The organism is uncultured Roseibium sp. (assembly GCF_963675095.2).
Lineage (GTDB): Bacteria > Pseudomonadota > Alphaproteobacteria > Rhizobiales > Stappiaceae > Roseibium.
In genome coordinates this window covers 112,962-170,632 of record NZ_CAXXSJ010000029.1, presented here as the reverse complement: position 1 = coordinate 170,632, position 57,671 = coordinate 112,962, and the positions used below count along the sequence as shown (strand labels likewise).

Annotated in this window: 51 protein-coding genes (2 of these 51 cut by a window edge); 15 read left to right on the top strand and 36 right to left on the bottom strand. The window is 59.2% G+C overall.

Annotation, left to right across the window (positions count from 1 at the left end; translation table 11 throughout):
* Window positions 1-250: the 5' portion of a mandelate racemase/muconate lactonizing enzyme family protein gene (locus ABIN98_RS11935; protein WP_346910232.1), read on the bottom strand. It extends 947 nt beyond the left edge of the window; 250 of the gene's 1,197 nt are visible here — the first part of the coding sequence; its start codon is at window positions 248-250; its stop codon lies off the left edge, out of view.
* Window positions 251-558: 308 nt separating this feature from the next.
* On the opposite strand from ABIN98_RS11935, the gene ABIN98_RS11930 reads away from it, so the two are divergent.
* Window positions 559-1,548, top strand: coding sequence for an NAD-dependent epimerase/dehydratase family protein (locus tag ABIN98_RS11930; protein ID WP_346910230.1), 990 nt, complete (start codon window positions 559-561; stop codon window positions 1,546-1,548).
* Here ABIN98_RS11930 and ABIN98_RS11925 read toward each other — a convergent pair.
* The 13 genes from ABIN98_RS11925 to ABIN98_RS11865 all read right to left on the bottom strand — a co-directional run bounded on the left by ABIN98_RS11925 (window position 1,526) and on the right by ABIN98_RS11865 (window position 16,959).
* The gene (locus ABIN98_RS11925) at window positions 1,526-2,800 is read right to left on the bottom strand and encodes a TRAP transporter large permease (protein WP_346910229.1); all 1,275 of its coding nucleotides are present in this window, start codon (window positions 2,798-2,800) and stop codon (window positions 1,526-1,528) included. The two genes, ABIN98_RS11930 and ABIN98_RS11925, sit on opposite strands and share 23 nt — an antisense overlap.
* Window positions 2,793-3,275 (bottom strand): TRAP transporter small permease, encoded by a 483-nt coding sequence (locus ABIN98_RS11920; RefSeq protein ID WP_346910227.1) that lies wholly within the window; start codon window positions 3,273-3,275, stop codon window positions 2,793-2,795. Before ABIN98_RS11920 ends, ABIN98_RS11925 begins: the two co-directional genes overlap by 8 nt.
* Before the next feature lie 113 nt (window positions 3,276-3,388).
* On the bottom strand, window positions 3,389-4,387 hold the full coding sequence (locus tag ABIN98_RS11915) for a TRAP transporter substrate-binding protein (RefSeq protein ID WP_346910225.1): 999 nt from the start codon (window positions 4,385-4,387) through the stop codon (window positions 3,389-3,391).
* 186 nt (window positions 4,388-4,573) lie between these two features.
* Complete coding sequence (locus tag ABIN98_RS11910; protein WP_346910224.1) at window positions 4,574-5,473, bottom strand: LysR family transcriptional regulator; 900 nt, start codon at window positions 5,471-5,473, stop codon at window positions 4,574-4,576.
* Window positions 5,474-6,242: 769 nt separating this feature from the next.
* Complete coding sequence (locus ABIN98_RS11905; RefSeq protein ID WP_346910223.1) at window positions 6,243-6,911, bottom strand: DUF1523 family protein; 669 nt, start codon at window positions 6,909-6,911, stop codon at window positions 6,243-6,245.
* Window positions 6,908-8,287, bottom strand: a complete 1,380-nt coding sequence (locus ABIN98_RS11900) for a DUF6638 family protein (protein ID WP_346910222.1) — start codon at window positions 8,285-8,287, stop codon at window positions 6,908-6,910. Before ABIN98_RS11900 ends, ABIN98_RS11905 begins: the two co-directional genes overlap by 4 nt.
* Window positions 8,284-10,230 (bottom strand): ATP-binding protein, encoded by a 1,947-nt coding sequence (locus ABIN98_RS11895; RefSeq protein ID WP_346910220.1) that lies wholly within the window; start codon window positions 10,228-10,230, stop codon window positions 8,284-8,286. Before ABIN98_RS11895 ends, ABIN98_RS11900 begins: the two co-directional genes overlap by 4 nt.
* Before the next feature lie 10 nt (window positions 10,231-10,240).
* Window positions 10,241-11,374, bottom strand: a complete 1,134-nt coding sequence (locus tag ABIN98_RS11890) for a hypothetical protein (RefSeq protein WP_346910218.1) — start codon at window positions 11,372-11,374, stop codon at window positions 10,241-10,243.
* A gap of 10 nt (window positions 11,375-11,384) precedes the next feature.
* Entirely contained in the window at window positions 11,385-12,461 is a 1,077-nt protein-coding gene (locus ABIN98_RS11885; RefSeq protein WP_346910216.1) for a hypothetical protein, read from the bottom strand.
* 535 nt (window positions 12,462-12,996) lie between these two features.
* Complete coding sequence (locus ABIN98_RS11880; protein WP_346910215.1) at window positions 12,997-13,230, bottom strand: hypothetical protein; 234 nt, start codon at window positions 13,228-13,230, stop codon at window positions 12,997-12,999.
* A 264-nt stretch (window positions 13,231-13,494) separates the two neighbouring features.
* Complete coding sequence (locus ABIN98_RS11875; protein WP_346910213.1) at window positions 13,495-14,643, bottom strand: FAD-dependent monooxygenase; 1,149 nt, start codon at window positions 14,641-14,643, stop codon at window positions 13,495-13,497.
* 173 nt (window positions 14,644-14,816) lie between these two features.
* A complete protein-coding gene (locus ABIN98_RS11870) occupies window positions 14,817-15,884 on the bottom strand; it encodes an AraC family transcriptional regulator (protein ID WP_346910211.1) in 1,068 nt (355 codons plus the stop codon).
* Between the two features lie 175 nt (window positions 15,885-16,059).
* Window positions 16,060-16,959, bottom strand: coding sequence for a LysR family transcriptional regulator (locus ABIN98_RS11865; protein WP_346910210.1), 900 nt, complete (start codon window positions 16,957-16,959; stop codon window positions 16,060-16,062).
* A 94-nt stretch (window positions 16,960-17,053) separates the two neighbouring features.
* Here ABIN98_RS11865 and ABIN98_RS11860 point away from each other — a divergent pair, with 94 nt between their 5' ends.
* From ABIN98_RS11860 to ABIN98_RS11845, 4 genes are all read left to right on the top strand, one after another.
* The gene (locus ABIN98_RS11860; protein ID WP_394701488.1) at window positions 17,054-18,304 is read left to right on the top strand and encodes an NAD(P)/FAD-dependent oxidoreductase; all 1,251 of its coding nucleotides are present in this window, start codon (window positions 17,054-17,056) and stop codon (window positions 18,302-18,304) included.
* Between the two features lie 44 nt (window positions 18,305-18,348).
* Entirely contained in the window at window positions 18,349-19,353 is a 1,005-nt protein-coding gene (locus ABIN98_RS11855; protein ID WP_346910206.1) for a tripartite tricarboxylate transporter substrate binding protein, read from the top strand.
* A 100-nt stretch (window positions 19,354-19,453) separates the two neighbouring features.
* A complete protein-coding gene (locus ABIN98_RS11850; protein WP_346910204.1) occupies window positions 19,454-19,936 on the top strand; it encodes a tripartite tricarboxylate transporter TctB family protein in 483 nt (160 codons plus the stop codon).
* A complete protein-coding gene (locus ABIN98_RS11845; RefSeq protein ID WP_346910202.1) occupies window positions 19,933-21,432 on the top strand; it encodes a tripartite tricarboxylate transporter permease in 1,500 nt (499 codons plus the stop codon). The genes ABIN98_RS11850 and ABIN98_RS11845 overlap by 4 nt, the downstream gene beginning before the upstream one ends.
* Window positions 21,433-21,463: 31 nt before the next feature.
* Here ABIN98_RS11845 and ABIN98_RS11840 read toward each other — a convergent pair whose 3' ends face one another.
* The 7 genes from ABIN98_RS11840 to ABIN98_RS11810 form a co-directional block, all read right to left on the bottom strand.
* Window positions 21,464-23,047 carry a hydantoinase B/oxoprolinase family protein gene (locus ABIN98_RS11840; protein ID WP_346910200.1) on the bottom strand — a complete coding sequence of 528 codons (1,584 nt, stop codon included), beginning with the start codon at window positions 23,045-23,047 and terminating at the stop codon, window positions 21,464-21,466.
* Window positions 23,044-24,888 (bottom strand): hydantoinase/oxoprolinase family protein, encoded by a 1,845-nt coding sequence (locus ABIN98_RS11835; RefSeq protein ID WP_346910199.1) that lies wholly within the window; start codon window positions 24,886-24,888, stop codon window positions 23,044-23,046. Before ABIN98_RS11835 ends, ABIN98_RS11840 begins: the two co-directional genes overlap by 4 nt.
* A complete protein-coding gene (locus tag ABIN98_RS11830; protein ID WP_346910197.1) occupies window positions 24,885-25,388 on the bottom strand; it encodes an ureidoglycolate lyase in 504 nt (167 codons plus the stop codon). Before ABIN98_RS11830 ends, ABIN98_RS11835 begins: the two co-directional genes overlap by 4 nt.
* On the bottom strand, window positions 25,385-25,744 hold the full coding sequence (locus tag ABIN98_RS11825) for a 5-carboxymethyl-2-hydroxymuconate isomerase (protein WP_346910195.1): 360 nt from the start codon (window positions 25,742-25,744) through the stop codon (window positions 25,385-25,387). The genes ABIN98_RS11830 and ABIN98_RS11825 overlap by 4 nt, the downstream gene beginning before the upstream one ends.
* A gap of 17 nt (window positions 25,745-25,761) precedes the next feature.
* Entirely contained in the window at window positions 25,762-27,219 is a 1,458-nt protein-coding gene (locus ABIN98_RS11820; RefSeq protein ID WP_346910193.1) for a glutamine synthetase family protein, read from the bottom strand.
* 84 nt (window positions 27,220-27,303) lie between these two features.
* Window positions 27,304-28,623, bottom strand: a complete 1,320-nt coding sequence (locus ABIN98_RS11815; RefSeq protein ID WP_346910191.1) for an aromatic ring-hydroxylating dioxygenase subunit alpha — start codon at window positions 28,621-28,623, stop codon at window positions 27,304-27,306.
* A 39-nt stretch (window positions 28,624-28,662) separates the two neighbouring features.
* Entirely contained in the window at window positions 28,663-29,883 is a 1,221-nt protein-coding gene (locus tag ABIN98_RS11810; RefSeq protein WP_346910189.1) for an FAD-dependent oxidoreductase, read from the bottom strand.
* Between the two features lie 586 nt (window positions 29,884-30,469).
* Between ABIN98_RS11810 and ABIN98_RS11805 the strand changes: the two genes are divergently transcribed.
* The 4 genes from ABIN98_RS11805 (at window position 30,470) to ABIN98_RS11790 (ending at window position 34,385) form a co-directional block, all read left to right on the top strand.
* A complete protein-coding gene (locus tag ABIN98_RS11805; RefSeq protein ID WP_346910187.1) occupies window positions 30,470-31,267 on the top strand; it encodes an IclR family transcriptional regulator C-terminal domain-containing protein in 798 nt (265 codons plus the stop codon).
* Window positions 31,268-31,444: 177 nt separating this feature from the next.
* The gene (locus ABIN98_RS11800; protein WP_346910185.1) at window positions 31,445-32,458 is read left to right on the top strand and encodes a TRAP transporter substrate-binding protein; all 1,014 of its coding nucleotides are present in this window, start codon (window positions 31,445-31,447) and stop codon (window positions 32,456-32,458) included.
* 92 nt (window positions 32,459-32,550) lie between these two features.
* Window positions 32,551-33,081 carry a TRAP transporter small permease gene (locus ABIN98_RS11795; protein WP_346910183.1) on the top strand — a complete coding sequence of 177 codons (531 nt, stop codon included), beginning with the start codon at window positions 32,551-32,553 and terminating at the stop codon, window positions 33,079-33,081.
* Complete coding sequence (locus ABIN98_RS11790) at window positions 33,081-34,385, top strand: TRAP transporter large permease (RefSeq protein WP_346910182.1); 1,305 nt, start codon at window positions 33,081-33,083, stop codon at window positions 34,383-34,385. The genes ABIN98_RS11795 and ABIN98_RS11790 overlap by 1 nt, the downstream gene beginning before the upstream one ends.
* A 238-nt stretch (window positions 34,386-34,623) precedes the next feature.
* Here ABIN98_RS11790 and ABIN98_RS11785 read toward each other — a convergent pair whose 3' ends face one another.
* Window positions 34,624-34,968 (bottom strand): hypothetical protein, encoded by a 345-nt coding sequence (locus tag ABIN98_RS11785; RefSeq protein ID WP_346910181.1) that lies wholly within the window; start codon window positions 34,966-34,968, stop codon window positions 34,624-34,626.
* A 138-nt stretch (window positions 34,969-35,106) separates the two neighbouring features.
* Between ABIN98_RS11785 and ABIN98_RS11780 the strand changes: the two genes are divergently transcribed.
* Window positions 35,107-36,036 (top strand): class I SAM-dependent methyltransferase, encoded by a 930-nt coding sequence (locus ABIN98_RS11780; RefSeq protein ID WP_394701487.1) that lies wholly within the window; start codon window positions 35,107-35,109, stop codon window positions 36,034-36,036.
* A gap of 130 nt (window positions 36,037-36,166) precedes the next feature.
* Here ABIN98_RS11780 and ABIN98_RS11775 read toward each other — a convergent pair whose 3' ends face one another.
* Complete coding sequence (locus ABIN98_RS11775) at window positions 36,167-37,201, bottom strand: glutamine synthetase beta-grasp domain-containing protein (protein ID WP_346910178.1); 1,035 nt, start codon at window positions 37,199-37,201, stop codon at window positions 36,167-36,169.
* A gap of 422 nt (window positions 37,202-37,623) precedes the next feature.
* On the opposite strand from ABIN98_RS11775, the gene ABIN98_RS11770 reads away from it, so the two are divergent.
* On the top strand, window positions 37,624-37,818 hold the full coding sequence (locus ABIN98_RS11770; protein WP_346910177.1) for a DUF2735 domain-containing protein: 195 nt from the start codon (window positions 37,624-37,626) through the stop codon (window positions 37,816-37,818).
* 488 nt (window positions 37,819-38,306) lie between these two features.
* On the opposite strand, the gene ABIN98_RS11765 is transcribed toward ABIN98_RS11770, so the two are convergent.
* The 6 genes from ABIN98_RS11765 to ABIN98_RS11740 all read right to left on the bottom strand — a co-directional run bounded on the left by ABIN98_RS11765 (window position 38,307) and on the right by ABIN98_RS11740 (window position 45,479).
* On the bottom strand, window positions 38,307-38,810 hold the full coding sequence (locus ABIN98_RS11765) for an SET domain-containing protein-lysine N-methyltransferase (protein WP_346910175.1): 504 nt from the start codon (window positions 38,808-38,810) through the stop codon (window positions 38,307-38,309).
* A gap of 655 nt (window positions 38,811-39,465) precedes the next feature.
* Entirely contained in the window at window positions 39,466-40,530 is a 1,065-nt protein-coding gene (locus ABIN98_RS11760) for a hypothetical protein (RefSeq protein ID WP_346910173.1), read from the bottom strand.
* Between the two features lie 474 nt (window positions 40,531-41,004).
* The gene (locus ABIN98_RS11755; protein ID WP_346910171.1) at window positions 41,005-41,727 is read right to left on the bottom strand and encodes a fumarylacetoacetate hydrolase family protein; all 723 of its coding nucleotides are present in this window, start codon (window positions 41,725-41,727) and stop codon (window positions 41,005-41,007) included.
* Window positions 41,728-42,052: 325 nt separating this feature from the next.
* On the bottom strand, window positions 42,053-42,919 hold the full coding sequence (locus ABIN98_RS11750) for an ABC transporter permease (RefSeq protein WP_346910169.1): 867 nt from the start codon (window positions 42,917-42,919) through the stop codon (window positions 42,053-42,055).
* Between the two features lie 104 nt (window positions 42,920-43,023).
* Complete coding sequence (locus tag ABIN98_RS11745) at window positions 43,024-43,962, bottom strand: ABC transporter permease (protein WP_346910167.1); 939 nt, start codon at window positions 43,960-43,962, stop codon at window positions 43,024-43,026.
* A gap of 47 nt (window positions 43,963-44,009) precedes the next feature.
* On the bottom strand, window positions 44,010-45,479 hold the full coding sequence (locus tag ABIN98_RS11740; protein WP_346910165.1) for a sugar ABC transporter ATP-binding protein: 1,470 nt from the start codon (window positions 45,477-45,479) through the stop codon (window positions 44,010-44,012).
* 434 nt (window positions 45,480-45,913) lie between these two features.
* Here ABIN98_RS11740 and ABIN98_RS11735 point away from each other — a divergent pair, with 434 nt between their 5' ends.
* The 3 genes from ABIN98_RS11735 to ABIN98_RS11725 all read left to right on the top strand — a co-directional run bounded on the left by ABIN98_RS11735 (window position 45,914) and on the right by ABIN98_RS11725 (window position 49,595).
* Complete coding sequence (locus tag ABIN98_RS11735; RefSeq protein WP_346910164.1) at window positions 45,914-46,897, top strand: sugar ABC transporter substrate-binding protein; 984 nt, start codon at window positions 45,914-45,916, stop codon at window positions 46,895-46,897.
* Between the two features lie 236 nt (window positions 46,898-47,133).
* Window positions 47,134-48,738 carry a bifunctional 3-(3-hydroxy-phenyl)propionate/3-hydroxycinnamic acid hydroxylase gene (locus ABIN98_RS11730; protein WP_346910162.1) on the top strand — a complete coding sequence of 535 codons (1,605 nt, stop codon included), beginning with the start codon at window positions 47,134-47,136 and terminating at the stop codon, window positions 48,736-48,738.
* Window positions 48,738-49,595 (top strand): SMP-30/gluconolactonase/LRE family protein, encoded by an 858-nt coding sequence (locus ABIN98_RS11725; protein ID WP_346910161.1) that lies wholly within the window; start codon window positions 48,738-48,740, stop codon window positions 49,593-49,595. The genes ABIN98_RS11730 and ABIN98_RS11725 overlap by 1 nt, the downstream gene beginning before the upstream one ends.
* A 65-nt stretch (window positions 49,596-49,660) precedes the next feature.
* On the opposite strand, the gene ABIN98_RS11720 is transcribed toward ABIN98_RS11725, so the two are convergent.
* From ABIN98_RS11720 to ABIN98_RS11710, 3 genes are all read right to left on the bottom strand, one after another.
* Entirely contained in the window at window positions 49,661-50,419 is a 759-nt protein-coding gene (locus ABIN98_RS11720; RefSeq protein WP_346910160.1) for an SDR family NAD(P)-dependent oxidoreductase, read from the bottom strand.
* Window positions 50,416-51,726 (bottom strand): histidinol dehydrogenase, encoded by a 1,311-nt coding sequence (hisD, locus tag ABIN98_RS11715; RefSeq protein ID WP_346910158.1) that lies wholly within the window; start codon window positions 51,724-51,726, stop codon window positions 50,416-50,418. Before hisD ends, ABIN98_RS11720 begins: the two co-directional genes overlap by 4 nt.
* A 165-nt stretch (window positions 51,727-51,891) precedes the next feature.
* Entirely contained in the window at window positions 51,892-52,875 is a 984-nt protein-coding gene (locus ABIN98_RS11710) for a LacI family DNA-binding transcriptional regulator (RefSeq protein WP_346910157.1), read from the bottom strand.
* Window positions 52,876-53,036: 161 nt separating this feature from the next.
* Here ABIN98_RS11710 and ABIN98_RS11705 point away from each other — a divergent pair, with 161 nt between their 5' ends.
* The gene (locus ABIN98_RS11705; protein ID WP_346910155.1) at window positions 53,037-53,714 is read left to right on the top strand and encodes a GntR family transcriptional regulator; all 678 of its coding nucleotides are present in this window, start codon (window positions 53,037-53,039) and stop codon (window positions 53,712-53,714) included.
* 97 nt (window positions 53,715-53,811) lie between these two features.
* Here ABIN98_RS11705 and ABIN98_RS11700 read toward each other — a convergent pair whose 3' ends face one another.
* The 4 genes in view from ABIN98_RS11700 to dctP are tightly spaced (at most 60 nt apart) and all read right to left on the bottom strand, a layout consistent with a single transcriptional unit that may run on beyond the window.
* A complete protein-coding gene (locus tag ABIN98_RS11700) occupies window positions 53,812-55,260 on the bottom strand; it encodes an aldehyde dehydrogenase family protein (RefSeq protein ID WP_346910153.1) in 1,449 nt (482 codons plus the stop codon).
* Window positions 55,261-55,297: 37 nt separating this feature from the next.
* Entirely contained in the window at window positions 55,298-56,614 is a 1,317-nt protein-coding gene (locus ABIN98_RS11695; protein ID WP_346910151.1) for a TRAP transporter large permease, read from the bottom strand.
* On the bottom strand, window positions 56,611-57,135 hold the full coding sequence (locus tag ABIN98_RS11690) for a TRAP transporter small permease (protein ID WP_346910149.1): 525 nt from the start codon (window positions 57,133-57,135) through the stop codon (window positions 56,611-56,613). The genes ABIN98_RS11695 and ABIN98_RS11690 overlap by 4 nt, the downstream gene beginning before the upstream one ends.
* 60 nt (window positions 57,136-57,195) lie before the next feature.
* Window positions 57,196-57,671: the final stretch of a TRAP transporter substrate-binding protein DctP gene (gene dctP, locus ABIN98_RS11685; protein ID WP_346910147.1), read on the bottom strand. 505 nt of this gene lie beyond the right edge of the window; 476 of the gene's 981 nt are visible here — the last part of the coding sequence; its start codon lies beyond the right edge, outside the window — the gene reads right to left on this strand; it ends in the stop codon at window positions 57,196-57,198.

The window sequence follows — 57,671 nt, the reverse complement described above, 5'->3', positions numbered from 1 at the left end:
GCTCTGCCAGATTGTCGATATCGCCGGCGTCCTGCCCGAGAAAGAGACCGGCCAGCAGGTCGCCTAGCCCGGCGCGTTCCCGTCCGGCGGCGGGAAAGCCGCTCCACCCCTCGACGCCGTCATCGGTGATGAACCGGACCACGCACATGGAGACATGGGTCCTGATCGTGCCGGGGATCCAGGACGGCGCATGCGGTGCCGGTAGCGGCGTTTTCACGAAATAGAGTTCGACGCGGTCAAGCACTTGCATGGTCGGTCCTTTGAAAGAGGGGCTACAGCCTGGAGGGCAATCTGGACATCTCGGCCATGGTCGGCCATTGGGTGAAAACTATGAAGGAAATGGACTGGTCGATATATCCAATTTGGCAAATTTAAGAGACCAATTTGGGTCCGGAGCGGGCAGGCCACATCCATTGTCCCTGGGCTTGCATCTTTCCTTAGGCCGCGTGCCAACACCGGAAACCATCATCCCGGTGGACCAATACCCGGTCGGGCATTAACAATCAGATCGAACCATCCCCATGGGCTCGATCCGGCTCTTCCGATAGGAACACCAGTATGTCCTTGACCATTCTCTTCATTGGAGGAACAGGCGAGCTCTCGCTTGCCTGTGTGCATGAGGCGGTCGCGGCCGGGCACAAGGTGTCCGTCTTCAATCGGGGCCGATATTGGGAAGACTTGCCCCCGGCTGTTGAGCTTATTGCGGGTGACCTGGAAAGCGGCGATGTCTACGACAAAATGGGGGAGCGCCATTTCGATGTGGTCTGTCAGTTTCTGGCACTGGCTCCCGAACGGATCAGACGCGACATGGCGCTTTTTACGGGCAAAGCCGGGCAGTATGTCTTCGTTTCCTCAGCCTGTGTCTATGACCGGCGGTCGGTCACATCCGCACTGACCGAAGACGCAGTTAGGGCCAATCCGGTTTGGGACTATGCGCAAGGCAAGATCGCCTGCGAGGATTTGCTAATGGCGCAAACCGGACTGGATTTTACCATTGTCCGACCTGCCCATACGCTCAGAACACGCCTGCCCACGATGATGTTTGAAGGCGATGTGGTCGGCCGGCGGATGCTTCAGAACCGTCCCGTGATTGTCGCGGGGGAAGGCAAAGTTCCCTGGACGCTGACGCGCGCGGCGGACTTCGCGGTGCCCTTTGTCCGGCTTCTGGGAAACAACACGGCTTTGGGCAAAGCCGTGCACATCGCGTCGGATCAGGGGCACAGCTGGGCGGATATCTACCGCGCGCTGGGAGACGCGCTTGGCCGCGAGGCGCAGATCGTTCCTATACCGGCTGAAACGCTTGCCCAAGTCCATCCCGCCTGGCGCGGGCCGCTTCTGGGCGACAAGATCTGGCCGACCACCTTCGACAACAGCGCGCTTCGCCGGATCGTGGGTTACGTTGAAATGGCAGGTGATCTGGATGTGATCCTGAAAGAGCCGGTCCGCCATTTCCTGGAGCGAACGCGCGGGCTTCGAGGCCAGGATGATCCGCTCGACCGTCTGATCGATCGCATCATCGAAGGCGTCAACGCATCAGCTCCGGGATGAACAACGTGATTGCCGGCACATAGGCGATCACCAGCACGATGGCGACCAGCATCGCCAGGAATGGCAGCAGGGACTTCAGGGATTGTTCCACGGTGATTCCGCCAATGCTGGCGCTTAAAAGCAGGGTCAGGCCGACCGGCGGTGTCACATGCCCGAGCGCGAGCCCCGAGACGAGCATCAGGCCGAAATGCACCGGATCGATGCCGAAGCTCTGGGCCGCCGGAAAAAGGATCGGTGTCAGAATGATGGTGGCGATGGCAGGTGTCAGGAACAGGCCGACCACAAGGCAGATGAGGATGACGTTCAGCGCGAACAGCTGGGTCGACGGCAGCGCTTCGAACAGGGTCTGCGACAGTTTCAACGGGACTTGCTCGATGGTCATGACATAGGCGAAGACCTTGGCCGTGCCGAGCAGGAACATGACCTGACCGATGGTCTTGGCCGCATCCGTGAACAGGGCCGGAAAGTCCGAGAGTTTGAGTTCCCGATAATAGAGCGATGTGATCAAAAGGCCGTAGATGACGGCCGCTGCCGCCGCTTCCGTAACGGTAAAGATACCGCCCAGAATGCCGCCGATGATAATGAGCGGCATCATCAAGGCGGGAAACGTATCGCCCGTCTTGCGCGCGAGTTCCGGCAGGGAGAACGGCTGGCGGACGCCATAGCCCTTCTGGCTGGAGATGACATAGGCCACCACCATCAGGGCCGCGCCGATCAGGACGCCCGGCAGCAATCCGCCGGCGAAGAGTTCGTCCATCGGCGTGTCGGTCAGCCAGCCGTAGAGGATGAGGTCGACGCTCGGCGGGATGATGATGCCGATGATCGAGGAGGTTGCAGTCACGGCAACAGAGAAGGGGGCCGGATAGCCGCCGCGTTTCATTGCCGGGATCAGGACCGAGCCTATGGCTGCACTGTCGGCGGTGGCCGATCCGGAAATGCCGCCGAAGAACATGCTGGCGGTGATGTTCGCATGGGCCAGCCCGCCCCTGAAGGACCCGACCAGAGCCTGGGAGAAATCAACGATGCGCCGCCCGATGCCACCCTTGTTGACGACCTCGCCGAAGACGATGAACAACGGAATTGCCAGCAGCGGATAGGAATCGATGCCGGACACAAGTTTGTGCGGCACGATGGTCAGCGGGAGCGCTCCACCCCACAAAATGGCGGCGATACTCGCAACCAGCAGGGAAAACACCACCGGCACGGACAGGATGAGACAGGCCGCGAAGGTCAGGAACAGAACCTCAGCCATTGGCTTGCGCTCCGCTGTCGTCACCGAGATAGACACGCCAGTCGAGAAGCGTCGACACCAGCATCAGTCCGGCCGAAATCGGCAGGGCCGTATAGATGTAGGACATGTTGATTTTCAAAATGGAGGATTTCTGGAAATGAACGACGCCGAGAAGCTTCAGCCCGTAGAAGATGAGTAGGGATAGGGCCGCAAGGATCACCGCGTAAACGAGCGCGAGAACCAGCCGGCGGGGCAGCTGTGGCAACAGTCTGACGAATACGTCGATCCGGTGGGCTCCGCCGGTATTGATCACCAGCGCTGCTCCCATCAAGGAAGCCCAGATGAAGGAAAACATGGCAACTTCATCGGTCCAGGACAGGCCGGTGTTGAATGCAAAGCGGGCCACGACCTGCAGAACCGTGCAGCTGACCATGACAGTCAGCATGATGGCGGCAACGGTCGCCTCTACAAGGCTCAGGCCTTGACGGATACGCATCGATAAACCGGGGATTTTGTCAGTTGCCGTCATGGGGCGTCCATCAGGAAGGGGAAGGACCACGGGCAGTGTGCCCGTCCGTGGTGAGGGTCGGATGGGACCGGTGCCGGTTCTTAGTAGTTCTGGATGGCCTCGATGCGCTCCAGGCCGCCGATTTCGTCGGCGTTGTTCGCGTAGACATCCTTGATCCTGGCGATCCAGTCGGCGCGGTCTTCCGGCGTGATGATGTCGGCACCCTTCTCGCTCAGGTCCTTGAACAGGGCTGCTTCCTGATCGAGGAAGGTGACGCGTTCGTAGGTCTCGGCAATCTTGGCAGAATCGAGGACGGCTTTTTGCTGTGCCTCGGTCAGTCCGTCGAAGGTGATTTTCGACATCATCAGATTGTGCCAGCTGAAGATATAGGCGAGCCGGGTGAAATGCTTGGTGTCTTTATAGAACGCCATCGAACGGTAGCTGACGCCGGTGCCTTCGCCGCCGTCGATCAGTCCCTGCTTGAGGCTGACCGGCACGTCCGACCAGGCAACCGGGGTGGCGATGGCGCCGAGTGCATTCCAGGTATCGATGATCGCGGTGTTCTTCATTGTGCGGATCTTCAGGCCTTTCAGGTCGTCCAGATTGTGAACGGCCTTGCTGGTGTAGAGATCGCGGGTGCCGCCGTAGCCGTAGCCGAGCTTGACCAGACCGGCTTCCTGCATCTTCGCGGCCATTTCATCGCCGATTTCGCCGTCCATGACGCGGAACAGGTGGCCGGCATCGCGAAAGATGAACGGCAGGCTGAACACCTGGAAATCAGGAACGAAGTTGGACGTGACCGCGGAGGTGATCGTGGCGATGTCGACGCTGCCGAGCTGCAGGCCGCTGATCAGTTCGCTTTCGTTGCCGAGCTGAGCTGCCGGGAAGATCTCGACGGACAGACCGACATTGCGGGCTTCCAGCTCTTCCTTAAACTTCAGCGCCATGTCGTGATAGGGGTGATTGGTCTGCAGGACATGCGCGAATTTCAGCACCTTGTCCTGGGCGGACGCCAGGGAGACCGAGGCAAGGCCTGTCGCGGCGGCGAGAGTGGCGGCGATCAGGCCGCGGGCGGCGATGGCCGCGATTTTCGTTTTCATGTCGATATCCAATCGTGGTGAGGGACTTGGGAGGGAGTTTTTCCAAAAACAAAGGTATCGGCTGACGAATGTAGGCATAGAGGCAGGAGGCTTCTCGCTCAAACGATTAATCTTTATAGTAATTGATAAGAAAATATTTTTGTTTCGCGCTCTGTGATTTGGCGCATGTTGTCAAATATGAAGTATTTATGACATGAAGTCTTTTTTCTCTCGATTGGCCACTTCCTTCGAGAGGTCGACGATCGCCTCGGTGAGAGCGTTCGGCAGATCCGATGGGTAGTAGGCAAAATATTGAAGGTCGGCCGATTGGGCGTCCGTTTCGATCATGTGCAGTCGACCGAGACGCAGGTCCTCCTGGATGGAAACCTTGGGCAGAAAACCTATTCCGCCGGCATTGGCGACCAGGTTGATCGAAGCCGTCACCGAACCGGACGCGTTTATTCGCGGCGCCTGCAGGTTGGCCGCCTTCATCTGCTCCTTGACGATGGCGTAGGGCCTGGAGGACTTGGGAAAGGTGATGATGGGCTTTTCGGAAATTTCCTCGAGGCTGACCTGACGGCCGGCAAGGTTCATGCGCGGACTTGCCACCCAGGCGAACTCGTAGGTGCAAAGGTAGCGTGCCTTCATGTCCGCGTCCGCGAGCGGTCCCACCAGGAAGGCCATGTCGAGCGACCCACTCAGGACGGCCTCCCTGAGCGCCGAAGATGTATCCACCCTGAGTTCCAGCGTTACATGAGGGTGTTGCTTCTGCAGCTGCTCCAGCAGCGTCGTCAGCCAGACATGGACGATCGTGTCGACAACGCCCAAGCGGATCACACCGCGGAAGGCATCCACATTGGCGACCCGGTCAAGCATTTCTGACGTGAGTTCCAGAATGCGCTCGGCATAGGGGATGATCTCCCGGCCTTCCGCCGTCAGCTTGCACTTGCGCTTCTTGCGCTCGAACAGCGTGACGCCGAGCTGGCTCTCAACGGACGCGACCCGCTGCGAAATGGCTTCCTGTGTCGTGTTGAGTTTTTCAGCCACGGCCCGGAAGTTCTGTAGCCTCGCCAGCCAAACAAGCGTTTCGAGCTTTTGTTGCCGCATTGATTTCTTTCGGTTTCGCCGAGGATCGCGCCCGCAATGATCTCTGCCGCTGGCGCAACGAGGGACCGTTTGAGGAAGGGAGGCGAGAAGGTGGTTACATCCTCACTCTCTACCGCCGAAAAAACGCAGTTTTTTGACGGCTTAGTCTGATCGCTTGCGAAACGTGGAAGGAATGGCGGACAATCTATCCCTGAGGGTTAATCAGCGGTGCTATTTTCCAGATCGTGCGTAGATGAAACAGTCAGGCGGATGGAAGGGGAAAGTGCGGATCCATGACGCGAAGAGCCTGACAAACCTGACGCGCTAATTCGGTCGTTCTTCCGGACATCTCGCAGGGCGATCCAAAGACAGTGCGCTCTTCAGAAGGTGACTGGTGTGCACTTTTAAATGAGGATGCTCAGGGAAGCATGTCGTTATCAAGCTTCTCGCGCATCAGTACGCGGAAGAATGAGAAAACCAGATATAGAGTTCCTGCTATCAGGGCGTATAGCATTTTAGGAAGATATTTCGATTCGAATTCATAGTATTTAAAAATAAAAATATTATCCAGCCAATTATAAGGGCTATGACGAGGTCTCCATAAAAGAACCAGTATTCGCCAATTCTACGTTTTAACCTGGGCGTAGATTCTTCGTCCGTCATGCAGTGCCCCACTCGCGGGAACAAGTGCAGGCGCTGGATGGTGTCGGCCAACCTTTCATTTTGGACGTCATCCTGCCGTCTTTCGATCAATTTCGATGAGCAGGATAGCACATGCACTTTCCGGACTTTACCCGAACCAGCGCTTGAGCCAGCGGCGGAAGTCGGAGGTTGCGGTCGTGACGTTCTCTTTGACCCTTGAATGGGCCTGATCGGCGTTCTCGCCTACGTCGTCGATGAAGGTGTCGATGTTATCGACGATGGGGTCGACGCGTAAGCGTTTGAACATGGCGAGCGCGCGAACCGCGACAAACAGGATGGCGGCGACCACGATGAAGAACAGGATATTGAACCAGGGGATGAGGAACACATCCGGTCCTGCGACTTGCCTGATCGAGATGGCGTTCGGAAAAATCGTGAACAGCTTGATCCGCCAGCCATAGTGGGTCACGGCGACCCAGACATCGCCGTCCTTCTTGGCGAGATCCTGGGCCTGTGCGGTGATGTTGCTGCTGTCGAACTTGAAATAGGGCGGCCAGCCCCAGTCGGTGTCCTCGTTCCGGTAGACGCTTGGTTTTCCGTCCGGCCAGACCGTGTTGATGAAGCGGACGTCGCGGGTCCAGTTGGTGTTGGTGCCCGCGTCCGGTGCCGCCCAGAACCACGAGGACGATCCGATATCCATGCGCTTCACGTCCGTCCCGACGATGCGGACGATGTCCCGGCTGGGCAGCGTGTAATGGGCAAAGGCGAGAAGGATCAGGACGAGCGGGATGCCGATAATCCACTTGATCACTTTCATCGATCGCCCTCCTCATCGTCATAGCGGTCCTGATCCCCGTCGCTCGGGATCCGGCCCCAGGGGCCGACATTCCGGCCAAGGCCGAGGTCGACATAATCGGCGTCCATCGCCGGTTCGGGACCGAACAGTTCTGCGCGCGTGCCGACCTTGTCGACCATGTATTCCTCGGCCAGGAACCTGGCGACATAGGTCCTCTTCTGGTCCTGCCAGGTCTTGTAGGCAGCGTAGAACGCATCCTTGTGGCAGATGAACAGCTGGCGGAAATCGAGTGGTGTCAGTTGCGCGAGCAGCATGTTCACCAGATCCCGGTCCGCATGGTTCTGAGATCTCAGCAAATAGAAATAGGCCGGATCGGTCACCGGCACCTTCGGCAGCTTTCCGCCCGCTTTCAGGCCCAGCCAGACCTGTCTGAGCGAATGGTATTCGTCCGGCATCCGATCATGATACTTGCGCGTCAGGTTGCGCAGGTCGCGGCGTGAGACATGGGAAAGGTCCTCGCCTGCATTTGCCGCCGTATCTATGGCGATGAAGTCGAGCTTCTGCTTGATGATGCTCAGGCTGTTCGGGACCCACTTGTTCGTCAGGGGTTCGACCAGTCCGTTGACGGACAGGAAAGCGGCAACGGCCACTGGATCCGTCAGACTGAAGGTTTCGTTGACGGGGAGGTCGTCTCCGGGCTTGTCTGCCCACACGGAAATGCAGGCCGGCTGGCTGACGTCCTGGAAGACGTAGAGCCCGCCGAAATGACTGGTGTAGAAGTTTTTCTGGGTGAAGCTCTGGGGTGTCAGCTTGATCGGCGAGCGAACGATATCGCCGGTCTGCCGGGCGAGCTGAATCATTTCAGAGATTAATACATCGTCCCACCAGGCGTCCTCTTCTTCCATGAAGCGGTCGATCTTGCCCGTCAATTCGCTGCTTGCCTCGGCATGTCCCCCGAGTGTGTCCGCCTCGACAACGATATCGCGAATGTAAAACAGGTTTTTCGGCTCCTTCAGGACGAGAACCGAATTGACCAGCTCGCCGACCACCACGTCCCGGGCCGTCAGGACAAACAGCTGCTCTTCGTTCTGGTCGATGTAGCCGCGGATGATCGTGCGGGAGGTCGAGAACCGCGCATTCAGAAGAGGGCCGGTCTTCTGCTCCGGCGACAGCAGGATGAACTGACGATTGCAGCCATTCGGGTTGAGGTAATGGATGTCGTCCAGCTCATCGCCGATTTCCGGCGAGAACCCGGAAATGTCGATGTGGAATTCGGTCAGTTCGGTGCGGCGGCCCGTAAGGTGTTCCATGGCCCGGTTGTACCGCTCCACCATGGCCGGCGAACTGACCCGATAGAGGTTGCCGTACATCAGGCCATTTTTGACAAGCCTCATCATGAGCGGCCGGCTTCCATGTAGCGGCGCTTGGCTTCTTCCATCCGCCGCATTTCGCGAACGGCGTTTTCAATGGCCACTTCGTCCGACTTGTCGGCATAGCGGAACTCGCTGTCCGCATAGCGGTTGATTTCCTGAATGACCATGTCCACCGTGATCGGCCGGGCAAGATCCGCGATCATGGCCTTCTTGGTGTCGTAATCCTTGAACAGGAACAGGTCCGGGTCTTCCATCCACGCGTCGGGAAGTTCGAAGTCCATCGCGCGGACCTTGACGGCATCGGTGATGTTCTTGATGGCGCGTCCGGTAAAGCGCTCGTCCGCTTCCTGAATGGCCTTCAGATAGGTGCCGAGCTTCGCGATCGTGTCGAGGTCGCCGATGTCTGCGCGCACCTTCTCGAACACCCGGATCAGGCCGTCTTCCTGGGGGCGGGCGTGTTTGTCATAGGAGGCCGCGACGGCCTTCTTGATGGCCTGCGCTTCGAAGAGATCATGATCGCCGACCGGGATCGAATGGTTCTTGCCCATGAGCAGGTGCAGGATGTCGATATAGTCCTCGCGCGACTGCGGACCGTCGACAAGGAACCGGGCGCCGGCGCGCTGGCGCAGGGCGTCGTCCACATTCTCCGGATAGTTGGAGAACATGCCGAAGGTGCAGTTGCCGCGCACGACGGTGTTGGCGCCGGCAAAGCTCTCCATCAGGACGGCGGTGATTTCCAGCTGGCCCGCGGAGGACTGCCGGTCGCCGCGCTTGCCTGCCAACTGGTCGATATCGTCGATCGTGCCGAAGCCGATGACATTGGGATCGATGATGTTGCGGATGAAGGCCTTGGCATTCTGTCCGGATTTGCCCTGATAGCTGTCGATGTTGTCCGTCGACAGGTTCTGGTAGCGGAAGGCGTAACCGGCGTTGTTGCAATACTCGCTGATCAGGCCCGCCATCATCTGGATCAGGGTGGTCTTGCCCGTCCCGGGCTTGCCGTCGCCCATGAAGGTGAAGATGAAGCCGCCAAGCTCGGCAAACGGGTTCAGCTTGCGCTGGAAATCATAGGCCATCAGCATCTTGGCCAGCTTCATGGCCTGATACTTGGCAATGTGGTTGCCGACCACTTCCTCCGGCTTCTTGAACGCCATGGTCAGCGTCGTCGACTTCGCCCGTGCTGCCGGCGTGAACCCGGTGATGTCGAAGTTGTCGGCCTCGACCCTATAATGAGCCGCGTTGAATGCATCGAGATGGGCCGCACTTTCCGCCCTGAGGGCGACCTTTTCCATGATCTGCTCGCAGGCGGAGCGGATCACGGCCACCAGTTCGGCGTCATTGGACACGCCGGCGGCAATTTCCTGATCCAGTTCCCACAGGACGCCGTGAAGGGCGAGCTGGTCGTTGTCGATCAGGATTTCCTCGATGTCGCCGCTTTGCGTTTCCGTTTCGTGTGTTTCGCTGACAAGCTCGGCCAGAAGGAAGTCGCTCATGTTGGCAAAGACATGCAGCACGATCAGTGCGGAGGCTTTCAGGAGATCCTGAAACCGGGTCTTCTCGGACGGGTCCAGCGTTCGGGCGAGGTTCTTGCGCTTGAGATCGGCCAGTCCGGACTGTTCGGCAAACTGGTCGGAGGCAACCTGCGCGACCGAAAGGGAGCGCCGCAGCGCCCGCAGCACACTGGCCTGAACGGGCGTGGTCAGGACATCCTCATCGCTCTCCAGAATGCGGTTCGCCAGCTGCACGCCTTCCGGCCGTGCCGTGGAGCGCGTGACCAGGCCCGGCGTCGTCGAGCGGAACCGCCGCCGGGTTCCAAGCCCGGGTGAGCGTTCCTCAACGCGGTCCGGCTCCGTCTTGCGGGCAATGCGGGGCGTGTGGTCGAATCCTTCCAGCATGGCCTCGGCCTGCGCATATTGCGCGCGGATCCGGTCTTCCTTCAGTTCCATGAGATCGGTGGAAAGTGTCACGTGCTGAAACCTACTTGTAACTGATAATCTTGCCGGCAGGGCTCACGGCATATTTGCGGATGTTGGAAAACCCTGCAGGACTGCGCTCCGCCAGGATCTGATAGGGGCGCTGGGGCAGGATGATCGAGCGCTGCTGGTGGCTGTGGCCGGCGGCATCCTGCGGATTGTCGGCCTGCACGGCAAACGGGTCCAATTGATAGACCTGCCGTTCCACGGTGCTGAAAAATCCGGCGGATTCCTGGGTGACCGAAGCCGAATGAAGGGTTTCCGTCGTCCAGGCCAGGGCCCAGTCCTCGCCCGGCGTACCGGCCGCCTGGGCCAGGACATCGCGTAGCGGGCCCGACTGCCGGGTATAGGCATGGCTGTACATCGGGCCGACGTAGAACCGTCTCAGACGCTTGGGATGCAGGTCGTCGAAATCCCGGTCGAAGCCGCCGGCAATCGACACGAGTTTCAGCCCGGCGGAGGATTGCGCCATCAGATGGCTTTGCGCCCGGGGCCAGCGGCGGTGGTCATGGGCCAAGGGGGTCCTGCCGCTGTCTTCCACATCCATTACGTAGATCAGCGGGATGTTCTGCTGGCTGTCATAGACCGCCCAGTGAATGCGGTAGCTTCGCCGGTCGGGATTGTCGTCTTCCGCCCAGATGATCCGCGGGTCGTTCCTGGCCCAGAAAATCGGACCGCTTGCGATCTTCTGGTAGTAGCGGCGCTGTGAGGCCGCGAACTGCAGGTTCAGCGGTACGGTCTGTTCCCGCAGGATATGGTTGACCATGGCCTGCTTGAGGTCCTTCATGGAGGGAAGGGACATCATGTGGTTGGGAACCTGCATGGCGTCATTCGCCATTTGCAGGATTTCCTGAAAGATCGGGAAACCGCTTTCATGCAGGTCGATGGTCAGCTGATCGGGCATCATGCCCGATACCCGGCTGGCCAGCAGATACTTGAAGGACAGTGCCGAAAACGTTCCGGCAAGCGCCGTCAGATACTCCTGCAGGATCGGGATTTCGCTTTCCAGCGCGGTGTCTTCCGATACCACGCTGTCCGCGACCGCCCGAAGATGAGAGATGATGCGCTCGAACTTGGTGAAGTAGCGCCGTGTTTCATGCGCTTCTTCCAGCTTGCGATGGTCCAGGGTCAGGTCCAAGGCTTACCCCTCAAGAGCCGTAGGCGTTCTTGTCGTGCTTTTCGACGATCTTCTCGAAGCGGCGGGCAAAGCGTTCGTCTGACTTGGCCTTTTCTTCCAGGACCTTTCGGGCAAAGACCATGTGGTCTTCATGAGCTTCCATCATGTCGGCCATGCGCTGGTTCGTGGCAGAGCCGATCGCGGCCATGGCGGACTGGGCTTCCTTGTCCGTTGCGACACCGATCTCGTTGATCTTGTGCGCGACGTCCTGCTGCTGGGCGGTCTTCAGCGACTTGACGAGGGCATCGTAGAGAACGACGCGCTGCTTGGTGTCCGTCTGCAGCTTGTTGATCAGCACCATCTGGGTTGCGGCCTGGTTCTGCAGGCTGTCGACCCAGGTCTTGCCCTTTTCGATATAGCGCTCCAGCGTCTGGCTTTCGGCGAGCTTGACCTGCTCTTCCTGGGCGAGGCGATTGTAGTCCGCATTCTTTGCCGCCAGTTCGCTTTCCAGCTTGGTGCGGGCCGCGGCATCCGTTTCCATCGAGATCTTGTTTTCCAGGGCGATGATTTCCGGATCCATCGCCACGAGCTGCTGCTTGATGCCTTCCAGGGTTGCCACGGCCTGTTCGCGTTGGGTCAGGGTATCCGAAAGATTGCCTTCCACACGCTTGCTGTGGTCGTTCAGCGTCGCAAGCTGCTCCTGCAGCAACTGGCCGATGACGTTCGACTTGGAAATCAGGTCCTGCAGCTTGTCGTCGATGCTGGCGGCGCGCATGCGTTCCTGGCGAATGCTGTCGGAGCGCGCTTTCGAGAAGATGCCGATAAAGGATTCCCAGCCGGTCTTCGACCGCATGGCGTCGAAATCCTTGGAGAAATCGGCGGTGACATCGTCGAGGCCCATGATCAATTCGGCAATGTTCGCGCCCATCAGCTCGGTGTGTGCGTGCACATCCTCAAGGGTCGCATTCTCGATGTCGACCGAGATATCCTGGCCGGTCTTGAGCTTGGTATGCGCCGCCTCGATCTTGCCGGTCAGCTCGTCAATTTTCTGCCGGGCAGCAGCAACGTCTTGCTTCGATTTTTCGATTTGCGCATTGAAATTGGTCATTGAGAGATCCTGAAAGTCCTTGAACCATGTATAGAAAATTTAGCGGTGATTTCGTGAATTACAACTGTTATGCGGCGAATATGGAAGATGTAGAGAATGGGTTGTCGGGTGGTTGAGGGGCGTCCTTTTAAGGGCCCCGCTCCGACTTTGCCGTATATCCAGGTATCGTCAGATATGACAGGCCTGCGTGTCTGAATCGTGTCCAAGGCCAAAAGTAAATTGGGAGGCTGCAAGTGCAGCAAGCGTCTTCATACGAAAATGGACGTGCCGAAAACTTTGTCGGGCGCAGGCTGACGATGCAAAGCCGGTTGACGCGGCCATCAGCCTGCCAAGCCAATCGTTCAAGGCGTTGCGAAATTCTGGCTGCGGAGGGGGCGACCCACCGCCAACCCGGACAATGAGGCCGCCGGGATTGCACGATGCCTTCGGCGAGCAGAGCAGCGGATAGATGATCCGACTGCAGCCGGATGCTCCTACCAATGCTTCTGCATCAGAATGATCAATCAGCTTTGAGCGCAATAATGTCCGCTTCGCGTTAGGAAGACGCGAATGTGACCTTCACGCCGCGCTGGCGGAAGTAGGCCTGCAGCAGCTTTCGGCCGGAGCGGTTGTTCTGGGCGAGCCTGGTCGGGTCGAGGACAGCCTCTTTCATGCCCTCGCGCTTCAAGGCGTCCTTGAGCTCCGCGATATGCAGATCAATGTCCTGATTGTCCGCCTCGAGGGATTGATAAATGCGGTTCGTTGCATCCGCTACGGTCAGTTCGCTCACTGGTGACTTCCTGATGATGTTTTGCTGGCGCTTATCACATTTTCAGGCCGGATAGCAAAAAGTGTCGATGCGGACACACCGGATCGGCTTTGAAGGCCTTACAGACTTGTGCACCGTCGCTCGAAATCAGCGATAGCTGTTTTCCAGAGGCACGGAATGATGCGGGGGTTCAGCGAGACCGGACTGCTGCTGAAAGGCGCGACCCGCCAATATTGGGAGCGCTAAGGCAGCATGCTTGGGTCAACGAGGACAATATTCCGGTGTTCAGACCGGTACGGTCACCGGGTCGTATTTGAGCAATCCCCGGTCGACCGCGGTCCTTCGAGGAATTCTGGGATCTTGCAGCGCCCGGCCTTCTTCCAGGGACATCAACTGCACGCCGTTGCCGCGCTCCTTTCGCGCGCCTTCGTAGCGCACGAGCGCTTCTTTTACGCTGTTGGAGGCCGCGAAGGCGCGTGCCAGCAGCATGCTGTCCTCGATAGCGAGGCAGGCGCCCTGTCCGAGGAAGGGGGTCATGGGGTGGGCCGCGTCGCCGAGCATTCCCACCCGGTCCGTCGTCCATGTCGCCAGCGGTTCGCGGTCCCTGAGCCCCCATTTGAAAAGCCCGCCCTCGGGAATGTTCCCGATCATCTCCATGAGGTGGGGCGCGAAGTCAGCATAGGCGTTCGCGAATTCTTCATTCGTTGCGGGGATCGCCCAGCCTTCTTCCTCCCATTCCGTCGCCTGCCCGCATCCGATGATGTTCATGATGCGGCCGCCGCGCAACGGGTAGTGAAGGATGTATCGCTGCGGACCGGCATACATGCCCTGTCCGATTTCGTTGACGCGGTCCGGCACTTCGCTCGCCGGGAGGAGGGCGCGGAAGGCAACCTGCCCGTTGAACGTCGTTGCCACGCCAGGGAACAGGAGCGCGCGAATGGCCGAGGCGTTCCCGTCCGCGCCGATGAGCGCATCGCCGCTGTCTTCCGCTCCGTTTGCGAAGCGGACCGTGACACCGGTTTCGGTCTCGTCTAGGCCGACGAATTCATGTCCGGGGTGAAGCGCTTCCGCGTCATTCGCCGCCACGGCGTTCATGAGGAGGGAATGCAGATCCGCGCGGTGGACCTGTAGCGTGGCGAACCCGTATTTTTCGCGAATCCCGGCATTCGGGTGTTCCCGAAGGATCTCGCCGGTCGTGTAGTTGCAGGTGTACATGATCGGGACGCAGGATGAACGTTGCTCGAGTTCCTCATCGACGCCCAGATCGTGGAGCGCGCGGCGCGCGTTGGCGGTGACGATCAGGCCCGCTCCGAGTTCGCGAATTTCCTGCGCGCGCTCGTAGACGACGACCTTGAACCCCCTGCGTTGAAGACCCAGAGCCGCCGCGAGCCCGCCGATCCCGGCGCCGATGACAATGATTTTGTTCGCGTACACGTCTTTCTCCACCCGGTCGATGCAGGAGGGCCAGTCGTAAGTCACCTCATATTATCATTGCGGAGACCGGCGTCTTTTCACCGGCTGCAAGGGTTTGCGCCTCAGTGCAATCGAAGGACGGCTCGTGAAACGTTCGGCAGGAGCCGCTTCCGTTTCGTGCCTTGGACCGAAGATCAGCCTGCCGCGTCGTCGCAAGAAATGGCCTTGGAACGCACAGCACGCCGCGTGGTTTCTGTCGGTGTCTCGCGAAAACGAATGCGGTAATCGCGGGAAAACTGGCTCGGGTTTTCATAGCCGCAATCGAGGGCAATCCCGGTGACAGGCATGGCTTTGTTCGCCGGTGCCTGAAGCAGCGCCTGGCGCGCGAGGTTGAGGCGGATCTCCTTCAGATAGGCCATCGGTGTCGTATCCCGGAACTTTCGAAACCCGAGATAGACGGACCTTGCACTCACGCCTGCCGCCCGGACCATGTCCTGGATGTCGATCTGTTCCCGGGCGTGGTCTCGGATGAAAGTCTCGACCCGGCGAACATAATATGGAGCGGCGGATCGGGCGGGCACGGGCAATTGCCTGCCGCTGTGACTGTTCGGAATGGACTGAAGCAGTAGATGCAGGAGAATTTGCTCGGCATGGTCCGCACTTGGACCTGTCAGAAACGGTGTCGGCTCCTGCAGATCGTTGTAGATCATCAGAATGTGGTGCCAGAGCGTCGGCACGCGTTCCAGGTCGATCACCTGGATCGTGTCGAAGTCCAGGGGACGAGCTCCCAAGGCGCCCATCGTCTGGGCGGCCAGGCGCTCAAGAGCGCGGCGGCTGAGCCGGAAGGCCATGAGCTGGGTCGGCCCGCCCCAGTCCTTGCGCGTTACCGCGCGCGCCTCCTGCAGAACCAACTGGGCGCTTCGCACCTCGACCCGCGTGGTGCACTGCTGGTACAGGGCGGAGCCTTGCAAGAGGACCTGGACATAGATCAGGTCCGGGTCGGCGTTCATCTCGATCCGGTATCCGGCTTCGCTGTCGATGTTGACGGCGGTGACGAGGCTCTCACCAAGCAGCCGTGCTTTCGAACTGTACCGGCGAAACCGCTCGTTGTGGGGAACCGACAGCTGAAAGAGCCCCTTGCTCGATTTCTCAAGGTGGTCTTGAGCGATGCGATAATCGCCGGTTACGAAGTGCGGTTTCGAAAACGGGCTCCAGCCCGAGCGGCCGAAGCCCGCAAGATCGATATCTCCCGATGCGGCCACGGCGGTTCCCTCCCATGTGTCGCACTTTTTCCCACACTATAGGATCGGTTCTGATAGCCGATCAACCGCGCGCTAAAGACCCGCGATCGTCATGTCATGAAGAGCTTGAGGAAGGAGGCGTCAGGCCTTCGGAATTGAACAGCTAATGGCAGCGGGCGACGGAAATCGGCTGATGCTAAGGCGGCGTGATCAGTGAGGGATTGGACGTCAGCAGGGACATGAAGGCATCCACAACAGGGGAGCGGTGATGGTTTGCCCGGGCGTAGATGTAGAATTCTCGCTCGATCCGGGTGCCGGTCACCTCCCGGAATTTCACCGAAAACTGGTCTTCGAAGATCCGTGCGTATTTCGGGGCCGCCGTGATGCCCATGCCGTTGCCGACAAAGGCGAGGGCGGTCGTCAGGTAGCGGACGCTGGTCATGCGGGTCTTGGGGATGGGCAGGCTGGTCCAGATCGAACGCTCGAGATAAAGCGTGAAATCGTCCGAATACTGGATCCAGTTCTCGCGGGTGAGCTGGTCCCAGGTGATCTCCCCGGCATTGGCGAGCCCGAGGGAGCGCGGCAGGACAACCTGGATCGGCTCCTTCCACAGAAGCTCTGACGAAATGCCTTCCGGTGTCGGGCGCTGAGGCCCGATCCCGATCTCCGCTTCATTGTCGGTGATGGCGCTGACGATGCGATCGCCTGTCGTGTCCATGACCCGAAGGCTGACATCCGGATAGAGCTGGGTGAATCTGGCAATGACGGGCGGCAGCCAGGAGCAGGCCAGCATTTGCGGAACGGCGATGCGCAGCGTTCCGCGCTTCAGCGCCTTCAGGTCCGCGGCACCTTCGTAAACCTGTTGCAGGTCCTCCAGGATGCGCGCCGTGACGGGAAGCATGTGCTTTCCGACCTCCGTCAGCCGGGCGCTGCGCTGAACCCGGTCGAACAGAGCCATGCCGTATTCCGTTTCAAGCTGACGGATCAGCATGCTGACGGCCGACTGTGTCAGGCCCATGTTTTGGGCGGCAAGCGTGAAGCTCTGCGTTTTGGCGACCTCATGAAAAGCGCGGAGCTGGCGCAGTGTGACATTCATAAGATAACCTGATGCAATTAGCAGAAAAATTCATTTGTCTGATATCATGTGCTGAAACAGAATGCACATAGGGAAAATGCTTACAAAATAGATTTTGGCGGGTGTCTTGCATATAGCAGTTATCGGAACCGGGGTGGTGGGAGCCTGCACGGCAGCATGGCTCCAGCGGGACGGTCACAGGATTACCTTCATCGATCCGCTCGAGGCCGGTGAGGCCTGTTCCTTCGGCAATGCGGGCTCCTTGTCACCCAGCGCCTGCCTGCCGGTCGGAATGCCGGGCATGTGGCGCAATGTGCCCAAATGGTTGCTCGATCCGGAAGGTCCGCTGGTCATCAGGGCCCATTACCTGCCGCGTATTCTGCCCTGGCTGATGCATTTCATGCGGGCTTCGACCGAAAAGGAAGTGACCCGGATCGCCGGCGCGGTCCGTGATCTTCTGCGCCCGGTCTTTGAGTGTTACGAGCCACTCCTTCAGCGGGCAGGGGGATCGTCCCTGATCCGCCGAAACGGCTGTCTTTATGTCTATTCCTCCAGGGAAGCGGCGCAGCGCTGGAAGTGGGGCATGGACCTGAGACGCAGCCTCGGGGTCGAGATGCAGGAGGTCGACAGCGACGAGCTGGCAGACCTGGAACCGGCTTTGAAGGGCCTGTTCCGGTTCGGACAGTTCGCGCCGGACAATGGCTCCACACCGGATCCCTCGGCCCTTGTCAAAGCGATCTACAATCAGGCGATCAAGGACGGCGCCACGCACAAGAAGACCCTGGTTACGGACTTTGAGATCAAGGACGGATGCGTCGACAGGATCGTGCTCGACAATGGCGAGCGGCTCGAGGTCGACGGCGTGGTCGTGGCCGCGGGCGCGTGGTCGGCGAAACTCTCCAGAAAACTGGGGGCGCGGGTGCCGCTGGAAAGCCAGCGCGGTTACCACGTCACGGTCAAGGACCCGAACGTTCATCTTGAGCGCAACGTGATGGCGGTCGAGCACAACATGATGGTCAATCCGATGACGTCCGGTCTGCGGCTTGCCGGCACCGTGGAGTTTGCCGGTTTGACCGCAGAGCCGCGCTATAGCCGGTCTGAGGCCCTGTTCCGCAAGGGGCAGGAACTGTTTCCCGGTCTTGAAGGGTCCGAAAAGTCCTACTGGATGGGGCACCGGCCCTGTCTTCCGGACAGCCTTCCGGTCATCGGCAAGGCGCCCAGGGCGGAAAACGTCTTTCTCGGTTTCGGTCACGGGCATGTCGGCATGTGTGGCGGCGCCAGCACGGGCCGGGAAATTGCGCATCTTGTCTCCGGCCGGGAGACAGAGATCGATCTCAGCCCCTTCAGTCCCACCAGATTTCAATAAGAAACCTAGAATCCATAGGCCAGAATCCAGAGGAAGGTGTACTCATGAAATATGGAATTGATCGCAGAAATCTCTGCAAGGCGGGTCTCGGTCTCGTGGCCGCCGCCGGTCTGGCAAGCGGTCTCGTAGCGCCTGCGCTCGCGGCCGATGCCTATCCCGACAAGCCGATCACACTCGTGGTGCCGTTCCCTCCGGGCGGTTCTACGGACCTTCTGGCGCGTCAGATCGGCGAAGCGATTTCCGGTCCGCTCGGTCAACCGGTCGTCGTTGAAAACCGCGGCGGTGCCGGCGGTACTGTAGGCGCGAACTATGTCGCCAAGTCCGATCCCGATGGCTACACGCTGCTGATGGGCGTGACAGGCTCCAACGCCATCAGTGCGGCCTTGCGCAATGACCTGCCTTACGATCCGGTAACCGACTTCGATCCGGTCTCTATCGTGATCGCAGCGCCGCTGGCGCTGGTCGTGAACGCCGACAGCGACTACACCTCGGTCGAGGATGTGATCGTCTACGCCAAGGAAAATCCGGAAACCTTCACGCACGGAACGCCCGGCGTCGGCACTTCCATGCACATGACCGGTGAGCTCTTCGGCCTGGAAACGGACACCAAGCTCCTGCATGTGCCTTACAAGGGCAGTGCCCAGGCGCTTCAGGATCTGCTCGGCGGACAGCTCGACGGCATGTTCGGCGACATTCTGGTGACCTCCGAATACGTCAAGACGGGACGGCTTCGTGCCCTCGGCGTAACCTCGACCCAGCGTCATTACCTGCTGCCGGATGTTCCGACCATTGCCGAAGCCGGTGTCCCGGGGTTCGCCGCCTTCTCCTGGCAGGGTGTTTTCGCCTCGGCAGGTACGCCGAAGCCGATTCTGGAGACGCTTTATGCCGAAATCAACACGGCGCTCCAGTCCGACAAGCTTCAGGCCTTCTTCAAGGAAAAGGGCTTCCTCGTAGAAAGCAAGACGCCGGAAGACTCCAAAGCCTTCATCGCAAGCGAAGTGAAGAAGTGGAAGGGCGTGGTCGACGCTGCCGGCCTCGCCCCGAAATGATTTTGTTGCAGCCTGGCGTGCTCTACAGACCCACCTGATGGCATGCCCTGCCGGTGAGCGGTCCGTTCAGGACCGCTCACTTCAGATTTTCGAGTGAAATATGACACTTCACACACCGACAAGAGACTATTCGGCGGCTGCAGTCGTGACGGCCTTCGGCGTTGGACTGGCGGCACTTTCGAGCACCTATCCGCTCGGCAGCATGCTGCGGCCCGGGCCGGGGTTCTTTCCGTTGGTGGTGGGACTACTGATCGCCGGTCTTGGCATCGTGATCGCGGTCGAGACATGGTTCGGTACACGATATGCGGACGAAGGTCCCCCGGATGAGGGAACGCCCGCTCCGGCCCGGTTCGCCATTCGTCCCGTTCTTGCGGTCTTTGTCGGCATGATTGCCTTCGCGCTTCTTGTGGATCGCGCCGGCTATGTGGCTGCCAGCATCGCACTTGTCTTCATTTCGGCGCTGGGCGAGCCACGGAGCAACTGGTTGACCGTGGCCGCTGTCGCGGCCTTCATGGCGCTTTTCGGTGTTCTTCTCTTCATTTGGGGGCTTGGTCTCCCAGTCAACGCATTCGGTCCGAGATGAGTGATTTCGCCGCCAATATCATGATCGGTCTGGGCAAGGCGCTGAGTGGCGAGTCCCTGCTCTTCTGCTTCATCGGCGTGACCGTGGGTACGGTCGTCGGGGTCTTGCCGGGGATCGGTCCCCTGGCGGCGATCTCGCTGGCGCTGCCGATGACCTATTATCTCGATCCCACAGCCGCGCTGATCATGCTGGCCGGGATCTTTTACGGAGCTCAGTACGGTGGCTCCACGGCGTCGATCCTGTTGAACCTGCCTGGCACGGCCACGGCGGCGATCACCTGCCTTGACGGCTATCCGCTGGCGCAGAAAGGGAAGGCGCCGCTTGCGCTGTTCGTGACGGCGATCAACTCCTTCATCGGCTCGTCCTTCGCCATTGTCCTGGTCATGGGGTTTGCTCCGCTGATTGCGGAACTGGCGCTGGAATTCTCATCGGCTGAGTATTTCTCCGTCATGCTGCTTGGCCTGATCGCAGCGTCGACGATGACCGCAGGCTCTCCCTTCAAGGGGCTTGCCATGGTCATCTTCGGCATTGCGCTTGGTCTTGTCGGTACCGACGTGAACACGGGCATGTTCCGCTTCAATTTCGGTATTCTGGAACTGGCAGACGGCTTCAGCCTCGTCGCGCTCGCCATGGGTCTTTTCGGTGTGGCCGAGATCATCGGCAACATCGGCAGCCCGCAGGGAACGCCCATGAAGCTGGGGCATATCCGTTTCAAGGAGATGTGGCCGAGCAAGCCGGAGTGGAAAAAGATCTGGGCTCCGACCTTGCGGGGTTCGGTCATCGGTTCTTTTGTCGGCGCGCTTCCCGGAACGGGTCCGGGGATTGCGTCCCTGATGGCCTATGCGACCGAAAAACGGCTTTCAAAAAACCCGGAGGAATTCGGCAAGGGCGCGCTGGAAGGCATATCCGCGCCGGAAGCGGCCAATAACGCCTCGGTCCAGGCCGCCTTCATTCCAACCCTCAGCCTCGGCATTCCGGGCGATGCGGTGGTCGCCGTCCTGCTCGGTGCCATGATCCTGCATGGCATCACGCCGGGCCCGAACCTGATCAACGAGCAGCCTGAAATGTTCTGGGGGCTGATCATCAGTTTCTGGGTCGGCAACCTGATGCTGCTGGTTCTGAACATTCCCCTGATCGGGCTTTGGGTGAAGCTGCTCTCGATCCCTTACAACATCCTGTATCCGGCGATCCTGGTGTTCATCTGCGTCGGCGTCTATTCCTCCGACAACAACGCCTTCGACGTCTTCGTCGTGCTCGGCTTCGGGGTCGTGGGCTACCTGATGCGGATCTTCGACTATCCGGCCATGCCGGTGCTGCTGGGGTTCATTCTGGGACCGCTTCTGGAAGAGCATTTCCGGCGTGCGTTGCTGCTCTCCCGGGGCCATTTGACGACGTTCGTCGACAGGCCGATCAGCCTGGCCTTTCTGTTGCTGGGCTTTGCATTCCTCGCCGCAGCCTTCCTGCCGAGCCTGCGTAAAAAGGTGACCGGGGACTAAGCCCGGTCGCCATGCATTCTTTGCAAAGATATCAGTCTGCGGTGCCGTAACCGGCGCCGCCGCAGCTTTCCACGATCAGCCGGTCACCGGAATTCAGCGTGAAGGCGGAGCGGGCGGTGAGGGAAATGGTCTCGCCATCCGCGCGCAGGATCGTTGCCGCCGACGGCTCAGGACTGCCGCCGCCCAAAAGGCCTTGCGGGACGCGGGCAAAGCGTTCACCACGAAGGGAAACTGAAACACCGTCGGTCAGGGCAAGATATTCCCGCCGGATGCCATTGCCGCCCGGATATTTGCCGGAGCCGCCGGAGCCTTCGCGGATGCGCGCGGACAGAAGCCGGATCGGGGCGATCTCTTCGAGCGCTTCCCCTGGCATGTTCATGGCGTTGCCGACGTCGGTCGACACGGCATCCGCTCCTTTCGAGAAAGGTCCGCCGCCTGCTCCGCCTGCGATGATTTCCGTCGTCACGAAGCGGTTGCCGTCCGGCCAGCTACCTGAAAAGGCAAGCACATAGGACATGCCGGAATTGGCTGCGGGCATCTTGTCCGGGGCGGCTTTTGACAGGGCCTGCAGCACGGCGGAGGTGATGCAGCGCACCATGTTCATGCGGGCATTCACCGGCGCAGGCACGGACGCATTGACGACGCTTGCCTCGGGAAGATGAAGCTCGATCCGGCGGAGCACGCCACCGTTGCGGAACAGCGTTGACGGCGCAAGGCTCAAGACCGCGTAAAGCAAGGCCGACAGCGGGCCGGAACGCACACAGTTGATCGGCGCGTTCACCTGGGCCGACGACCCTGCAAAGTCCGCTTTGAGGTGTCCGGCGTCGAAGGATACGGACACGTGGGCCTCGATCGGCGGCAGGTTTGGCGTCGGGTCCAATCCGTCAATGCCCTGATACGGACCGGGGGGGATGGATTGAAACAATCGGCTGATCTGCTCTTCACCATGATCGAGGCAGGCATGGGTGGCCGTGATGAAGGCCTCAGTTCCGAGTTCGCCGGCGATCGTCTGGAGAGAGCGGGCGGCGTGTCCGGCGGACGCGATCTGGGCGGCGATGTCTCCGAGGACGGTGTCCGGCGCGCGGGAGTTCAGACGGATCAGGTCTTCCGCTTCCCGAAGGATCTTTCCGTCCTGCGCCAGGCGGCTTGGCGGGAAACGCAAGCCTTCCTGGTAGATGTCGGTTGCGTCCGGCGGCACGGAGCCGGGGCGCATGCCGCCCACATCCTGGTGATGCAGAATGCTGGCGGCAAAGGCGATCCGCTGGCCTTTAAAGAAGACGGGAACCAGAACCGTGATGTCGGGAAGGTGCGTGCCGCCGGCGAAGGGGTCGTTCATGAAGAACATGTCGCCTTCGTTCATGTCCTCTGCCGGGTAGCGCGCAAGAATGGCTTTTACCGATCCCGGAAGGGCGCCCAGAAGAAGAGGGATGGCATCGGAGAGCGCAAGCAATTCCCCCTTGGCGGTAAACAGGGCACAGGAGGCATCGGCGCCTTCGCGCACCACCGGCGAAACGGCCGTCCGAAACAGGATTTCCTGCATGCCCTGTGCGACGGCATCGAAACGCATCTGCAGGGTTTCAAGCCTGGATCGGGCGATGGTTCGATCCGCGTTCATGCCTCAGCCCTCGTCATTGCGTAGCCACCCTGGACGGCCGAGAGAACCCAGCCTTCCGGAATCCACAGCGTTCCGCCGTCGGAGGCAATCATGCCGGAGGATGCCTCGGGAAGCGCCGGCTCCGGCCGCTGGGTGAACAGATCGGCCGGAACATGAGAGAGCGTCATGGCAAAGACATGTCCGCTTCCCGGCGGGGCGATGCCGAACCGGTCTGCGTATTGTGTGGCAAAAGCCGAAACGAGGACCTGCGGGTCGTCGCTCGGTTGGGTAAGGGTGACTTCGAACGGGTGCATGAAGGGCGTTGCCGCCATCTCCACGCTTAAGCTCTCGGTAAAGCGCGCGCTGTCGAGCGGAGGCAAGGCATCGCGTAATGTGTTCAACCGGTCAGCCAGGCCGGATTGCCCCAGAGCCAAGGCAGTGGCACCGACCCTAAGTCGGCTTGATACATTGGGTCCCATGGTGAGCATGCCGAGTGCACCTGCGACCGCCGGTGCTTCAGGCGCCAGTATCTTCGTGATGCCAAGTCGTTCGGCAATGCCCGCCCCAAGAACCGCGCCGAGGCCGCCCATCCCGACGAATACCGCTCTCGACGGATCGACATTGCGTTTCACGGAGAACTTCAGAAGCGCGGACGCAACCTGCTGCTCCGCGGCGGCAACAATGGCATCGGCCGTGGCGTCGGTTGAGAGACCGAGACCTTCTCCGAGGGTGTCGAGAAAGATCTTCGTATCCGGCGCGGCACGCACCGGTATCCGCTCCAGCCAGGCCAGACAATCGCGCAGGGTCAGGGAAGGGGTTTCTGAGGGGCGATCAAAAACGATACCGCCGATGCCGTCAAGGACGGGGCAGGCAAGGCCGCCAAGATCGAGGTTGTGCACATCGGTCATGGCTTGGCGGATCGGCACGCCGGCGAATTCGGACTGCCGAGTGAATGTGGGGGCGCCATCTTTGATGAGCGTCATGTCCGTCGTCGTGGAGCCGATGTCCACGGCAAGGGCAAGCGGTGTTTTGGACGCGTCTGAAAGCCAGGCCGCATGGCGGGCTGCCGCCGCCGGTCCGCTGATCAGGAGTGCGCTGGATCGGGTTTTTGCGACCGCAGGCGTCAGAAGCCTGCCCGTGCCGTCGGCAAACTGCAGCTTTTCGGTGAAGCCACGCTGTGCAAGGCCGGTCTCGAGGGCCGCCATCGTTCGTGCCTCCATCGGCCTGAGGCAGGCTTCCAGGCAGGTGGAAACGGTGCGCTCGAACTCGCGCGGGTTCGGGTCAATCTCGTGAGACAGGATGACCGGGACATCCGGCAGCGCCTTTTCGATACATTCCCTCAGGCGGAGTTCATGATCGGGATTGAGGTAGGAATAGAGCAGGCAGACGGCGACTGCGTCATAGCCTTTAGGCCCAAGCGTTCTCACAAGCTCGGAAGCGCCGTTTTCCGGCAGTGGGTCGATCTCCTTCCCCTCAGCATCCAAGCGCCCGGCAATCTCATGAATATCCAGGCGGTCAACCAGGAACGTCGGTGAGGCGAGCCTTGCGATCGGATCGTAAAGGTCGCGCCGGTTCTGGCGCCCGAGATAGAGCGTATCCGCGAAGCCCGTGGTGGTCACAAGGGCGATACGGCCACAACGCCTTGCAAGCAGCGCATTGATCGCGCCGGTCGAGCCGATGCGGATGTCGCTCAGATCCGGGACGGGAATGCCTGCGCTCTGGGAGAAGTCGTCGATGGCGGACAGAATGGCCCGGGCAGGATCGCTTGACCCGACGGGGCGCTTCAACGTCTTGAGGGTGTCTTCCCCTTCGAAAGCAAGGTCGACGAACTCGGATCCGATATCGATGGCAAGACCGCTCATGCCGCTCGTTCCGGCCAGGTGACCCCGATCGGCGCTTCAAGCGGCAGAAAGACAGCATCTTCCTCGCCATCCACCGTGCGCCACATGGCGGAGGCAAACAGCGTCTGCCGGTCAAGGGCGACGATGCCGTGATGCCAGACACCCGGATTGTAGATGACGATATCCGTTCCCGAGGCAATGAACGCTTTCGGTGGAATATGAGGCGCCGGCTTTTCCGGCCAGACGACGACGAGATAACGGTCCGCTGCAAAAGGCATGAACAGCTGGCTTGAATGGGGGTGGTGTTCGGCCTGCGTCATGTGCAAGCGTCCCTGTTCCGGCGCGACATCGTAAAAGTCGAGAGCGTAACTGACCGCCTTTTCATCATGGTCGCATTGCACCGGCGTCTTCGTCAGCAGCACGGAGCCATCGCGGATGGACTTGGTCACTCCTTGGCCGCTGCGGGCGAGGTGACCGTATGGCGCAAAGGCCTCTGCGGAAATCGGCACGGCCTCGATCATGACTGAGGAGCCTTCTGCTTCACCCGCTTCTTGTAGGCCAGGGCATTCATGTCCCTGATATCGACGCTGATGGCATCTATCTCCGGGAACAGCTCGACCAGCGCGGCCCGGCAGGCAATCCCCAGCGCTTCCTTCTGGTTCGGTGTCCGGCCTTCCAGAAGGGAAACGGTCAGATGCAGAAAGCTGTCAGAGCCGTCGTTGAGCTGGAAGTCGCGGTAAGGAACCGCGCGCAGTTTGATGTCCTCGCGTTTCATGACGCCGGCACCGACGGCAGCCCTGCACAAGGCCTCGAAGGTTTCGGAGAAGCCGGTGGAGGGTGCTGCCGGTTCGGAATACTCGATGACGAAATGAGGCATGGTTCAGAATAGGGGGCTTAGAACAGAGAGAAATATTCGCGCTGTTCCCACTCCGAGACCGTCATCAGGTAACGGTCCCATTCGGCGTGCTTGATGCGCGAGATATAGGCGGACAGCTCGGGACCCAGTGTCTTGGGGTAGAAATCACTGGCATCGAAGCGTTCCAGAGCGGCGATCAGGCTTTTCGGCAGGTTGGCAGCGTCGCTGGTGTAGGGATTCTCGACGGGCGCGGGAGCCTGGAGGTTCCGCTTGATGCCGTCCTGACCGCTCAGGATCTGAGACGCCATGAAGAGATACGGGTTGGCGGTCGGTTCCGCAACGCGGTTCTCGATACGCGAGGCCTTGTCGTCCGGAGCCATCAGACCCCGGATCATGGCGCCCTTGTTGTCGCGGCCCCACTGAATCCGGTCGGGGGCGAGCTGGAACGGCTGGTAGCGCTTGTAGCCATTGACCGTCGGCGTGGTCAGCAGGCAGCTCTCGGGCGCATGTTCCAGCAGACCGGCGATCCAGTTGCCGGCAATCGGCGACAGACCGTCGACGGTCTCCGGCATCATCAGGTTCTCGCCGGTCTTGATGTCGACGATGGACTGGTGCATGTGCCAGCCGCTCGGAACGATGCCTTCCAGCTTCGGCCGGCACATGAAGGTGGCGTGCAGGCCCTTGCGGGCGCAGATCTGCTTGACGGCGGAGCGGAACAGGACGGTGTCGTCCGCCTGGGAAAGCGGCGAGGCCGGCTCGAAGGTGAACTCGCACTGGCTCGGGCCGAATTCCGCTTCCATCGAACGCACCGGCAGACCCAGTTTCTGGCAATCACGGCGCAGATCGTCCATGACGTCTTCCAGTGCGTCGTACCGTGCTTCGGTCAGATACTGGTAGCCGTGGGAAATCAGGCTGGTTTCCGGCGGTGTTGCCGGCATGCCGGAATCGGCGTGGCTGAGATGAGCGTTTTCCATGCGGAAGACGTAGAACTCGAATTCCAGGCCGCACATCATGGCGTAGCCGTCATTCGCCAGGCTTGCGACGGAATCCTTGAGGGCGGTGCGGACGCAGAACGGCATCTTGCTGCCGTCCTTGTATCGGACGTCACACAGCATCCAGCCGCTGTGCGGCGACCAGGGCAGGACCTTGAAGGTCGAGGGATCGGGAACGATCAGAACGTCGCCGGCCCCGGTCAGGTTGCCGGCGCCAAAGCCGATGTTGTCTTCCCATACGGGGAACACGGTGCGGTGGGAGGTGTCCTTCAGGAGCAGGGTCGAGGTCATCGCAAGACCGCTGCGGAAGGCCGAGGCCAGACCGTCGGCGACGATCGTCTTGCCACGCAAGACGCCGTGCTGGTCGGCAAAGGCCAGGCGGATGGTTTCAAGTCCTTCCGTCTTCACCCTGTTCACGACTTCCGCCGCGAGGCGCAGTTGCTCGTCGTCCAGCAACTCCTTGTCCGACCTCAGGTCGGCCGCTTCAATGGACCCGTCCGCCATACCCTCAAATCTCCTTTTGGCGTCCACTACTATTAACCGGCCGATGCTCCCATGGAAGCGCCGGCCGGTTGCATCCGAGCACTATCAGAGCTCGGCAGGCCACTCGCAGGCGGCACGACGCTTGGTATCGGCTTCCTTCCAGGCGTCCTGCCAGGTGTCGGTGTCGCCGATGGCGTCGATGGACAGCGGTCCGCGGATCTCTTCGACATTGAGGGCGCCGGTCCACATCGGCAGCTCATTGTCGTTGTTTTCCTCGATGGCCTTGATCGCCTTCATCAGCATGCGGCGGTAGCGGCTGATGGCAACGTCCGACTTGCCAAGATGTTCCTGGGTGCGGTCCTGGATCGCGCCCATGGATTCCACCGCCCACTGGTCGTGAACGTTGATATCGAGGCCCATGCCGGTGTAGGTCAGCTTCTTCTGTTCGTCCGGATCGTAGCCGTAGTTGTTCTGCTTGTTCTTGAGCGGAGCGTAGTCCGGAAGACGGTGCTCCTGCAGGCGCTGTTCGCGCATCAGGCTCTTGTTCACCGGATTGCCGAAGCTGGTGAACATGGAATACCAGTAGCAGTTCTCGTCATCGATCGGCACATGCCACTGGGTGATGGTCATCTCGTTGGACATCGGGATGCAGATGGCTTCCGGGAACACCTGGTTGGTGATGCGTACGTGCGTGCGGCCATTGTCCAGGTGACGCAGAGTGATGATGCGCAGGCCGTATTCGGTTTCCTCGACGTTGATATCCGGGCGCGGGTATTCGCGCAGGACCTGGGTCATCGGAATGTCGGTATCGGCCGCCTTGTCGCGGAACTGCTTGCCATAGCCTTCACTCGGATCTTCATCCTGCAGGAAGCGGTGCAGGAAGGAGGCGTGGACCGGGTCGATGCCGACTTCCATGGCCTGCAGCCAGTTGCACTCCCAGAGACCCTTGAACGCAAAGACATGCGAGTCCGGGGCCGCGAAGCAGTCGAAGTTCGGCATTGCCGGCGGCAGGCCCGGGCCCATGTAGGCGAAGATCATGCCGTTCTTTTCGACGACCGGATAGGACTTGGCCTTGATGTTCTTGTACATCTGGCTGCCTTCCGGCTCGCCCGGCTGTTCGACGCACTGGCCGTTGCGGTCGAAATGCCAGCCGTGGAACGGGCAGCGCAGGCCGTTGTCCTCGCAGCGGCCAAATGCCATGTCGGCACCGCGGTGCGGGCACTGGCGGGAGATCAGGCCGAGTTCGCCTTCGTTGTCGCGGAAGAGGACCAGGTCTTCGCCCAGCAGGCGGACCGGTACGACCGGCCGGGCGCCAACCAGTTCTTCGGCAAGAGCCGCAGGCTGCCAGTAGCGACGCAGGACTTCTCCCGCGGCAGTCCCCGGTCCGACGCGGGTGATTAGATCGTTTTGTTCCTGGCTCATCATGGCTGGGTTTCTCCTGAAGGCTGAAAAGAAGGATGGAACTTAAAGGACTGCCTTGGGAAGCGGTGTCTGCGCATCCCGGCAAAGTTGGGTATCCAGCGGCGTGGCCGCGGCGATGAATTTGCGGGCAGCCATGTGGTCTGCCGGCTTGTTGACGGAGAAGAGGGCGCGCAAGGCTCCGTTCTTCATCAAGAGAATGGAAAAGGCGCCGGTGTCCGGATCGCCCCGGACGATTTCCTCGCAGCCCGGTTCCAGGAGGCCTGCCATCTGGAACTTCAGATCGTATTGATCTGTCCAGAACCAGTTGGCACCAGGGGCCGGAATGGGCTTGTCGGTGAGGAGGGCAGCCAGGACACGTGCCTGATCGCTGGCGTTTTGAACGGACTCGACGCGCATGATTTCGTGGGCAAAAACGTTATACTGGCTGGCACAGTCGCCGATGGCGAAAATGTCGAGCGCACTCGTCCGGCAGACATCGTCGACCTTGATGCCGCCTGCCTGGCATTCGAGACCGATCTGCTCGGCCAGCTGCAGGTTAGCGAGCGATCCGATGCCGACCAGCGCCAGTTCCGTCGAAAGCCGTTCCCCGCTTTTCAGGCGAACGCCGGTCAGCTTTCCATTTTCCCCTTCGAAGGTGTCGAAGGGTTCCGCGAGACGGATGTCGACGCCCTTTGCCCTGTGATAGCCGGCAATCCAGTCGGACAGCATGGGAGGAAGGGCGCGGGCCAGAAGGCGGTCCTGAACCTCAATGACGGTGACATGCTTGCCGGCCTTGGCAGCGCTCGCCGCCACTTCGAGGCCGATGAACCCGCCACCGATGATGACGAGCCGGTCAACGGCCTCGAAGGCCGTCTTCAGCTTCCGGGCGTCGGCCATATCGCGCAACATGTGAATGCCGTCTAGGTCGGCCCCTTCCACAGGAAGCGGCCTGGCCGAGGCTCCTGTCGCAAGGACGAGCTGGGAATAGGGCAGGTCACCGCCGGTCGAGCGGAGTTTGTGCTCTTGGGTTGAAACCTCTTCGACCTTTACGCCCAACTGCAGGTCGATGTCCTGCGCGGCATAAAAGTCTTCGGCACGCAGGAGGATCTGGTCAGCCGTCTTTTCTCCGGACAGATAGGCTTTGGAGAGCGGTGGACGGTGATAAGGCAGATCCGTTTCGGAAGAAATCAGCGTTATCGGTTCCTGCCAACCGGACTGGCGCAGGGAAACGGCCGCCTGAACCCCGGCATGTGAGGCGCCAACGATCACCAGCGGCGCGCTCACGGCTGGACCTCAACCAGACTGTCAATCGCATCGTCCTTGCGATAGGATGTTCGGGAGGTGTCCGCCAGTTGAGTATTCGACAATAAGCTGGCTGCGCCGGCCCTTAAGCGGGCAGACGGTTTCTGTCCCCGGTCAAGGGCAGAGTTTACAATCGCATTCTCAGGCACAGATACTCTCTGAGGTTCTCTGGATGTTATTTTATTTATCAATTGTGCGATTATCGCACGAATTGTTTGATATATATCATTGAAGCTGTTTTTGGAGCCCCTGTCAATAACGCTGAATATGTTGTAGCAAGGGTCAGGACCCATTAATTTTGCTCATTCTGTTTGTCAGGGAAGGTTGGAATGAGCGTAAGAGCGAGTGCAGGACAGGTTTTTCCCTATCCAAGCTCGATTTTGCGGTCAGGCCGGCCTTCCCTGACAAACCCGAAGGGCGGGGCGTCTTTGCCTTCTGACGGCGTTAGAGACCCTTGAAAACCGAATGGTTTCCTGCGGCCCTCTGCCTTGTCAGCAGACAAAGCCACTCCCGCAGAATGTGCAAAATTAATGAGTCCTGACCCTGGGTCCGGTTGGAGGAAATATGCGTGCCGGATAGCGATGAGACGGGCCGTGCCAATGGGCGGCGTGAAATAACGGATCGGGACATCTCCCTGACTTTTGCCAAGGGAATGAGTGTGCTCCGGGCGTTTGACGCCGCGCAGACGCACCTGACCCTGCCGCAGATTGCCCGTGCCACCGGACTGGACCGCGCCATCGCGCGCCGTCTTGTGCTCACCCTCGTTCATCTCGGCTATGTGAAACAGGATGACCGGGTCTTTTCCCTGACGCCGAAAATCCTGGTTCTGGCCGGAGGCTTTCTGCAGGGGCGGCAATTCGGCAAGACCATTGAACCGGTCATGCGCAGCTTTTCCAGCCAGATTTCCGAAGCGATTTCCATGGCGATGATCGATGGCTATCAGGCCGTCTATGTGGCCCATGCCGGCGCCAAGGCGAATTCCGTCAGCATCGGCTTTACCGTCGGCTCCAAGGTGCCGCTGCTCAGCAGTGCCATTGGCCGGGCCCTGGTTGCGGCCTGTTCCTGCGATGTGGCGGAGGAGTTGATCGCCAACGCGCCGCTGGAACAATACACCGACGTGACCGAGATGGACCGCGCCGCCATTGCAGCGGATATCGCCGAGACGGCGAAGCGCGGGTATGCCTATGTCGACGGGGAGTTCGAGGCGGGGGTTGCCGCCATTGCCATTCCGGTCCGTCCGGATCAGGCGGAGCCTGCGGCAATCGGGGTCTCTGGGGATGTCTCTCGTTTCGAGGATCCTGCCGTAAGGCAGCACATCGTCGACACCCTCAGAGAATGCGCCAAGGTGGTTGCCGGGTTGCTCTGACCCCTTTTTGCAACCTATCTGCACATATATTCAGCATGATAAATTTTTTCGCATTAAATGCGACGTTTCATTTGACTCCCTCTTTTTGCCTGATAACGTTTGGGCTATAAAATAATATTTGTGCGATTATCGCATAAATTACGCGAATAGGTACCACAACCCAAAGCGGGGCTTTCCATGAGATCCAAACTTCTGTCCGCCACCCTTCTTGCGCTTGGCGTAACGGTTTCTGCCGCCAAGGCAGAGACGCTGCGCTATGCCCACTTCATGCCGGCCCAGAGCTGGCAGAACGAGAAAATGTTCCTGGATTGGGCCAAGGCGGTCAATGAAGCCTCCGACGGCGAGCTGGATGTCAAGATCTTCCCGGCGCAGACCCTGGGCAAGGCGCCTGCCGGGTACGACAACGCCAAGAACGGTGTCGCCGACATCGCCTGGACGGTGCAGGGTTACACGGCCGGCCGTTTCCCGCTGAGCCAGATCATGGAACTGCCGGGTCTGTTCAAGAAGGCCGAGGTCGGGTCCTGCGCCTTCCAGAAACTCTATGATTCCGGTGCTCTGGACGAGGAATACAAGGACACGCACGTCCTCTTCGTTCATACCCATGGTCCCGGCCAGCTGCACATGGGGCAGAAGCCGGTCAAAACCCTTGCCGACCTGAAGGGTATGAAGCTGCGCCGTCCGACGGCCGTGATCGGCACGCTCCTGGATGAGCTTGGTGCCGAGCCTGTCGGTCTGCCGGCTCCGGCGATCTACGAAAACCTCGAGCGCGGTGTGATCGATGGCTACATGATCACCTGGGAATCCGTGGTTGCCTTCCGTCTTGCCGAGCTGACCAAGTACCACACCGACTTCGGTTTCTACTCGCTTTCCTTCGTGACGACGATGAACAAGCGCAAGTATGACGCCCTGTCGGAAAAGGCCAAGGCCGCCATCGATGCCAACTCCGGCATGAAGTGGTCCCTGGTTGCCGGCAAAGGCTACGACGAAGCCGATGCGGCCGCCATCGAGGAACTGAAGTCCAATTCGGAAACCTACGAAATTCCGTCAGCGGAACTGGCCGAATGGCAGGCCGCCGCGGACCGTGCCAAGGAAATCTATCTCACCGAGCTGGATTCCAAGGGCCTGCCGGGCACCGAGACCTACGGCAAGATCCAGGGCTACGTGGAAGAGTGCCGGTCGGAACTGAACTGACCGTCTTGTTCTGATACCTTCAAATCATAGGTCCGGCGGGTCACTCGCCGGACCGTCTCTTTTTTCCGGAAAACGAACTCATAGGACGCGGGATGAGCTTTTCGGCACGTCATAAAGGCTTGATGTCCAGAGTGGCCAGGGGAGCCGTTCTGGGCTGTGAGGCCATCGCAATCACGGCCATTCTCGGCCTCTTTCTCGTGGTTGCGGTCAATATCTTCATGCGGGCGCTGTTCGACGCAACCGGTTCCGAGATCAATCTGATGATCCCGGGTGCCGTCGAACTCGCCAGTTACGCCTTGCTGATCGCCGTCTTCGCGGCCCTGCCGGCCGGCCTGGAAAACGGGCTCATCCGTGTGGATGTGCTCACCGGCCTGATGCCGGACGCACTTCAGTCCTTCCTGAACCGTTTCTGGTTCGTGGTCCTGTTCCTGTTCGCGCTTTCTCTTGCGTGGCTGTTTGCCGATCAGGTGATGGTCACCAGAGAGCAGGGGGAGGTGACCCAGGACTGGGGCATCCCGTTGTGGATCATCTATCTGGTGATCACGCTGGAATGCATTGCCTTTGCCATCGTCTCCCTTGCGGAGGTCATTGACCCGGTCATCAGTGCAGCGGAGCTCGGCTAATGGATCCGTTGACGATTGGCCTCATTTCCATTGCCTTGCTGTTTGTCATCGTCCTGATCGGGGCCCCGGTCGGACTTGCGATGGTGCTCGTTGGCGTGGGCGGTTTCGGCATGATTGTCGGCTTCGATCCGGCCTTCAGTGTGCTGCAGACCGCCGCCTTCGAAACCGCATCAAACTATTCCTTCACGCTCGTGCCGCTGTTCATGCTGATGGGGAACCTGATTTCCCAGTCCGGCATGGCCGCCGATCTTTTCCGCGGGGCAGAGATGCTGACACGCGGTCAAAAAGGCGGGCTGGGGGCGGCCGGTGTCACCGCCAGCGCGGTCTTCTCCACCGTGTCGGGCTCATCTCTTGCCACGGCCTCGACCATGACCAAGGTCGCCTATCCGGAAATGATCAAGCGGGGCTACGACCCGAGGCTGGCGGCAGGCTCACTTGCCGCCGGCGGCACGCTCGGCATCATGATCCCGCCCTCGATCGCGCTGCTTCTCTATGCGCTGATCACGGAGCAGTCGGTCAGCGACATGTTCCTCGCCGGCATCCTTCCCGGGATCCTCGCCTATGTGCTCTACGTGGTGACGGTCTTCATCATGGCCCGGATCTGGAAGGGCGAAAGCGCACTGGATCAGGACGAGATGTCATCGGGCTTGAGTGCCTGGATCGAAGCGGCGCGGCTGTTCGCTCCGGCCTTCTGCCTCTTCGGTCTGGTCATGGGCGGTCTTTACGGCGGCTTCTTCACGCCGACCGAGGCCGGTGGGGCAGGGGCGGCCTTTGCCCTTGTCTATGCGGTCTGGAAAGGCATGCGCTGGCCGGAGTTTCTGGCGGCACTCCGGGCGACGGTTGAGACCACCGCGACCATCTTCTTCATCCTGATCGGCGCGGAGGTCCTGGGCTTTCTGATTTCGACCTCGCAGATCTCCTTCGCCATGGTCGACTTCATGCGCGACATGGGGCTCGGCCCGTGGCAGGTGCTCATCGCCATCATGGTCTTCTACGTGGTGCTCGGCTGCTTCATGGAAAGCCTGGCCATGATTCTGCTGACCGTGCCGATCTTCTTTCCCGTCATCGTCGATGCCGGCTTCGACCCGGTCTGGTTCGGCATCATCGCGGTGGTCACGGTGGAGCTCGGCCTGATTTCGCCCCCGGTCGGCATGAACCTCTTCATGGTGAAGTCGGTGGCAACCGAGGTGCCCTTGAAGACCATCATGGCCGGCGTGATCCCGTTCATCCTGAGCGACATCGTCCGCCTGGCCATCCTGATCGCCTTCCCCGCGATCGTGCTTTTGTTGCCAGGGCGATTGTGAGGGAAGGGGCGATCGTGAGGGCATGATCGTTGACCGGTTGCTGCTGTCAGCAATGCCTTGGCATCTGACTGATCAACTGGCGGCTCATAACCCTTTTCGGGGCCGGGGTCCCAAAGAGAGCTGATTGGGACTTGTTCTCCGGCTTGCAATGGCGCGTGACCCTTGCCCGCAAATCCGTGCTCTTCAGTCCGAATATCGCTGATTGACGTACTGGGCTCCCTGACGTCATTTCATGTGATTATTGGAAAACCTCTGCCTCAGGAAGCTCCGTGTACTTCATGAGCTCAATCCGGGCGTCAGCGCAGCTTTTGCCGGCAAGGTCGGATTTTGCCTTCTCATGCAGGGCGTCCGCTATGTCCAGAGCCTCGGAATACTCCTCGTCTGAAAGGAAGTCGTTGTCGGAAAAAGCGCCGTTCCTGGCGCCCAGCTCGACTTTGACATCGGGACACTTGGCTTCAAGTGCCTCGGCCAAAGCATAGAAATATCCAAAGGTTTCAACCGATCGCAAATGTTCTTTATCCGCGGCAATTACGCTTCCCGCGTTCAGACCGGCCAGCACCATAAGAACCACTCGAAACTGCATTCGCTTCTCCATCGCTTTCGGAGTTCGAGATCTTAATTCGAGAAACAAGAAGGCACCGTAATCCGCCGGCAATGCGTATGGAACGCGCAATTTCAGTTGGCATTAAGGGCTTGAACAGGACTGTCCGGGAACTGGCGCTTGGTAACAACGATCGACAGCAATGGGGGCGATGTGGTCCTTCAACGTGACCGGAGGAAGGTCTATATGGGATGTCGCATGATTACCCCCCCCTCAACCCAGGCATGCTCCATGGCTTCAATCACCCAAAAGGAAATCACGGCGGCAAACCGGGCCGCATGGAACGCTTCGGCGCCTTTGCACGCAGAAGGGGAACAGTGGGAGCAGCTTCTTGAAAGAGCGGCTCGCCCGGGTTTCTCGGTGCTCGATCCAGTCCTGACCGCCATTCTGGATGGACTGGGCCTGAAGGGGAAATCCGCCGTACAAATCGGCTGCAACAATGCGCGTGAGTTGATTTCGCTCGCATCCTTTGGCATCCGCCCTGAAATGGGGATCGATCAGGCGAGCGGTTTCCTTGCTCAAGCCAGGCAACTCGCTGATGCCGCTGGTCTCGATATCCGCCTGCTTGAGGCGGATATATACGACCTGCCTTCGGATGTCGGTCCGTTCGACCTCGCACTCATTACAATCGGCGTTCTTAACTGGATGCCCGACCTGCCGGAGTTTTTTCGTGTGACTTCCGGGATGCTCGCACCTGGCGGACGGTTGGTCATCTACGAAACGCACCCGTTTCTTGAGGTTTTCGACCCGGCAAGCTCCACGCCATTCGAGCCTGCCTTCAGCTATTTCGAGCGCCGCCCGCAGGAAGTAACCGAAGCGATTACCTATGACGGCAAGGACCACGGTGAAGGTGAGACGGGATACTGGTTCATTCACCCGCTCGGCGAGATCGTTACGGCCTGTGCCCAGGCAAGGCTGGGTATCGTCGAGTTGAGGGAATACGGGCACACCATCCGTGAGCCGGAGTATGATCTTTATGAAGGCCGTCCTGCACAGATTCCGATGAGCTACAGCCTCGTGGCTCAAAAGCTGATGAGTGCCAAAGGGTGACAGCCGCCACGCGTGGCCAGCGCGGCATTGAACACTGCGGGCTCGAAGTGGGGTCTCGCCGCATCTGAAACCTAGACCAAAACGGGCGCGGATTACTCCGCGCCCGACTTGAGTAAGTATCTTTGGACAATCAGGCGGCGGCGCTGGCCTTGGTCGGCACTTCCGAGATCGTCTTCAGCACCTGCGAGGCGATCGCATAGGGGTCGCCCTGGGAGTTGGGGCGGCGATCCTCGAGATAGCCCTTGTAATCGTTCTGGACGAACGAGTGCGGCACGCGGATCGATGCGCCGCGGTCGGCCACGCCGTAGCTGAACTTGTTCCACGGCGCCGTTTCGTGCTTGCCGGTCAGGCGCATGTGGTTGTCCGGACCATAGACATCGATATGGTCATGCAGGTTCTTCTCGAACTGCGCCATCAGCTTTTCGAAATAGTCCTTGCCGCCGACGGTGCGCATGTACTCGGTCGAGAAGTTGCAATGCATGCCCGAGCCGTTCCAGTCGGTATCGCCGAGCGGCTTGCAGTGGAACTCGATGTCGATACCGTACTTCTCGGTCAGGCGCAGCAGCAGGTAGCGGGCCATCCACATCTCGTCGGCCGCCCTCTTGGAGCCCTTGCCGAAGACCTGGAATTCCCACTGGCCCTTGGCCACCTCCGCATTGATGCCCTCGTGATTGATGCCGGCCTCAAGGCACAGTTCGAGGTGCTCCTCGACGATCTCGCGCGCGACATCGCCGACATTCTTGAAGCCGACGCCGGTATAATAAGGACCCTGCGGCGAGGGGTAGCCGTGTTCGGGAAAGCCGAGCGGGCGGCCATCCTTGTAGAAGAAGTATTCCTGCTCGAAACCGAACCAGGCGGTATCATCGTCGAGGATCGTGGCGCGCGTGTTGGACGGATGCGGGGTGACGCCATCGGGCATCATCACTTCGCACATCACCAGTACACCGTTCTTTCGGGCCGGGTCGGGATAAACCGCGACGGGCATGAGAACGCAATCGGAGTTGGAACCTTCCGCCTGCAGGGTGGAGCTGCCGTCGAAGCCCCAGAGCGGCAAATCGTTGAGTGTGGGGAAGTGTTCGAATTCCTTGATTTGCGTCTTGCCGCGCAGGTTCGGCACCGGCGTGTAGCCGTCGAGCCAGATATACTCCAGTTTGTACTTTGTCATCGAAGGTTCTCTCGTCAATGTAAGTTTCGATTACGAGTCCGACATGGCCCCGCCGGCGCTCTACGCTCCGTTCGCAGTCAGTGCCTGCGTGGAGCCCGGCAATAAACGTGCCAGCTTGCAAGCGTCACGCGGAATTAATGTGCAACATGCAAGTCGAGAGTAGAAATTAAGTAATATTATCAAGGAATATGAGTATCAATTCCGAAATTTCTGCCTTAATTCCAGTCAGGTTGAAATATTAAGCAATAGAGCGATCGCATCTGCAAAACATTTCGGCATCGTCTGGCGGGCAATAAAAGTGATTATAATTTATGCAAAAATGCGTTTTTTGCAGTTTTTTTGTGCAGCGGGTATTTGGATTGCCCCGAAGCAGCGTTATTTTGGGGTGGCGCGTCAAAGCGCGGGATCGAAGGAGAATAACAATGACAACAGCAAAGATCTTGCAGTTCCCCATCGGTGGTCGTGCCGCAAAGGCCAGCCAGCGCTCGTATTCATCTGAGTTCGAACGAAAAGCGTCGTTCGCTGTCGAAATGCCACGCATCGCCGCTGCCGCCCTGGATGGCGCCTGGTATCACGAACAGGCGGTGAGCGAGAACGACACCGAGAGAAAACACTAGAAAATTCGATTGGTTGCCGGTTGGACCTGACCGGCCCATTGGATCCGTATCTGTCGCATGAGAAATGCGAGCCGGGCTCACGCGGCCGGTTTTTTGTTCGTCGGCATTGCGTGACAGGATTGCACGCAGCGCCGCGCTTGACAGTCAGGGCGAGTGACAACGCTGTCAGACGAATTCGGACTCGTCTCAAACAGGGCGATAAGATGGCCGCTTGTGCCGCGCAGAGGTCAGGCCACTCGTATAACGCGTAAGTACAGTTGGCACTTAGGGCTTGAGTGGGAATATCCGGGATTGTCCGGCAATTGGCTGTATTCTGCCGGTCGTAGCCGGATCAGACCAAAACTAGCGCGCAACTTCATTTGGCACAAAGCAGGGCATTTTGAGGTGACGCATTTTGTGGCGCCGAAACAGACCTTGAACTTTGTAAAGGCAAGCGGCGGCAATGCGGCCAGAACTGCCGTTCGTTTCGTTATCCCGATGGTCTGATTTCAGGCGCTTTGCTTCACTAGCCTTCTCTGGAGATAGTCGGAAAATTTCCCAGCATAACGTTGCTGGAGTTCAGGGATCTTCCAATCCCTTCCGGTCACCTGACCCCGGCAGCGAGGTGCGCCGCAGGCGCAATCCATTTCCCAGTCATCGTCATCGCCAGTCGCGTAGTCAAAGGTGAGCTCTTCGCCGGGATCAATATCGCGCATGGCACGAAACGCAATTTGCCCGACGATCTGCACGTTGGGGTCGCATGAGTGATTGAGACACATCATCGACGCTTCCCGCTCTTCCTGCGTCACAGGCCCGATGAACAAATGATCGTCGATCTGGATTTCAGCAGGACCAAGCGTCTTGGCGAGCTCGTCCCTCTTCTTCCGGTCAAAGACGTGACCGCCTTTCACGACTACGGTTTCGCCCGCCTGTATTGATGCGACGCAGAATAAGCCCCGTCCTTCAATTTCACTTCCGCGTTTTTCGATCTTATCCGAAAACCAGGTTGTCAAAGCCTACCTCCTTTCACATCGTGCAGCCGCCCCTATCGTTATTATGCGACAGCCGCGTGACAGGGAGCTTCTGGCACGGCCGTGCAACAAATATTCTCACAAGCAGACGTCCATGCTGCGTTTAGCATCCGTCACTCTGGGCTCAAATCAGGCTTTCGCTGCATCTGAACCCAAGGTCAGCAATCAAATTTTCCGGAAATGTAACGCGCAAGAACAATTGGCATTAAGGGCTTAAGCGGGACTATCCGGGATTATCCGGTAATTGGCGGTTTTCTGCCGGTTGTGGCGGGGTCAGGCCAAAATGGGCGCGCAACTTCATTTGGCACAAATGGGGCAGTCTGCGGTGGCGCTGTTTATGCTATCTGAAATTGCTCAATGAAATCAACCATCGCGCAAATTCAAGGAGGCAACTAACTCCAGCCTGGAACAATGAATTGCCACCTTGTCATTATTTGGCGGAAAACAGCCGCTAATGCTAACTGTTTTGCTGAGCACCGTCTTTGAGAGGTGGCAACTTTCACAGCACCGAAGCAGACGTTGCGCTTTGCAACACTGATCGGCGGCTATGCGGACAAAACGGACGTCCAGCCAATTGTAGAATTAGTTTAACCTCGTCTGGAACCAAATTTTGAAGTATGGCAATTTAGATTTCATACTAAGGCCGATTGAGTTCGTGCAGCCGCAAATCTAGCCCGAGCGTGGTGGTCAGGAACTTGCTGAGGCCGGGGTTGCGGGCCCCCGCCAATTTCGTTTCGGCACGAAGGAAGCCCGGCTTCCATCTGTACCCGTAAGTCACCTCATCCATGTTGAATGCCAAAAGAAGGGGAGTCGTGGGCAATTGAGCGGTCACATCTGTGACACGGTATGCTTCGTGCAGAATGCCGTTTGTTCTCACGTGCAGTTGGGTCCGCTTTGCTGAAATCGTGTCTGCAAGCAGGCTGAAACCGACTTCCGAATTCTCCAGGCCCTGCTTCACCAAGCCATTACTAATGACGACGTCGGCCTCGGACAGAGTGACTTCCTTTGTGACGATACAAAATCCTTCATTCGCCGCGCGCTTTGCCAATTCTTCGTTCTTGATACGGTTCCGCCGTGGCTCGCCCCTGATTTGGATCCAGCGTGCCTCGGAAATTCGAACCTCGGGACAATCCTCTTGCCGGACCAGTCGATAGAGCGTTCCGGTCGAGGAAAGATTGGGAGTTTCCGGAAGTAAGCGCGTTGTGAATAGTGCAACACCGTCTGCAATGTCGTTCAGAAGAACCCGCAGACAAAAATCCCCACAACCGTGAAGGCTGCTGACTTCAGCATCACTTCGGCTGGCCACCACCAATGCCAGGATTTCCGGTTTAACGGGTCGTGGCTGATGTGGATTATCACCGGACACGAAGTCACGCGACTGTTCTTCAAAATGAAATCTAACCCACTGCGGGATCGCATTTAGGAGGATGAGTGTCAGAAGCAAGCCGATGATCCTGCGAGCCCAGCGAGGCAGAAGTATAAACGGCCTTGATACCAGCCAATACACAACAAGTGTAAAAAACAGCGGCGGAGCCCAGAGCAATAGAAGGGCAGGCAAGGCCAGAAAGATCCACACAAACCAAGAGAACGGACTGAGCACGAAGAAATACAACAGAACGTAGGCAATCAGAGACCCCGCCCCCGATACGGCCAGGAGGACGTTGAAGAGTTTTGAATTCGCGCTCAGCAATCTGTCAAACATTTCGCCAATAGATTGCAACCCGCTTAAATTGCAGTTAAATCCGCGAGGCAAATGGAGGACTACACAACTTCCGCTTTGGGCTCGAAGTGGGTTTTCGCCGCATCTGAAACCAATGGCAGCAACCGCAATTTTCCGGAAATGTTTCACAATGTCGACTATGCGAATGCAGCACCGTTAAACTCACGGACTACCCACGCGTAGACGCACTCGTAAAGAACGAGATGTCACTGCAAAAAATTTTCAGGAAAATGGTAGCGGAGGACCGCTACCGCCGATCCCCACACCTACCGAACATATGCTATCGCCTCCGATTGTTCTCTCGGAACTTGGAGGCTTAGCGATCCCCCGATTGAAGTGATCCGCCTTAATGTTCAGGAGGCAGGGGATCGGAAATTCTGTGAAGCAATCAACCCTGGAGGAAATTGTCTCCGCGGCTACGTTTTCTCCTGCCGAATTCCATTAAAGGCCCGAGTTTCAGGCGACCGTCTCACCGGAAATTGGATTAACTAGCGTTCCAATCCCCTCGATCTCCACCTCGCATACATCGCCGGGGCGCATATAAAGCGGAGGTTTGCGGGAAGCGCCTACGCCGGACGGAGTTCCCGTTACAATCAGGTCACCGGGTTCAAGGGTCATGCTTGCGCTGAGAAGTGAAACAAGGTCGGCGACACCGAACACCATGTCGTCAATCCTGGCGCGTTGCACCACGTTGCCGTTGAGCCTGGTTTCGAGCGTCAGCCCGAGGCAGCCTTCGGGAAGTTCGTCCGCAGTAACGAAGGCTGGGCCGAAACCGCCGGTGGCGTCGAAGTTCTTGCCGACAGTCCACTGGGGCGTCAAATGCTGATATTCCCTGACGGACCCATCGTTGAAGATCGAATAACCGGCGACATAATCGAAGGCATCCTGCCTGTCGACTTTGAAGCAGCTCTTACCGATGACCGCGACAAGCTCACCTTCGAAATCGAGCGTATCGGACATGTCCGGGCGGACAATCGCCGCCTGATGGCCGATGAGGCTGCTTGTGAAGCGCGCGAAGACCGTGGGGTACGTCGGCTGCTCATAGCCCGATTCCGCCGAATGCTCGCGATAGTTAAGACCAACGCAGATAATTTTCCCGGAGGCGGCGAACGGCGGCAGATATTGAATATCGCCTCCGATACGACCGCCTTTCGACAAGGCGTCCGCCAGGCGCTTCAATCCGTCTGATCCCTCGGCAATCGCCCTGTCCAGATTGCAGGTGTAGCGAGGATCGGAAGCCGTAAAGCCGACCAGTTCGCCCTTGTTGTCCAAGGCAAGGCCTTCTTCCCCATTTAGCAAAAAACGTACGAACCTCACCTTTGCGTCTCCTTATGTCTTTCGAAACTCGATGGCGGCATATTAGATCTAAAAATATATTTGTAAATAATAAATATATTTTTTTGTTTTGTAGTGTTCCGCCGGTTTCCGGTCGGAAGATAAACCCCGGCCGGTATATCCTTTGCGGCACTGGTGCACCGTCGGGCTGTTGCGAATTTCCGTTCGTCTAGGACGGCCGGGGGCGCGCAAAGGCACGCCGCAGGTTTATGAGACGCCGTTCAAGGTCAGTGCTGTCGAGAAGCCCGACCATGGCAAGCACGAAGCCAACGGTGATGCCGTGAACATACGGTTCGACGTTCAGGGCCGAGAGACCCGACCGCAGAAGACAAAGAACCAGAACGCCGCCTGCAATACCAATCGGGTGTCCGCGCCCGCCGGAAAGGGATACTCCGCCAATGATCGCGGCGGCCGCTGCCGGTACCAGAACATCGGCAAGCGCGGTAGGGGATGCAGTCGTCAGGCTGAAACTGAGCAAGCCGCCGGCAAGCGCCGCAGCCGCCCCGGAAAAGGTCATCACCAGTATGGTGATCGATTTCACCGGGACACCGGCGATAGCCGCAGCCGCCGGATCGCTGCCCGAGGCGATAATGTCCCGGCCCAGGCGGGTCCGCGACATCACAAGGCCAATGACGGCGAAGATGGCAATGGCCACAAGGGCGCGAAACGAAAGGACATCGCCAAGGGTGGCATCGATAAATTGAGCCACATCGGGACGCGGGTAGCCCAGTTCCCGATTTCCGGTGATCACATAGGCGAGACCGTTCAGGATCAGCAGGCCGCCGAGCGTCACTCCGATCGAACTCAGGCGCAATGTCGTTATGATCGCGCCTTGAAGCGCTCCGAAAACGGCTCCGAATCCGACGGCCAGCGCGATCCCGAAAAGAGGATTTCCGGCCCCGCAGAGCACGGCTATGCAGCCTGCGAGACCCAGCATGCCCGCAACCGAAAGATCGAAGTGACGGATCACCATCGTCAGTCCCAGCGCCAGGGCGACCGGCCCCAGAACCGCGAACTGCTGCAGAATGCTGAACATCGTTCTTCCGCTGAAAATCTGCGGACCACCCAAAATGCCAAGCGCCAACGCGATGACAGCAAGAAGCAGAAATGCCCGGGCATTTCTGTTTTTCAAAAATGCGCTCATTTTAAATCTCCCGCGCGCCACTGCAGCATGATGACGAGAAGTACGACGACGCCGATGAGCAGTTGCTGAAGTTCGATCGAAAACCCGCGCAGGATCAGAACCGCCTTAAAAATGGCGATCAGCATCGTTCCGATGAAGGTACGCAGCACCGACCCGTTTCCGCCCTGGATGGCAGTTCCGCCGACCAGAACGGCACTGATTGCCTGGTATTCAAAACCCGTTCCGTGCTGAAGGTCGCCCGAACCGTAGCGGGAGGCGATCAAAACGGCGGTTACGGTGGTAAACAGGCCGGCAAGAGCGTAGGCCCATGTGACAGTACGCCATGGTTCCATTCCCGCTGCCAGCGCCGCGCGCGGATTGCTGCCGAGCAGGAAAACCTGGCGACCGAAGCGGGTAAACCGCAGGATCGCCTGTCCGACGAGGGCACAGGCGGCAAAGGCCATCAGCGGTCCCGGCACGAAGCTGAAATTGGTATTGAAGATTTCGGCGTCGTTGGTCGTGATGTAGATGCCCCGCCCACCCGTCAGCATGGTGAACACGCCAAGGATCAGTGCGAAGGCCGCCATGCTGACGATGATGGGATTGGCCCGAAAATAGCCAATGACAAGCCCCTGCACCGCATTGATGCCGGCACCGAACAACAAGGCACCGGTCACGGCGGCCGCCGCGCCATAAGGCAGGAGCCAAACGAAAACGACGGTCGTTGCGGAAAGGCTCGCGCCAAGACTGAACGACATGATGTTGCCGCTCATGGTGACAAATGTCATGCCGACGGCAACGCACCCCACCAGAGACGCTGTCGACAGCAGCGACCGGAGGCTTGTCGGTGACAAAAAGCCGGGGGTGGTGACCGCGAAGACGGCAAGTGCCACGACAATGCACCAGCGAAACAAGGTAGAAGGGGAAGGCCAGAGCCAGTCGAGTTGGCTAGTCATTCTGCCGGGATCCGATTGCAAGGCATTTGGCGCCTGTGTGTTATCTGTCATGACATCACCGGATGGGTTACGTCGGCGACGATCTGGGGCATGGTGACTTGCCCTGCGTGATAGGTTTGAACGACTTTTCCCCGATAGAGGGTGACGATCCGGTCGCCGATGCCCAGAACCTCGGAAAAGTCGGTAGATGCGATGAGCAGCCCGTAGCCCTGATCGCAGAAATCGCGCATGAGCTGATAGATTTCCGCCCGCGCGCCGACGTCTATGCCGCGGGTCGGTTCAATCATCACGATGACCCCGGGCTTGCCATGGTCTATGCAACGGCCGAAAGCGAGCTTCTGCTGATTGCCACCGCTCAAGGTGGACGCAACCGAAGCGAGGCGCCTCCGGTCGAACCTGATTTTCTCGGCCAGCCGGGCGGCTTCTTTTTTAAGCGCCCCCGGCGACAGCACACCGGCAAGGCCGCGTGCATCCAGGCGGGTCGCCACCAGATTGTCGGTGACACTCAATCCGATGAAAATCCCTTCTTCCGCCCGGTCGCCCGAAACGAAACGGATCCCGAGTTTCTTTGCCTTTTCCGGAAACCCGGGCTGAAGGCGGCGGCCGTTGACCGAAATGTCTCCTTCGGCTTCGACAAGCATTCCGGCGACAGCGTGCACCACGTCTTCGGCCCCGGACCCGACCTGTCCTGTCAGGCAGACGATTTGGCCGCGCGGCACAACCAGGTTCAGCTTGTCGACAGCCCCAGGGATATTCAGATTGGCAATCCGTAGTGCCGCCGCTTCACCGGAAGCCGGCTTGTGCGTGGGGTACATTTCCTCGAACGGTCTGCCGAGCATTGCTTCGATCAATGCCTTCCGGTCGAGATCGGAGACGTTTGCCGCCAGGACTTCGCGACCATTGCGCATCACGGTGACGGTGTCGCAGATCTCGAAAACCTCTGACAGCCGGTGGGTGATATAGAGGATCGCGTGACCTTCCCGTTTCAGTGCCTTCAAGGCCTGCATGACCCGCTCGATTTCGGAGTCGGAAAGTGTTGCGGTGGGTTCGTCGAGAATAAGTATCCGCGTGTCGCGCCCGAGCATTCTTGCGATCTCGACGATCTGCCGTTCGCCCGTGCTCAGCTTCGCCGCCGGCTGGTCCAGATCGATATGCGCCGCGCCGAGCATCTCCAGCGTTTTCCGCGCCCGGTTGCGAAACGCCTTCTTGCGGTGGAACATCGGCACTTCGATCGACCCCAGCCAGATGTTGTCCAGGACCGACAGATCGGGGCAGATGCTGAGCTCTTGAGAAACCAGATTGAGGCCGACTTCCTGTGAGTCTCTCGGACTTTTGATGTGGACGGCGCGACCGTCTATTTCGATGTTTCCCGTGTCGGACTGGAGAATGCCGGTCAGGATTTTGACCAGCGTACTCTTGCCGGCACCGTTTTCCCCGCAGACCGCGCGGATCTCGCCGGCCTCGAGTTCGATGGCCGCATTCTCCAGTGCCTGAATGTGTCCGAAACGCTTACTCAAATTTCGGGCATTCAGGACTTTGGGTGGCACTGCCGGCGTTTGCATTTCATTCAAGGCTGCAGTCGCGGCGATCATCGGCGCCTCCATGCCGCTGTGTGTCGCCTGGGCTGCCGGTATTTTGCGGCGCCTGCGGAACCCGCTTTCCGGCCGGGTTCGGGCTCAAGGTCAAACCGGCTTATTCCCTCCGATGAACGGCAAGGCATTCTTTTTCCTCCCTTTTGCTTTGGTCCCGATCCGCTCCCGTCGGCCCGGACAAACAGAATTCTATCTTCAATTCTAAAATTGATATTATCATAAAAAATATATTTTAGAATAAAAAATCTTATGCTAGCTTCCCCTTCATTCCGAAACCGACCGGCGCCAGGAGCATCAGGGAGAGGTGTTCTTTGGGGAGGCGCCGCATTCGCCGGTTTTCCAATCAAGGGAGGAACAAGATGACGAAATTGAAGAAGATGCTTGCCGCCGCCGGCCTGCTGGTGGCCGGATTGTCGTTCACAAGCGTGCCGGCTCTTGCCGAAGGACGTGTCGCGCTGCTGGTCGGGCCGACACAGGACGCCTTTATCGGGACCTGGGCGCAGGCCTTTGAAAAGAAGGCGAGCGAGAACGCGTTTTCGGTCAGCGTTTTCTCCAGCCCCTTCGATCCGGCCCTGCAGGCACGGCAGATCGATGACGCCGTAGGGCAGAAATTCGACCTTCTTGTCATTCAGCCCATCAGTCAGAAGGCGATCGTGCCGGCGGCGACCCGCGCGCATGACGCCAATATTCCGGTTGTGACGATCGTATCGGAACCCCAAGGGGCCATGGTTCCGCTTTCAGCCAGCTATATCGGCGAGAATTCCTATGTGCTCGGGCAGCAGGCCGGTGTCGCGATGGCACAGGCATTACGCGAGGCTGGCAAGGAAAATGGCAAGGTCGCCGCGATAACCGGTTCGATGGCTGAAGGTATCGCACCCGTTCGGATGCAGGGTTTCACCGATGCCCTGAAGGACAAATTACCGGACGCTGAAATCGTCGCGATCGAGGACGTCAGCTGGAATCCGGTTGCCGGAGAGCAGGCAGCCGGCCAGCTACTTGCGCGTTTTGCCGCTCAAGGCGGGATCGACGGCATCTACGGTATGAATGACACGCTGGCGAATTCGGCGATACAAGCTGCGCGGACGGCCGGTGTCTCCCTGGGCGGAGGCAAGGGGGAACTGACCGTCGTTGGAGGCAATTGCCAGGCGCCGGGAATGAGAAACCTGCAGCGCGGCGCTATGGCCGCTACGGTTCTGATGCTCCCGGTCGCTTCCGCGGAACGGGCGGCCGATGTTGCCAGGGCCGTGCTGGCGGGCGAAAGCGTCGACGCAAAATATTATGAAGACCACAAAATCATCAGCACCGAAAACGCCGATCAGTACGCCGAAGCGTGCTCCTACTGAGTTCTGACCGGTGACGGGAAAACGCCGGCGTTCATTGCCGGCGTTTTTCTTCCGGCTCTGAAGAAGGTGACCGGTTTTCCCGCAGCCGTTTCGGCCGCCCGTCCGAAGAGGCTACTTCGATTCATTTCGCCGCCAGGTTTCAGGCCCGGCCGGCGTCGAAGAAGCCTCTTCGGTTTTGCGACAGCATTTTTTTCCAAAAGACGATGCCAGACAGATCTGGCCGATGGGAGGAACATATGAAACCTAAGGTTTTTGATATTATCATCATCGGCCGTGGCCCGGTCGGGCTCACGATGGCAGCGACTGCATCGCAACTCGGATTGAGTGTCGCGATCGTCGAAAAGCATCGCGATCTTTATGGTCTGCCGAGGGCCGGACACCTCGATCATGAAATTGTCCGCCTGCTGCAATCGATTGATTGCGCCAAGGAAATGCTCGCCGACAGCTATCCGACAACCGAATATGTCTGGGTCAATGCCGACGGGGAACTCCTTCTGGAGTTCGACTGGGGGGAAAAAGGCATATCGGGATACAATTCCGACTACATGCAGTTCCAGCCCGTCTTCGAAAACGCGATCAGCAAGCGTCTCGACGACGACCCGAACGTCACACAGTTTCTCGAATTCGAAGCCCAGGATTTCAAAGATGACGGCGACAAGGTCACCCTGACGATTGCGAAGACGCGGCTTCAGGCCGGCAATCCCCGCCCGGTTTCGACCAATGAAAAGCAGGTCATCACAGGTCTCTATATTGTGGCCGCCGACGGGGCCAACAGCGGCATGCGCAATCACCTGGGAATAGAACGCGAGGATCTGTTCTTTAACGAGAAATGGCTTGTTGTGGATGCACGCAAGAAGCGGGATATCAGCTTCGAGTTCGACTGCGGTCAGATCTGTGATCCGCGCCGGCCTGTCACCGTGTTGCCGCTCGGCAAACGGCATCGACGCTGGGAATGGGCGCTGCTGCCAGGCGAGAATCCGGCGAATATGGAAAAGCCGGAAAAGGCGTGGGAACTGTTGGCGGAACGGGGAATTACCCCCGATGATGTCGAGATCGTTCGCCAGCTCGTCTATACATTCGAGGCGCGCCATGCGCTCGAATGGCGGCGCGGACGCGTTTTTCTGATGGGCGACGCGGCTCATACCACACCGCCTTTCATGGGGCAGGGCATGTGTTCGGGCATGCGGGACGCCAAGAACCTGGCCTGGAAACTGGATCTGGTCGGACGCGGGGTGGCCGATGAAGGGCTGCTGGAAACCTATGAACAAGAGCGTTCGCCGCACACCAGGGACTGGACGCTCATCTCCCTGGAAGCGGGCAAGGTGCCTTGTACCCTCGATCTGGAAGAAGCGCGGATTCGCGATCAGAAATTCCGCGACGGCTGGATGCCGCCCATGCCGGACTTTCCAAAGCTGGAATCCGGCGTTCTTGCGCTCGGCGGCGATGGCAAACCTTCAGGCTTGGCTGGAACGCTTGGTCTTCAGGCCGTGGTGGAAAAGGACGGCCGGCGTGAGCTGTTCGACGAATTCTATCCGAGCACCAAGTTTGTGGTCATCAGCACAAAGGCAGATCCATCGTCAGTGCTTTCGCCGGAGCAAAAGGCGGCACTGGAGCGGCTCGGGGTTCATTTCGTACATGTTGCCGGATCCGGCCCGGCGGACGTTGTCGATGTCGACGGCACCTATACGGACTATTTTGCCGCCAACAGCATCGAGGCGATCATCCACCGGCCCGACTTCTACGTCTTTGGCGGTGTGCCGAAGCTTGAAGATCTGGGCTTGCTGGTCGACGAACTGCTGGGCCGGCTGCATTTCATTCCGCATGAAATGGAGATCGCCTGATGCCCGGTTCGGGACGGCTGGAAGCTTTTGCCTCCGGCCTCGCGTGGCCGGAGGCCCCGCGATGGAGAAATGGCAGGCTATGGATTTCCGATGTCTGGAATTTCAGGCTGGTTTCGATTAGCGAAAGCGGCGCGGTTCATCAGGTTGCAGAAATTGACGGGCGGCCTTCGGGCATGGATTTCGACGCCGGTGGCCGGATCTGTCTGGCGACCGGCGCGGGGCGGCAGATCCTGTCGGTCGATCCGGAAACGGGCAAAGCGTCCGTTATTCACGATATCGGTGCCAATTCGACCGGCTTTCTCAATGACATGATCCTGGGACCGGACGGATGGGGCTGGGTCGGTGACACCGGCTTCCTCTTCGGCCAGGACGAACCGGTGCGCACCGGCAAGATCTTCGCCCATCATCCCGACCACGGCTTCAAGGTCGCCGCACCAGACCTGTTCTTTCCCAACGGCATGGTGATCGCGCCGGATGGAAAGACACTCTATGTCTGCGAGACGTTCGGCAAGTCGATCCTCAAATTCGAGATCGCCGCCGATGGCGGATTGACCAACCGCAGCGTTCATGCCGTGTTGCCGGGATCGCCGGATGGTCTGTGTATGGATGATGCCGGCTGCCTTTGGGTGCCGCTGCTGTTTGAGCATGCCTTTGTCCGCCTTTCGCCGGAGGGAAAGGTCATCGAGCGGCTGGAATTTCCGGGAAAGAATCCCATCGCATGCGTCTTTGGCGGAGAAGATCGCAAGGATCTCTATTTATGCTTGGCCGCGATCGATAAATCCGATCCGGACCACATCAAGCGTTTCGGGGAGATTTACCGGTTGCGGCCGGGTGTGGCGGGGGCAGGGCGGCCGTAAGTTCAAAGGAACTCACGGCCTTTGCCTGAAAGCCGTCCCAAAGCGGTGTTCCGGTTGCCTTGTTGTTATTCCGCCGTCCAGCCCCCATCCAGCATCACCGCGCTGCCGGTCATCAGACCGGAGGCGTCGGACGCCAGGAATACGGCCGCTCCGGTGACATCGGACACCTGGCCGATGCGTCCCAGCTTGATCTTCGACAGGACCGAGTTCTTGAAGGTTTCATCCTCAAAATATGGCTTCGTCATCGGGGTCTCGATGAAGGTCGGACAGATCGTGTTGACGCGGATCTTGTGCGGACCGAGCTCACATGCGAGCGCCTTGGTAAAGCCTTCGATCGCCCATTTCGACGCACAATAGATTGTCCGGTTGGCGGCACCGACATGGCCCATCTGGGAAGACAGGGTCATGATCGAGCCGCCGCGTCCCGCGACGATCATCGATTTGGCGACCGCCTTCGTGGCGAAATAGACGGCGCGCACATTGAGGTTCATGACGGCGTCGTAGTCTTCTTCCGTGACCTCGCTGAGCGGCTTGGGCCGGTTGGTGCCGGCGTTGTTGACCAGGATGTCGAAGGGAGCCTCGTTTTCGATCAGGTTCGAAAAGCCCGCAACGTCCATGACGTCGCAAACCTGGGCGGTCGCCGCCAGTCCCCTGGCCCTGAGAAAGTCGGCGGCTTCTTCGATTTCACTTCGGGTACGGGCGCAAAGAACGACCTCTGCTCCGCATTCGGCAAAGGCCTCGGCGATAGCCCGGCCTATGCCGCGGCCCGCCCCGGTGACAAGCGCGCGCTTGCCATCGAGGCGGAAAGTCCGTGAAACGCTCATTCCGCGGCCGTGCCGTAGGGGATGTTGCGGCCGCCATAGCGGCGCACGCGCAGATTGGCCTGTTCGGCATGGCCGACGAAACCCTCCAGCATGCACAGCCGCGAGCAATATTCGCCCATCTTTGCGGCGGCCTCGTCGGTGGTCACCTTCTGATAGCTGTGGGTCTTGAGATATTTGCCGACCCACAGGCCTCCGGTATACCGGCCGGCTTTCTTGGTCGGGAGGGTATGATTGGTGCCGATCACCTTGTCGCCGTTGGCGACATTTGTGCGCGGGCCGAGGAACAAGGCGCCGTAACAGGTCATGTTTTCCAGGAACCAGTCGTCGCGATCGGTCATGACCTGGACATGCTCGGATGCAATGTCATTGGCCACCTGGAGCATTTCCTCATAGGTGTCGCAGACGATGACTTCGCCGTAGTTTTCCCAACTCTTCGATGCGGTTTCCCGGGTCGGCAGGATCTGCAGAATACGGTCGATTTCCGCCAGCGTGTCCTTGGCGAGCTTCTCGGAATTGGTGACCAGGACGGCCGGCGAATTGTAGCCGTGCTCGGCCTGGCCCAGCAGATCCGTGGCACACATTTCCGCGTCCACGGTCTCATCGGCGATGACCATGGTTTCGGTGGGACCGGCAAACAGGTCTATGCCAACGCGCCCGAAAAGCTGACGTTTGGCTTCGGCGACAAAGGCGTTGCCCGGGCCGACGAGCATATGCACCGGATCAATGGATTCCGTACCGATGGCCATGGCGCCAATCGCCTGTATGCCGCCGAGGACATAAATCTCGTGGGCGCCGCCCAGATGCATGGCGGCGATCACCGCAGGGTTGGGTTCGCCTTTAAAGGGCGGCGTGGCGGCAGCGATGCGCGGTACACCTGCCACCGTCGCGGTTGCAACGGACATATGCGCAGACGCGACCATCGGAAACTTGCCGCCCGGAACGTAACAGCCGACCGACTGCACTGGGATGTTTTTGTGGCCCAGAATGACGCCGGGCATGGTTTCGATTTCGATGTCCAGCATGGAGTCGCGCTGAGCCTGGGCAAAATTGCGCACCTGGGTTTGCGCGAACTTGATGTCCTCCATATCGCGCGCGGAGACACGATTCATCAGAGCGTCAATCTCGCTTTGCGACAGGCGGAAGGACGGGGGGCTGAACTTGTCGAACTTCTCGGACAGTTCCCTTACGGCAGCATCCCCGCGCGCTTCAATATCCTTCAATGTTGTTTCAACAACCGCGCGGGTTTTCTCGTCGTCCTGCGAGCGTTCCAGTTCCGATTTGCCGCGCTTCAAATAGGCAATAGTCATGTGGCGTCTCCTTGTCCTGCCGACCAAGCTAACGCGAATGAAAATCAATGCAATAAAATATGAAAAATTGAAATTTTTTCATTCTTTATTGAGACGGACCCAACCTGGCGAAAGCCGTATTCGGCATCGGGACGGATCGCACAGGCAGCAGATCAAAAGGGACAGCTAACCGCTGTCGCGCGGTATCAGCCGCACCGGGGAGGTTCTGACGGTGCCTTCGATTGAACGATCCGAGAGCTGCGCGTCGATAAGCTCGAGCGCATCGGTCACCATGCGTTCGGTTGGTTGGCGAACGGTGGTCAGCCGGTAAGATTCCCAGCTCGCCATCGGAATATCGTCAAAGCCAATGATGGCAAGTTCGTCCGGAACTGACAGGCCGAGGGTCCTGGCGACATCGATCGTCGCCAGCGCCATAACATCGTTCGCGGCGAAGATCGCATCGGGACGCTGTGGCCGGCGGAGCAGTTCCAGTGCCGCGCTCTGCCCGCCCTGATAAGAGAAATAACCGCTAGTTTGCGCGAATACGGATACGCCGGCTTCGGCAAGTGCGTCGCTGAACCCCCGCAGGCGCTCCCGATGGGTTGAGGTGTCCTGCACACCGCCGATAACGGCAATCCGGCTACGGCCCTGCTCCAGGAAGCGGCGGGCGATCATGCGGCCGCCGGCATAGTTGTCACAGACCACAGCCGTTGCATTCGGGTCGTGCTGCGTGCGGTTGAAAAGTATGATGGGCATGCCCTGGCGCCGGCAGGCGGCCACGACGGACGACGATAAGGTTGCCGATGCGACGATTGCCGCCTCGGGTTTGAACTTCAGGACATTCCGTAAAACGTCGTCAACGGTCTGGCCTTGCGGAACCGTGTAAAGGATCAGGTGCCGTCCGCGCCGGAAAAGAGCCTTTGCCAGTGTGTCCGCGGCAACCGGGTAAAACGGGTTGTCGAGGTCAGCGGCAATCAGCGCGATCGCGCCGGTTCCCGCTTCGGTCAGGGATCTCAATGCCGGAGGCTCGTACCCCATCTCACGGGCCACCTTCAGGATCATCTCCCGCTTTTTCTGCTTTATGGAAGCTGCCGGATTAAAGGCGCGGGAAACCGCCGCCTGCGAAACCCCGGCGGCATGAGCGATGTCTTTTGCAGTAATTTCGGGCACAAACTGTTTCCTGTCGACCAAATGAAATTATTGCAATAATTTTCAATTTCATTCAACCGAGAGGAACGTGATTTTTTCATCGCTGTTGGGCTGCGTTCGATCCCTTGAAAGGTTGGAATCGGCCTGATAAATATATTTCTTCATTGATAAAGGATTTTTCCATGACCAAACCGGCCGGCGGTACGCAAACGGAAGCGGCGTATCAGCAGATCAAGGATGAAATCCTCACAGGCCGTCTTGAGCCCGGGAAACGTCTTCGCATCAATGAAATTGCAGCTGACCTGAAGATCAGCCTCGGCGCCGTAAGGGAGGCGCTTGCCCGGCTTGCCGCGGAGGAAATGGCAGTGGCCACGGCGCAAAAAGGCTATACTGTTCCGAAAGTCTCCGTTGAGGACCTGGCAGATATCACGGAAACGCGTGTTCTCGTTGAAGGCGAGTGCCTGGAGAACTCGATCAAACACGCCGATCTCGATTCCGAGACGAAGCTCGTGGCGGCGTACCACCGCCTGGCAAATCTGCCGGAACGCGATCCGGAAAACCGCCGGGTTGCCAACCCGGCCTGGCTGGACGCTCACTCCGTGTTTCACGAGGCGCTGGTCACCAACTGCATGAGCCCGTGGCTCCTGAGAATTCGGAAGATGCTGTTTAACCAGAGCGAACGGTATCGCCGGTTATCCGTTTCCCTTGCCCGGACGGAACGCGATGTGAATGCGGAACACAAGGCGATTTTCGATGCCGTCATGGCCAAGGATATACCGTTGGCGCGAAAGCTGATGGCCGAACACATTAGGAGGACGACGGAAATCCTGTTGTCGTCCGACAAACTCTCGCAACCATAACCCCCTGGAAACGAGCGTCCGCGAACGGATCGCCAGCGGAGGTCGGCCCGCTCTTTTCCATGGGAACGGCCTCCGCCTTGTTTGCGCGCCGCGCCGGTCAAAGCATGATGTTGATTGCCTTGGTCTCCAGATAGCTTCGGATTTCCTCGACGCCTTCTTCCCGCTCGATCCCGCTGTCCCTGAAGCCGCCCCAAGGCATGCCGACGAAATGCGTGTTTGAGCCATTGATAAAGATGCTGCCTGCGCGCAAACGTCTGGCCGTCTTCATCGCGACGGTGATGTCATTCGTCCAGATGGCGGCCGAAAGCCCGTAGGTTGTATCGTTCGCCTCGCCGACCATGGTTTCGTAATCGTCCCAGGGGGCAACTGCCATGATGGGCCCGAAAACCTCTTCGCGCCAAACCCGCATGGACGGTGATACATCGGCGAACACGGTCGGCTCGACCCAGTACCCCTTTGCGAATTCAGGGCCGCCGGGGCGTTTGCCTCCGGTCATCGTCCGTGCGCCCGATGTCTGATCCCGATCGAGGAAGCTTGTGACATGCGCATAGCTCCTGGCGTTGTTGATCGGCCCCATGTCGGTCTCAAGGGACAACGGATCACCAAGGCGCAGTGCTGAAACCTTTGCAGTAATACGCGCCAGCACGTCCTCGTAGATATCCCGGTGCACAAGGACGCGGGAGTTCGAGCCGCAGGACTGACCCTGCCAGGAAAAATTCATGCCCTTGACGGCACTTGTCGCAGCCTTCTCCGGATCGGCATCGGGGAAGATGATCATCGGGTTCTTGCCGCCGAGTTCCAGGGTAATGTGCTTGACGGCGACGTCCGCGGCCGCGCGTTGAATCGCGCGCCCGGTCACAACGGAGCCGATCAGAGCGAGACGTTTGACTTCCGGATGACGGACCAGGGCGTCGCCGACTTCGGAACCCGGGCCGTTGACGATGTTGAACACCCCTGCCGGCAGGGTTTCCCGCGCGACCTCTCCAAGCACAAGAACGGACAGGGGAGAGGTCTCCGGCGGTTTGACAACAATGGCATTGCCCGCAGCCAGGGCAGCGACCGTTCTTGCAACAGAAAACAGGGCCGGATGATTATAGGCTGCGATCCGGCCGACGACACCATAGGGCTCCAACACCGTCATGTGCATGTGCCGGGTCGAAGCGGGAATGGTTTCGCCGCGGATCATCGGCGCGATCCCGGCATAGAACTTGATCGTCTTGGAGATCTCGTCCATCGCGTGAAGTGTCGGCTTCAGCGTGTTTCCGCTATCGATCACCTCGATTTTCGCCAGTTCCTCGAAACGTTCCGACAGCTTCTCTCCGAATTTGAGAAGGATGTCGGCCCGCTCGCTTGCATCGGTTTCAAACCAGGCCGGCCATGCGGCCTGAGCCGCATCGACAGCGCGGCTGACGTCTTCGCGTGTTCCCACCGGTGCCGCACCGATGACGGTTTCGTCTGCGGGATTGATACAGTCTTTCCACCGGCCGCTGACGCTTTCGACAAGCTCGCCGCCAATTAGCATTCGACCCTTGATAGATTTCATCATGACGCACCCGAATTGAGTTGAAGTTGGAAAAAGAGGCTCAGCGCGCTGCCAGCGAGGGCAGGAACAGGACGATGTCCGGGACCAGGGTAATCAGCACGACCAACAGCAGAGAACAGGCGAGATAAGGAGCAACGGCGCGGGTCAAGTCGATGATGGACTTTCCAGGTGCCGACGCCAGCATCACGTAAAGCGCGAGACCGAATGGCGGTGTGGCAAGCCCCAGTTCGATGAAGATGAGGATGAAGACCCCCATCCAAAGCGGATCCACGCCATAACTCTGTACCAGGGGCATGAACACCGGGATGGTCAGCATCATGATGCCGACGGGCTCAAGAAACGCACCGAGCACGATCAGAACCAGGGCCATCGTCGCTAATACGGCCGTCAGGCTGAAATCGACCGATTGAACCCAATCCACCAGTCCGCGTGTCGCCCCGGAGAGGGACAGGATCTGGCTGAACGTCGTCGATGCCAGAATGATCATGAAGATCATGCCGCTGATCTTCATGGCGCTCGAAGCGGCCTGGACGATCGCCTTGGCGGTTAGCTGGCGGAACAATGCGGCGACCAGCATGACGGAAACGACTCCGAAAGCGGCGGCTTCCGTCGGCGTGGCGATGCCGAAAATGATGAGCCCCATCACAACGATGATGACGAGAGCCATCGGCACGAGATTGACCGCGATCAGGGACAGTTTCTCCGCAAAGGAGATTTGGGCGGTCTCATATTGCGGCGCGGCTTCCGGGCGCAGAAACGAGATCACGAAAACCAGAGCCGCAAAGGAAAAGGCGAGAAGCAGTCCGGGTACCAGTCCGGCAAGCAGCAACCTCCCGACATCCATCCCGGCCAGGCTTCCAAGGACGACGGCGAGGCCCGAGGGCGGAATGATGGCGGCCAGGCCGCCGGTCGCAATGATCGGGCCGATGGACAATGTGTCGGAGTAACCCTTCCTGTGCATCTCCGGATACATCGTCGACCCCATCATGGCCACGTTGCCCAGGCTTGAGCCTGACAGGGCGCTGAATATTGTTCCGCCGCCGATTGAGACATAGGCAAGCCGCCCGCGAACGCTTCCCAGCAATTGATCCACGACGACGAATACCCTCTGGGCGACGCCGGTGTGAAAAAACAGTTCGCCCATCAGGATGAAAAGCGGGATCGGCACCAGGGAATAATTGGCAAGAGCCTCGGAGGCATTGGCGGCGAGCTGCACCAGCCCAAAATGGCCCCCCATGAAAATGGACACGCCAATGACATTCACGATCAGAAACGCAAAAGCCACCGGGATCCGTAACGCCATCAGCGCAAGGATCACGCCGATCATCATCAGAAAGGCCTGATACCAGGGCATCATGATCTTCCTCCGGCATCGGGTCGGTGAGCGAACGCCAGAGCCCGCACAGCAAGGACGGCGTGGCGGATAAATTCGATCGCACACAACAGGAGGCCCGTTGCCAGAACCGCGTAAAGGATCCAGCGGGGCACGTCGATTGCAAGAACCACGACTTCGCTGCGGCTCCAGCTGTCATAGCCGCCGATCCATGCGTAACAAGCCACCAAGAGCGAGACGCCTGCGGCGGCAATGTCGGTTAGGAAAACGAGCAGCCGTTTTGCGCTGTCATTAAGCGCACCATCGATTAGCTCCATCGCGACATGTGCGCGCTGGCGGACGAGATAGGGCGCTGCGAACATCGTGCAGACGGGCAGTGCGAACTCGACGAACGTGCTCAGCCAGATCGGCGCATAAAATCCCGCATTTCTGGCGGCGACATCCCAAATGGTGACCGCAACAATCAGCAGCAGGCAGGCCGCGCCGCAGCCAAACAGGACGCGGATGAAGCCGGCCCACGCAGAACCGAGAATGATTTTCTGCATGTCTGATCCTTAGTGCGGTGCCGCTGCAAAAATGCGGCGGCACCTGCGCAATAGGGGTTTTCAGTTTTCAGGATAAAGCAGGGGGCGGATCTCGGCGGCGAATGCCGGAACCACTTCATTCAACTTGTCCCAGACCACGGACTGAGCAAGTTTCACGTGCTGCCTGGCGGCGGCGGGTTCAAGTTCGACGAGTTCCACGCCGTCGGCCTTCAGCCTTTCGGCTTCGTGGGCATTCCGCTCCGGCATTTTTGCCGCCATTTTCGCTTCCAACTCGATGGACGCGTCCTGCAGGATCTTTTGTGCTTCCGGCGACAGGGCATCGTAGCGTTCGGCATTCATCATGATGACCGGCGACCCCTGCCAAACGGCGGGGCCGATGCGTGCCTTGAGAAGGCTGTTCACACCAATATCCGACACAAAGGTAATCCAGCCGAAACCATCGACAACGCCCCGCTCAAGCGCGGTAAACACTTCCGACTGCTGCAGCATGATATTCTGCGCGCCAAGGGCATCGAACCAGTCGCGGTATGTGCCGA

Excerpts from the sequence above, each read along its gene's own strand:
- ABIN98_RS11720 (WP_346910160.1), bottom strand. The coding sequence starts at position 50,419 with ATGAGCGTTTCACGGACTTTCCGCCTCGATGGCAAGCGCGCGCTTGTC.
- ABIN98_RS11855 (WP_346910206.1), top strand. The coding sequence starts at position 18,349 with ATGAAATATGGAATTGATCGCAGAAATCTCTGCAAGGCGGGTCTCGGT.
- ABIN98_RS11830 (WP_346910197.1), bottom strand. The coding sequence starts at position 25,388 with ATGATCGAGGCCGTGCCGATTTCCGCAGAGGCCTTTGCGCCATACGGT.
- ABIN98_RS11690 (WP_346910149.1), bottom strand. The coding sequence starts at position 57,135 with ATGCAGAAAATCATTCTCGGTTCTGCGTGGGCCGGCTTCATCCGCGTC.
- ABIN98_RS11845 (WP_346910202.1), top strand. The coding sequence starts at position 19,933 with ATGAGTGATTTCGCCGCCAATATCATGATCGGTCTGGGCAAGGCGCTG.
- ABIN98_RS11700 (WP_346910153.1), bottom strand. The coding sequence starts at position 55,260 with ATGATGAAATCTATCAAGGGTCGAATGCTAATTGGCGGCGAGCTTGTC.
- ABIN98_RS11750 (WP_346910169.1), bottom strand. The coding sequence starts at position 42,919 with ATGTTCAGCATTCTGCAGCAGTTCGCGGTTCTGGGGCCGGTCGCCCTG.
- ABIN98_RS11930 (WP_346910230.1), top strand. The coding sequence starts at position 559 with ATGTCCTTGACCATTCTCTTCATTGGAGGAACAGGCGAGCTCTCGCTT.
- ABIN98_RS11850 (WP_346910204.1), top strand. The coding sequence starts at position 19,454 with ATGACACTTCACACACCGACAAGAGACTATTCGGCGGCTGCAGTCGTG.
- ABIN98_RS11795 (WP_346910183.1), top strand. The coding sequence starts at position 32,551 with ATGAGCTTTTCGGCACGTCATAAAGGCTTGATGTCCAGAGTGGCCAGG.
- ABIN98_RS11800 (WP_346910185.1), top strand. The coding sequence starts at position 31,445 with ATGAGATCCAAACTTCTGTCCGCCACCCTTCTTGCGCTTGGCGTAACG.
- ABIN98_RS11815 (WP_346910191.1), bottom strand. The coding sequence starts at position 28,623 with ATGATGAGCCAGGAACAAAACGATCTAATCACCCGCGTCGGACCGGGG.
- ABIN98_RS11835 (WP_346910199.1), bottom strand. The coding sequence starts at position 24,888 with ATGAGCGGTCTTGCCATCGATATCGGATCCGAGTTCGTCGACCTTGCT.
- ABIN98_RS11920 (WP_346910227.1), bottom strand. The coding sequence starts at position 3,275 with ATGCGTATCCGTCAAGGCCTGAGCCTTGTAGAGGCGACCGTTGCCGCC.
- ABIN98_RS11865 (WP_346910210.1), bottom strand. The coding sequence starts at position 16,959 with ATGAATGTCACACTGCGCCAGCTCCGCGCTTTTCATGAGGTCGCCAAA.
- ABIN98_RS11705 (WP_346910155.1), top strand. The coding sequence starts at position 53,037 with ATGACCAAACCGGCCGGCGGTACGCAAACGGAAGCGGCGTATCAGCAG.
- ABIN98_RS11785 (WP_346910181.1), bottom strand. The coding sequence starts at position 34,968 with ATGCAGTTTCGAGTGGTTCTTATGGTGCTGGCCGGTCTGAACGCGGGA.
- hisD (WP_346910158.1), bottom strand. The coding sequence starts at position 51,726 with ATGACTATTGCCTATTTGAAGCGCGGCAAATCGGAACTGGAACGCTCG.
- ABIN98_RS11840 (WP_346910200.1), bottom strand. The coding sequence starts at position 23,047 with ATGAACGCGGATCGAACCATCGCCCGATCCAGGCTTGAAACCCTGCAG.
- ABIN98_RS11735 (WP_346910164.1), top strand. The coding sequence starts at position 45,914 with ATGACGAAATTGAAGAAGATGCTTGCCGCCGCCGGCCTGCTGGTGGCC.
- ABIN98_RS11910 (WP_346910224.1), bottom strand. The coding sequence starts at position 5,473 with ATGCGGCAACAAAAGCTCGAAACGCTTGTTTGGCTGGCGAGGCTACAG.
- ABIN98_RS11695 (WP_346910151.1), bottom strand. The coding sequence starts at position 56,614 with ATGATGCCCTGGTATCAGGCCTTTCTGATGATGATCGGCGTGATCCTT.
- ABIN98_RS11770 (WP_346910177.1), top strand. The coding sequence starts at position 37,624 with ATGACAACAGCAAAGATCTTGCAGTTCCCCATCGGTGGTCGTGCCGCA.
- ABIN98_RS11760 (WP_346910173.1), bottom strand. The coding sequence starts at position 40,530 with ATGTTTGACAGATTGCTGAGCGCGAATTCAAAACTCTTCAACGTCCTC.
- ABIN98_RS11885 (WP_346910216.1), bottom strand. The coding sequence starts at position 12,461 with ATGACCAATTTCAATGCGCAAATCGAAAAATCGAAGCAAGACGTTGCT.
- ABIN98_RS11900 (WP_346910222.1), bottom strand. The coding sequence starts at position 8,287 with ATGATGAGGCTTGTCAAAAATGGCCTGATGTACGGCAACCTCTATCGG.
- ABIN98_RS11905 (WP_346910223.1), bottom strand. The coding sequence starts at position 6,911 with ATGAAAGTGATCAAGTGGATTATCGGCATCCCGCTCGTCCTGATCCTT.
- ABIN98_RS11915 (WP_346910225.1), bottom strand. The coding sequence starts at position 4,387 with ATGAAAACGAAAATCGCGGCCATCGCCGCCCGCGGCCTGATCGCCGCC.
- ABIN98_RS11725 (WP_346910161.1), top strand. The coding sequence starts at position 48,738 with ATGCCCGGTTCGGGACGGCTGGAAGCTTTTGCCTCCGGCCTCGCGTGG.
- ABIN98_RS11730 (WP_346910162.1), top strand. The coding sequence starts at position 47,134 with ATGAAACCTAAGGTTTTTGATATTATCATCATCGGCCGTGGCCCGGTC.
- ABIN98_RS11790 (WP_346910182.1), top strand. The coding sequence starts at position 33,081 with ATGGATCCGTTGACGATTGGCCTCATTTCCATTGCCTTGCTGTTTGTC.
- ABIN98_RS11775 (WP_346910178.1), bottom strand. The coding sequence starts at position 37,201 with ATGACAAAGTACAAACTGGAGTATATCTGGCTCGACGGCTACACGCCG.
- ABIN98_RS11745 (WP_346910167.1), bottom strand. The coding sequence starts at position 43,962 with ATGACTAGCCAACTCGACTGGCTCTGGCCTTCCCCTTCTACCTTGTTT.
- ABIN98_RS11825 (WP_346910195.1), bottom strand. The coding sequence starts at position 25,744 with ATGCCTCATTTCGTCATCGAGTATTCCGAACCGGCAGCACCCTCCACC.
- ABIN98_RS11925 (WP_346910229.1), bottom strand. The coding sequence starts at position 2,800 with ATGGCTGAGGTTCTGTTCCTGACCTTCGCGGCCTGTCTCATCCTGTCC.
- ABIN98_RS11820 (WP_346910193.1), bottom strand. The coding sequence starts at position 27,219 with ATGGCGGACGGGTCCATTGAAGCGGCCGACCTGAGGTCGGACAAGGAG.